Source organism: Helicobacter canis (assembly GCF_008693005.1).
Taxonomy (GTDB): domain Bacteria; phylum Campylobacterota; class Campylobacteria; order Campylobacterales; family Helicobacteraceae; genus Helicobacter_B; species Helicobacter_B canis.
On the sequence record NZ_VXKE01000021.1, the window covers coordinates 288,358 to 330,659 of the forward strand.

At 44.0% G+C, this 42,302-nt stretch carries 37 protein-coding genes, 1 tRNA gene and 1 pseudogene (1 of these 39 running past the window's edge); 30 read left to right on the forward strand and 9 right to left on the reverse strand.

Going from position 1 to position 42,302, the window contains the following annotated elements; all coding sequences use genetic code 11:
• The 29 genes and pseudogenes from F4V45_RS08410 to F4V45_RS08550 form a co-directional block, all read left to right on the forward strand.
• A protein-coding gene (locus tag F4V45_RS08410; protein WP_150337872.1) for a 30S ribosomal protein S1 crosses the window boundary here: on the forward strand, positions 1-778 show its 3' end. The gene continues 878 nt to the left of window position 1, outside the view; 778 of the gene's 1,656 nt are visible here — the last part of the coding sequence; its start codon lies beyond the left edge, outside the window; the stop codon is at positions 776-778.
• A 10-nt stretch (positions 779-788) separates the two neighbouring features.
• Complete coding sequence (locus tag F4V45_RS08415) at positions 789-1,256, forward strand: hypothetical protein (protein WP_023930724.1); 468 nt, start codon at positions 789-791, stop codon at positions 1,254-1,256.
• Positions 1,257-1,267: 11 nt separating this feature from the next.
• Positions 1,268-2,848 carry a phosphoglycerate dehydrogenase gene (gene serA / locus F4V45_RS08420; RefSeq protein ID WP_150337873.1) on the forward strand — a complete coding sequence of 527 codons (1,581 nt, stop codon included), beginning with the start codon at positions 1,268-1,270 and terminating at the stop codon, positions 2,846-2,848.
• Positions 2,849-2,943: 95 nt separating this feature from the next.
• Entirely contained in the window at positions 2,944-3,645 is a 702-nt protein-coding gene (locus F4V45_RS08425) for a chemotaxis protein (protein ID WP_150337874.1), read from the forward strand.
• Positions 3,646-3,672: 27 nt separating this feature from the next.
• The gene (locus tag F4V45_RS08430) at positions 3,673-5,049 is read left to right on the forward strand and encodes a peptidase U32 family protein (RefSeq protein ID WP_150337917.1); all 1,377 of its coding nucleotides are present in this window, start codon (positions 3,673-3,675) and stop codon (positions 5,047-5,049) included.
• Positions 5,050-5,216: 167 nt separating this feature from the next.
• Positions 5,217-5,888: a thiamine phosphate synthase gene (locus tag F4V45_RS08435; protein ID WP_150337875.1), complete on the forward strand. Its 672-nt coding sequence runs from the start codon at positions 5,217-5,219 to the stop codon at positions 5,886-5,888.
• Positions 5,889-5,893: 5 nt separating this feature from the next.
• Positions 5,894-6,913, forward strand: a complete 1,020-nt coding sequence (locus tag F4V45_RS08440) for a ferritin-like domain-containing protein (protein WP_150337876.1) — start codon at positions 5,894-5,896, stop codon at positions 6,911-6,913.
• A 320-nt stretch (positions 6,914-7,233) separates the two neighbouring features.
• A complete protein-coding gene (locus tag F4V45_RS08445; RefSeq protein WP_246145311.1) occupies positions 7,234-7,632 on the forward strand; it encodes an NAD(P)H-quinone oxidoreductase subunit 3 in 399 nt (132 codons plus the stop codon).
• Entirely contained in the window at positions 7,614-8,120 is a 507-nt protein-coding gene (locus tag F4V45_RS08450) for a NuoB/complex I 20 kDa subunit family protein (protein ID WP_023930734.1), read from the forward strand. The genes F4V45_RS08445 and F4V45_RS08450 overlap by 19 nt, the downstream gene beginning before the upstream one ends.
• Positions 8,121-8,149: 29 nt before the next feature.
• On the forward strand, positions 8,150-8,995 hold the full coding sequence (locus F4V45_RS08455; RefSeq protein WP_150337878.1) for an NADH-quinone oxidoreductase subunit C: 846 nt from the start codon (positions 8,150-8,152) through the stop codon (positions 8,993-8,995).
• Positions 8,995-10,239, forward strand: a complete 1,245-nt coding sequence (gene nuoD / locus F4V45_RS08460) for an NADH dehydrogenase (quinone) subunit D (RefSeq protein WP_150337879.1) — start codon at positions 8,995-8,997, stop codon at positions 10,237-10,239. Before F4V45_RS08455 ends, nuoD begins: the two co-directional genes overlap by 1 nt.
• Before the next feature lie 46 nt (positions 10,240-10,285).
• Complete coding sequence (locus F4V45_RS08465; RefSeq protein ID WP_150337880.1) at positions 10,286-10,588, forward strand: NADH-ubiquinone oxidoreductase subunit E family protein; 303 nt, start codon at positions 10,286-10,288, stop codon at positions 10,586-10,588.
• Positions 10,581-11,420 carry a hypothetical protein gene (locus F4V45_RS08470; protein WP_150337881.1) on the forward strand — a complete coding sequence of 280 codons (840 nt, stop codon included), beginning with the start codon at positions 10,581-10,583 and terminating at the stop codon, positions 11,418-11,420. The genes F4V45_RS08465 and F4V45_RS08470 overlap by 8 nt, the downstream gene beginning before the upstream one ends.
• A complete protein-coding gene (locus F4V45_RS08475) occupies positions 11,413-14,007 on the forward strand; it encodes an NADH-quinone oxidoreductase subunit G (protein ID WP_170235218.1) in 2,595 nt (864 codons plus the stop codon). The genes F4V45_RS08470 and F4V45_RS08475 overlap by 8 nt, the downstream gene beginning before the upstream one ends.
• A 3-nt stretch (positions 14,008-14,010) precedes the next feature.
• The gene (nuoH, locus tag F4V45_RS08480; protein WP_023930740.1) at positions 14,011-15,000 is read left to right on the forward strand and encodes an NADH-quinone oxidoreductase subunit NuoH; all 990 of its coding nucleotides are present in this window, start codon (positions 14,011-14,013) and stop codon (positions 14,998-15,000) included.
• 9 nt (positions 15,001-15,009) lie between these two features.
• The gene (gene nuoI, locus F4V45_RS08485) at positions 15,010-15,684 is read left to right on the forward strand and encodes an NADH-quinone oxidoreductase subunit NuoI (RefSeq protein ID WP_150337883.1); all 675 of its coding nucleotides are present in this window, start codon (positions 15,010-15,012) and stop codon (positions 15,682-15,684) included.
• On the forward strand, positions 15,684-16,253 hold the full coding sequence (locus F4V45_RS08490; protein ID WP_150337884.1) for an NADH-quinone oxidoreductase subunit J: 570 nt from the start codon (positions 15,684-15,686) through the stop codon (positions 16,251-16,253). The genes nuoI and F4V45_RS08490 overlap by 1 nt, the downstream gene beginning before the upstream one ends.
• A 5-nt stretch (positions 16,254-16,258) precedes the next feature.
• Complete coding sequence (gene nuoK / locus F4V45_RS08495) at positions 16,259-16,576, forward strand: NADH-quinone oxidoreductase subunit NuoK (protein ID WP_150337918.1); 318 nt, start codon at positions 16,259-16,261, stop codon at positions 16,574-16,576.
• A gap of 3 nt (positions 16,577-16,579) precedes the next feature.
• A complete protein-coding gene (nuoL, locus tag F4V45_RS08500) occupies positions 16,580-18,481 on the forward strand; it encodes an NADH-quinone oxidoreductase subunit L (RefSeq protein WP_150337885.1) in 1,902 nt (633 codons plus the stop codon).
• A gap of 3 nt (positions 18,482-18,484) precedes the next feature.
• A pseudogene (locus F4V45_RS08505) lies at positions 18,485-19,954 on the forward strand (NADH-quinone oxidoreductase subunit M); the annotation flags it as partial.
• A 194-nt stretch (positions 19,955-20,148) separates the two neighbouring features.
• Positions 20,149-21,642: an NADH-quinone oxidoreductase subunit N gene (locus F4V45_RS08510; RefSeq protein WP_150337887.1), complete on the forward strand. Its 1,494-nt coding sequence runs from the start codon at positions 20,149-20,151 to the stop codon at positions 21,640-21,642.
• Positions 21,643-24,069 carry a DUF7494 domain-containing protein gene (locus tag F4V45_RS08515; protein WP_150337888.1) on the forward strand — a complete coding sequence of 809 codons (2,427 nt, stop codon included), beginning with the start codon at positions 21,643-21,645 and terminating at the stop codon, positions 24,067-24,069.
• An 84-nt stretch (positions 24,070-24,153) separates the two neighbouring features.
• The gene (locus tag F4V45_RS08520) at positions 24,154-25,524 is read left to right on the forward strand and encodes a phosphomannomutase/phosphoglucomutase (RefSeq protein WP_150337919.1); all 1,371 of its coding nucleotides are present in this window, start codon (positions 24,154-24,156) and stop codon (positions 25,522-25,524) included.
• A gap of 133 nt (positions 25,525-25,657) precedes the next feature.
• Entirely contained in the window at positions 25,658-25,939 is a 282-nt protein-coding gene (locus F4V45_RS08525; RefSeq protein ID WP_023930753.1) for an HU family DNA-binding protein, read from the forward strand.
• A 30-nt stretch (positions 25,940-25,969) separates the two neighbouring features.
• Positions 25,970-26,046, forward strand: a tRNA-Arg gene (locus tag F4V45_RS08530).
• A 115-nt stretch (positions 26,047-26,161) separates the two neighbouring features.
• Entirely contained in the window at positions 26,162-27,388 is a 1,227-nt protein-coding gene (locus tag F4V45_RS09985) for a tetratricopeptide repeat protein (protein WP_281292485.1), read from the forward strand.
• A gap of 23 nt (positions 27,389-27,411) precedes the next feature.
• Positions 27,412-28,206, forward strand: a complete 795-nt coding sequence (locus F4V45_RS08540) for a phosphatidylserine decarboxylase (RefSeq protein WP_150337889.1) — start codon at positions 27,412-27,414, stop codon at positions 28,204-28,206.
• The gene (locus F4V45_RS08545) at positions 28,203-29,135 is read left to right on the forward strand and encodes a thiamine-phosphate kinase (RefSeq protein ID WP_150337890.1); all 933 of its coding nucleotides are present in this window, start codon (positions 28,203-28,205) and stop codon (positions 29,133-29,135) included. Before F4V45_RS08540 ends, F4V45_RS08545 begins: the two co-directional genes overlap by 4 nt.
• A 41-nt stretch (positions 29,136-29,176) precedes the next feature.
• Positions 29,177-29,713 (forward strand): hypothetical protein, encoded by a 537-nt coding sequence (locus F4V45_RS08550; RefSeq protein WP_150337891.1) that lies wholly within the window; start codon positions 29,177-29,179, stop codon positions 29,711-29,713.
• Here the strand turns inward: F4V45_RS08550 and F4V45_RS08555 are convergent, their stop codons facing one another.
• From F4V45_RS08555 to flhA, 6 genes are all read right to left on the reverse strand, one after another.
• Entirely contained in the window at positions 29,714-31,216 is a 1,503-nt protein-coding gene (locus F4V45_RS08555; RefSeq protein ID WP_150337892.1) for a hypothetical protein, read from the reverse strand.
• 192 nt (positions 31,217-31,408) lie between these two features.
• Complete coding sequence (locus F4V45_RS08560) at positions 31,409-33,766, reverse strand: TonB-dependent receptor domain-containing protein (RefSeq protein WP_150337893.1); 2,358 nt, start codon at positions 33,764-33,766, stop codon at positions 31,409-31,411.
• 200 nt (positions 33,767-33,966) lie between these two features.
• Positions 33,967-34,686, reverse strand: a complete 720-nt coding sequence (locus tag F4V45_RS08565) for an NYN domain-containing protein (RefSeq protein WP_023930761.1) — start codon at positions 34,684-34,686, stop codon at positions 33,967-33,969.
• Entirely contained in the window at positions 34,670-34,957 is a 288-nt protein-coding gene (locus F4V45_RS08570; protein WP_023930762.1) for a hypothetical protein, read from the reverse strand. The genes F4V45_RS08565 and F4V45_RS08570 overlap by 17 nt, the downstream gene beginning before the upstream one ends.
• A gap of 10 nt (positions 34,958-34,967) precedes the next feature.
• Entirely contained in the window at positions 34,968-36,113 is a 1,146-nt protein-coding gene (locus tag F4V45_RS08575; RefSeq protein WP_150337894.1) for a DHH family phosphoesterase, read from the reverse strand.
• Between the two features lie 26 nt (positions 36,114-36,139).
• On the reverse strand, positions 36,140-38,344 hold the full coding sequence (gene flhA, locus F4V45_RS08580) for a flagellar biosynthesis protein FlhA (protein ID WP_150337895.1): 2,205 nt from the start codon (positions 38,342-38,344) through the stop codon (positions 36,140-36,142).
• A 194-nt stretch (positions 38,345-38,538) separates the two neighbouring features.
• Between flhA and rpsO the strand changes: the two genes are divergently transcribed.
• Positions 38,539-38,814, forward strand: a complete 276-nt coding sequence (gene rpsO, locus F4V45_RS08585) for a 30S ribosomal protein S15 (RefSeq protein WP_150337896.1) — start codon at positions 38,539-38,541, stop codon at positions 38,812-38,814.
• A gap of 154 nt (positions 38,815-38,968) precedes the next feature.
• On the opposite strand, the gene F4V45_RS08590 is transcribed toward rpsO, so the two are convergent.
• From F4V45_RS08590 to F4V45_RS08600, 3 genes are read right to left on the reverse strand one after another with little or no spacing between them, the layout of a single operon-like run.
• Entirely contained in the window at positions 38,969-39,289 is a 321-nt protein-coding gene (locus F4V45_RS08590; protein WP_150337897.1) for a hypothetical protein, read from the reverse strand.
• 47 nt (positions 39,290-39,336) lie between these two features.
• Positions 39,337-40,011: a glycosyltransferase family 10 domain-containing protein gene (locus F4V45_RS08595; protein ID WP_150337898.1), complete on the reverse strand. Its 675-nt coding sequence runs from the start codon at positions 40,009-40,011 to the stop codon at positions 39,337-39,339.
• Between the two features lie 10 nt (positions 40,012-40,021).
• Positions 40,022-41,548, reverse strand: a complete 1,527-nt coding sequence (locus tag F4V45_RS08600) for a Na+/H+ antiporter NhaC family protein (protein ID WP_150337899.1) — start codon at positions 41,546-41,548, stop codon at positions 40,022-40,024.
• Between the last annotated feature and the right edge of the window lie 754 nt (positions 41,549-42,302).

A 42,302-nucleotide genomic window follows, 5' to 3' on the forward strand; every position in this document is an offset into this window, starting at 1 on the left:
TGAAGCGTATGGTGCGTTTGTAGATATTGGCAATGATGTGGAGGGCTTCTTGCATATTTCTGAGCTTTCTTGGGATAAGGATATTAAACACCCAAGCGATATTTTGAAAGTTGGCGATGAGATTGATGTTGAAGTGATTGAGATTGACCCTGCTAATCGCAGGCTGCGTGTTTCCTTAAAGAATCTTTTAGAAAAGCCTTTTGATAACTTTATGAAGACATATAAGCTTAATGATGTAGTAAAGGGCAAGGTCGCCACCTTGACAGATTTTGGCGCATTTATTAGCCTAGGGCAAGTTGATGGACTATTGCATAATGAAGATGCCTTTTGGGAGAAGAATAAGTGTAAAGATGCTTTCAAAGTTGGGCAGGAGCTTGAAGTAAGAATTGTTAAAATCGATAGCGCAAATCAAAGAATCTCCCTTAGCAGGCGCGCTCTTGAGGAGTCTCCAGCCGAAGTATTTAGCAAGACGCATAAAGTCGATGATATTGTTAAAGGCAGGGTGATAGATAGTAAAGATTTTGGCGTGTTTATTGAAATTGATGGTATGGATGCGCTTATTCGCAATGAAGATTTGTATCCACTAAAAAAGGAAGAGATAGAAGTTGGCAGTGAGATTGAGGGCGTGATTGTTGCTATTGATAAACAAAATAACCGCGTGCGTGTGTCTGTGAAGCGACTAGAGCGACAAAAGCAAAAAGAAGAAATCCGCGCAATCAATAGTGCTGATAAAATGACACTTGGAGATAAACTGAAAGACAAAATCCAACGCTCATAATTGAGGCTGTATGAAAACAAAGACTATTGTGATTGTCTTGCTTGTGAGCGTGTTTGTAGGGGGTAGCATTGGCTGGCTATTCTACTATAAGACACAAGTTGGGGCGAGGCAAGTTGGGGTTGAGTATGCTACGGAAGCTCCAGTTGCAGCAGCGCCAAATCTCACAAAAGACAATTGGCTTGATAATCTTAAAAATTTTAACAAAGCCTATTCTTATCCAGCGCAGGAGTTTGAGATTTTTGTAGATTTTGTTGATCCAGATATTAAGGCTATCCCGCAAAAGATTTTTATCGCAGCGGTAGATCAGTATTTGTTTTTCTGTTTAAATGAGCTATTTAAGCAGAAAAACATTGAGTTTGCTTATAGTAAAAATAGCAATTCCATTGATTTGGTTGTTTATATCCCTAAAGAATATCTAAAGGCGCAGCAGCTTATAAAGGAGCTACAATACTATGAGGTGCCATACACTTATCAATAAGGAGAAGCCTAATGTATAAAATAGCCGTGTGTGATCATATACATCAAAAAGGTTTGGATATGCTCGCGTCCCAAAGCGACATAGTTTTGCTAAATTTAGCAGATTTGCCTAAAGATAAGTTGCTGCAATCACTGCAAGAAGTTGATGTCGCCATTACTCGCAGCTCTACGCCGGTTAAGGAAGAGTTTTTATCAAATGTGCCGAGTCTCAAGGCAGTGGTGCGCGCTGGCGTGGGTGTGGATAATGTAGATATAGATGGCTGCTCAAAGCAAGGGATTGTTGTGATGAATGTCCCAACGGCTAACACCATTGCTGCTGTGGAGCTTACGATGACACACATACTAAGTGCGATACGAAACTTACCCGGCGCAAATGCCCAGCTTAAAGATGAGCGAAAGTGGAAAAGAGAGGATTGGTATGGCACAGAGCTTAAGGGCAAAAAGGTAGGGGTGATTGGCTTTGGCAATATCGGCTCTAGGGTTGGGATCCGCTGCAAGGCTTTTGAAGCAGAAGTTGTGACATACGACCCATATATCTTGCCATCTAAGGCGATTAACGCTGGAGTATCGTATGTGAAAGATTTTGATGAAATTTTGTCGTGCGATATTATCACAATCCACACACCCAAAAACACAGAAACCACAAATATGATCACTGCCAAAGAGCTAGCAAAGATGAAAGATGGGGTGATTTTGATCAATTGTGCGCGGGGTGGGCTATACAATGAGGAGGATTTGTATCAAAGCTTGCAGAGCGGTAAGGTGCGCTGGGCTGGGATTGATGTGTTTGACAAAGAGCCGGGAACTAGCTGCAAGCTTTTGGATTTGCCAAATGTCTATGTTACCCCACATATTGGTGCAAATACACTAGAATCACAAGAAGAGATCGCCAAGCAAGCTGCGCAAGCTGCTATGGAAGCAGCGCGTGGTATCGCCTACCCCAATGCGCTCAATCTCCCAACAAGCACCACCCAGCTCCCTGACTTTGCTAGTCATTATATGGAGCTTACGCAAAAGCTAGGCTTCCTTTGCTCGCAGCTGGATAAGAGCGTGCTTACTTCCATTAAAATCACCGCGCAAGGTGAAATTAGCAACTATATAGATTCCCTTGAGACTTATGCGATTGTTGGCGTTTTAAAGCCATCTCTTGGCGATAAAATCAACTATGTAAATGCACCTTTTCTTGCCAAGGAGAGAGGGATAGAAGTTGTTAAAGAGGCGAGTGAGAGCTCAAAGTCTTATAAGAATCTCATCACTCTTACCGCCTATACGAATAACGGCAGCTTAAGTGTGTCTGGGACGGTTTTTGATGACAACATTATCCGTTTAAGTGCGATCAATGAATTTGAAGCATTGATTGAGCCAAAGGGGAGAATGCTGCTTTTCAAAAACACTGATGTGCCCGGTGTCATAGGGAATGTCGGGCAGATTCTAGGGAAGCATAAAATCAATATCGCAGATTTTAGACTTGCTCGCAATGCTAAAAATGAAGCACTTGCAGTGATTTTGGTGGATAATGCAGTTTCTAATGAAGTGCTACAAGAGCTTGCGCAAGTGGAAGCGTGTCTTTCCTTGCATATGGTAGTCATCTAAGTATGGTGGCAGTTTATGGCGCACTTAAGCTCATATAAAATTAAACTTCTATGGTGTATAATCACGCCATTTTTGAATCGGTGTAAGGATATGCGATGACGCAAGAAGAGCTAGATGCATTGATGAGCGAGGGGGATTCTGGCTTGCAGAGTATTGATACGCCAGAATCTAGCGAAGAGCCAGCGGAAATGGCTGATGATATTGCTGCTAAAGATGGGTTTGACCCTAGTAATTTCCGTGTCCAAGCCTCAAAGCACTGGCCCCCACCACCGCCAGATAAAGACCATAAAGTTGTCCATCAGCTTGATGATGTTACGCGCGATACAGAAGTAAAGGCTGGGGAGGTCTTTGACCAGCTTGATATTATTAGCTCAAATGCGGAAGAAATTATTAAATCTACAAAGAAGATCAAATCCTATCTCACATCGCAGGAAGCCTTGTTTGCCAAGCTTACGGAGCATTTCCCACATGTGGAGAGCTTTAAAGGCGCGCTAGAATCTACTAGAGCAATGCTTGAGGAGATTACTTTGGTAAGCGATGGAGCGAACAACTGCTCTGATGCTATTTTGCAAGCAATGGATATTATGCAGTTTCAAGATATTAACCGCCAGCGCATTGAGCGGGTGATCAATGTTATGCGTGCTTTAGCGCAGTATATGAACTCTCTTTTTGAGAGCAAGATTGATGACAACAAGCGAGTTGCATCGGCAGTATATATCGCAGGCGATGATAATCCAAATATCGCAGATGCAGAGGATATTGAGAATTTAATTGCTTCTTTTGGGCAAAAAAAGTAGTTTAAGCCTTTAGCGATGACTGACACAATGTATCCGCCAAGCCCATCAAATCACGCGCTAGATTCTAGCTTGCCACAGCCTGTAGAATCTAAAAAAGTTCAGCTACTCTCCCCTGCTGGGAATTTGCATAAGCTAAAAATCGCCCTTGCCTATGGAGCGGACGCGGTGTATGGTGGGGTGAGCCACTTTTCACTACGCACAAGAGCAGGAAAGGAATTTAGCTACGAAGACTTTGCCAAAGGTGTAGAATACGCCCATAAGCTAGGCAAAAAGGTGTTTGTTACTATCAATGGCTTTCCTTTTAACTCTCAACTTAAACTCCTAGAATCCCACATCGCTAAAATGGCTGATTTATCCCCTGATGCTTTCATTGTAGCAGCTCCGGGGGTGGTGAGATTAAGCAAGAAGATTGCCCCGCAAATCCCTATCCACCTATCCACTCAAGCCAATGTCCTAAATGTGCTTGATGCGGAAGTTTTCCATGAAATGGGAGTGAAGCGCATAGTTGCTGCACGCGAAATTAGCCTAAAAGACGCAATGGAGATTAAAAAGCATTTGCCGGATTTGGAGATTGAGATTTTTGTGCATGGCAGTATGTGCTTTGCCTTTTCAGGGCGGTGTCTTATCTCCGCGTTGCAAAGTGGGCGTGTGCCAAACCGCGGAAGCTGTGCGAATGACTGCCGATTTGATTATGAATATTTTGTGCGAAATGTGGAGAACGATGAGCTTGTCAAATTTGATGGCAAGGAATTTTATGTCAAAAATCCCGATAATGGCGTGATGATGAGACTAGAAGAGGAAGAGGGCTTGGGGACACATATCTTTAACTCTAAGGATTTAAATCTTAGCGGACATATTAAGGAGATTTTAGATTCTGGGGCGATTGATGCGCTAAAGATTGAAGGTAGGACAAAGTCAAATTATTACGCGGGGATTACCGCTAGGGCGTATCGTGCAGCCATTGATAGCTATTATAGTGGCAAGGGAGATTCTAGCTTTTATATCAATGAGCTACAAACGCTTAAAAATCGCGGCTTTACTGATGGCTACATTGTGCATCGCCCTTATGAAAAGCTCAACACTCAAAATCATCAAACTGCCATAAGTGAAGGGAGCTATCAAGTCAATGCCGAAATTGATGAAAGCGGGGAATGGGCGGTGTGTAAGCATACCATAAGAGTGGGGGAGGCAAAGGAGATTGTTATGCCTTTTGGCACGAGTGTGGCTTGTGGCAAAAGTGATTTGGGTGAGATTTTTATAGAAAATGGTATATGGTATATGCGTTTTACTAGAATCTGCCTAGCAGACAATAAAGAGCTAGATTCTATCCATAGTGGCAATGTAAATGCCTTTAAGCTTCCTTTACCCCTGCCACCTTTTAGCTTCTTGCGCGAGAGACTTTAGGGTAGGCTTTAGGCTATTGCGCGCTTTTAGCCTTATCTAACTCTAAGCCACTGCTTGTGGCTGTGATTTGCTAGCCACTAGATTCTAGCGCGTTAGAATCTAAAACCCAAAGACAGAATCTAGCCTTTGCTGCAAACAAAGCTTAAAGCCCACATACAAGGACATATATGGAATCTAGCTTGCAAGGTATTTATGCGATTTCTAATGAGCTAGCAACGCCTTATGAGATTCTGCCACTATGTGTGGAGTCCGCCCTTAGAGCAGGGGTGAAAATCTTCCAGCTGCGTGATAAAACTCATAGTGATGAGTGGCTCTACCCTTATGCCAAAAGGCTTTTAGAGCTATGCGAGCACTATGGTGCGCTCTTTGTGCTAAATGATAGGCTAGAGCTAGCACTAAAGCTTAATGCCAAGGCTTTACATATCGGCAAAGATGATGCTAGCTCCCCAAGCGCACTTGCTCGCATGCGTCAAAGATTTAGGGGGGTTTTGGGGGTCTCAAGCTATGGAGATTTGCAAAGAGCAAAATCCCTAGAATCTATGGGTGTGGATTATGTGGCATTTGGGGCATTTTTCCCCTCACCCACCAAGCCAAATGCATCGCGCGCACCACTAGAGATTCTAGCGCAAGCCAAAGTCGAGCTAAAACTTCCAATTTGCGCTATTGGTGGAATTAGCACTAATAATATCAATCTGCTAAAAATAGCTGATATGCACGCTGTGATAAGCTCTCTATGGGGTGGCGGTTTGCTAGATTCTAGCTCCAAAGGCTTGCAATCCTACCTAGAATCTATCGCGCATAATGTCAAGGCATTGCAAAACGCGCTAGGCTATCGCTAGCGATTATGGCTGAAGGATTGGGTGTGCAGGAGTTTTTCACTAGGCTAGGGCTGGTGCTAGCTACTAAAGATATGCGATCAAAGCATTTGCTGTTTTTGGATTTGTATGAAGACTTCTTATCTCATAGGCTGGCAATTGCACACGACTTGCCCTTAGAATCTATCGCACCCTATACACACGCTCCCATAAAGCCCGCACGCCACATTAAGCAAGGCAAGCTAGAATCTAGCAGCGGCTTTGCTAGGGCACTACACGCAATCACCCACATAGAATATAGCGCAGTAACGCTAGCCCTAGATTCTGCTTATAGGTTTCGTCATTTGCCTTATGAGTATTATGCAGATTGGCTAGAAGTGGCAGAAGAAGAGTTTAGGCACTTTTTTCTCCTAGATGGTTTGCTTGGAGAGCTTGGGGTGCAGTATGGGGACTTTGCTGTGCATAGTAATCTCTACACCGCAAGCCTTGAGACTAATGTAAGCTTGCTCTATCGTATGGGGGTGGTGCATAGGGGGCTTGAAGCGCGCGGGCTTGATGCCAACCCTTTTGTCTTGCGCAAGTTTGCTGCCTCTAAGCACCCAATGTTTGGTAAAATCGATGAAGTTTTGCAATGTATCTTGCGCGATGAAATAGGGCATGTAAGCAAGGGTGATCGCTGGTGGAAATTCGCGCTTTGTAGCTGTGGTGTTTCATCTCATCAAGCTATGCAATCTACTTTGCCAGTGCGTGTAGTAGAATCTATACAAGCTGATGTGCAAGCACTTTTGCGCTATGGGCAGCTAGATTCTAGGGTAAGCAAGCTATGGGAAGAGCTTGCACTCACACAAGAGCAAGAGGATAGGGAAGGGCGCACTCAAGTAGCTGGCGATATGGGTGAGCAAGTGTTTTTGGCATTGTGCGCAAAATTTGCAAGCTTTAATCTATGTGGCAAAATCCCCAACACCAAGGCGCGATTGCAGTGTGGCTTTAGTGAGCGTGAGATTAGGCAGCTGGAGAGATTCTATGCTTTGCAAAAAGCTAGAATCTAGCTTATATATAAAGGCTCTTTACCTGCTAGAATCTAGGGAGAAAAGCTCACAGCTAGGGCGTAGCGAGTGTTTGGAGCTAGGATTTTGCTTATCCCAAATACACAAAAGTTAAGATTCTATTAAACTTTTTCGGTTTAAAATCCTAGTTTCATTTAAGCCATAATAAATGCCCTGATGCATTACTCAACTATCTCGATATAAGGAGCAATATGCCTACCATAGATTCTGTAGATTCTTGGGCACTTGATGCTGCGCCGCCAGTGCAAGAGTATGCACCAGAGTTTGTGCGAGTGCAAGATCTTGCTAGCACACAAGCTTCATTGATATTTGCTGATCACGCGTATTTTGGGGTATTTGTTTTATTTATATTAAGCTTTGTTGCATTTAACTATACGCTTAAAATCCAGCGATTCATCTCGCGCAAACTCGCTAAAAGAAACAATGAAAAGCTCAAAATGGCACCTTATGAGTGCGGACCTGTGCCAATCAAGCAGCCAGCTAAGATTTCTCACCATTTTTTCATCATCGCACTCTTATTTGTGCTGTTTGATATTGAAGTGGTGTTTATGATCCCTTGGGCTGTGGTGTATAAGAGCTTTGTCGCAAGTAATATGGGGCTGTTTGTGCTTATTGAGATGGTAAGCTTTGTGCTGCTGCTTGTTGTGGGGCTGATTTATGCGTGGAAGAAGGGAGCGTTGCGATGGCAGAATATGGAGTAAAAGACTTGCAAGCTATGGGTGTGCCTGTCGCGCTTGGCACATTGGATAAGCTGCTAAATTGGGGGCGGAGCAACTCGCTTTGGCCTATGACTTATGGGCTGGCTTGCTGCGCGATAGAAATGATGGCAACAGGAGGAAGTCGCTTCGACTTTGACCGCTTTGGGACGATTTTCCGCGCCTCTCCTAGGCAGAGTGATGTGATGATTATCGCGGGCACTTTGACGAAAAAGCACGCAGAATTTACGCGTCGTTTGTATGATCAAATGCCAGAGCCAAAATGGGTGATTTCTATGGGGAGTTGCGCAAATACGGGGGGTATGTTTAATACCTACTCTACCGTGCAGGGGGTGGATAGGATTATCCCTGTGGATATTTATCTGCCCGGTTGCGCACCTCGCCCAGAGACTTTGCAATACGCGCTTTTAGTCTTGCAGCGTAAAATCCGCTCTAGCAAAGCACTGCCACCAAAGGCAAAGCGGATTATATAGGCTAGATTTTAGAGAATTAAGGAGAGAATATGTCTAGTGAAAACACCCAAAATGCCCAGCAGAATTATGACTATCTCCTACCATCTGCTACCCATTGCGCTGCGGGCTTTGCACACATTGATGTGCAAAGAAAAGCCACGCATACGCCTAGATTCTACCAGCCTATAGAGACGCTGAAGCTGCCTATACAGGGGAGCGCGTGGGAAGTGATTTATAATCATCTTGCTTATGGATTTGCTATTGATAGGGCATATATCGAGCTTGGGATAGCAGTGATCTGGGTGCGTAAAGATGATATTGTAGGGGTGCTAGCAAAGCTTAAAAGCTTAGGCTATGAAGTGCTTAGTGAAATGAGCGCGGTAGATATGCTAGCTAAAGACAATCGCTTTGAGATGTTCTACCAGCTGCATTCTGTGCAAGAGGGCTTTAGCGATAAGCGGCGCGTGCGCGTGAAGTGCTATCTTGGTGAAAATGAGCAAATAGACTCTGTTTCCTCGATTTTTTCGCTTGCTTTGTGGAGTGAGCGAGAGGCGTATGATATGCTTGGGATAAGGTTTGTCAATCACCCCAATCTTACTCGCCTGCTTATGCCAAAAGACTGGGTTGGACACCCTCTGCGCCGCTCTTATCCCTTACAAGGTGATGAATATGCCGCGTGGTATGAGATTGATAAAATCTTTGGTAAGGAGTATCGAGAAGTGGTGGGAGCAGAGCAGCGCGATAGTGCGCGCGTGGATCCTAATGATGGGCGCAGCTTCTCTAAGCTTGATGCAATTGGAGAGGAGGGCGATGGGCTATATATGGACGCTTCTAAAGCTCTTTTTGTCAAAGACATTGCTAGGGCGAAGAAAACTCGCCTTGAAAGAAGGAAATAATGGGACAAAACTACACGCGTTTAAAACCGCAGTTTGAAAACATACATTTTGAGCGCGATGACAATACAATGGTGCTAAACTTTGGACCGCAGCACCCATCAACGCACGGGCAGCTACGATTGGTGCTTGAGCTAGATGGCGAGAGGGTCAAAAGAGCTACTCCAGAGATTGGCTACTTGCATAGGGGTATAGAAAAGCTTGCAGAAAATATGATCTATAACGAGTTTATGCCTACAACTGATAGGCTTGATTATATTTCTGCCATTGGGAACAACTATGCTTTCGCGCTTGGTGTGGAGCGACTGCTTGGCATACAAGCCCCACGAAAAGCCCAAGTGATACGCACGACACTCTTAGAGCTTAATCGCATCATCTCTCATATCTTTTTCATCGCTGTGCATGCTATGGATGTAGGCGCATTGTCGATGTTTTTATACGCGTTTAAGACGCGTGAGTATGGACTAGATTTGATAGAGGATTATTGCGGGGCTAGGCTTACGCATAATGCCATTCGCATAGGCGGTGTCCCACTAGATTTTCCAAGTGGCTGGCTGGAGAGTTTGGAGCAATTTTTACAAGAAGCGAGCAAAAGTGTGGATTTGTTTGAGGGCTTGCTTGATGAAAATCGCATTTGGAGAATGCGCCTTGAAGGCGTTGGAGCGATCTCTCAAGAGATGGCGAAGTCGTGGGGGCTTAGCGGGATTATGCTGCGCGCCACAGGTATTGCCTATGATATTCGTAAAGAAGAGCCTTATGAGCTCTATAATGAGCTAGATTTCTCTGTGCCTATTGGGCATTATGGGGATAGTTATGACCGCTACAGGCTTTATATGCTTGAAATTAGAGAGTCCATTAAGCTACTGCGCCAGCTTATCGCACTCTATCCAAGCAGTAATACTACTAGCACAGGAGATGAGCTTATGGTGCGCGCGCCAGAGTATATCTCCGCACCAAAAGAAGAGATAATGACACAAAATTACTCGCTTATGCAGCATTTTGTGCTAGTTACTCAAGGTATGCGTCCGCCAAAGGGTGAAGTTTATACGCCTACAGAGTCCCCGCGTGGTGAGCTTGGGTTTTTTATCCACTCGCTTGGGGAGGCATACCCCCAGAGAATGAAAATCAAAACTCCAAGTTTTGCACATACAGCGATTTTGCAAGAAATGCTTACAGGTGCATATATCGCTGATATTGTTACGATTGTAGGCTCGTGCAATGCGATTTTTGGCGAGGTGGATCGATGAGCCTACAAATCTCTTGCACAAACACGAAGCAAAGGGGCGGTAGATTATGAAGCGATTTGACTTGCGGCATTTGCATAATGACTTTTATGCGCGTATGGGAGAGTTGATTAACACGGAGCTAGCGCAAGGTGAGGTGGGGATATTTCTCTTTGAGATTGATGATTTTTCTAATGTCGCCAAAAGTGCCGAGTTTGTCAGCTCTAAAGGCTATGAAGTGATGAATTCTGTGCGGTTTAATCATAGGGATTGGACACTTGTGGTGCGCAAGAGTCCGCCCAAACTAGAATCCACTTTGCAAAAAGAGTCGCAATCACCTACACAAGAGAGCGCAAAGGCAGGCGATGAATAATCTAGCAGCCAATCAAGCATTTTCTCAAAGTGATGCCATTTTAGTGCTGGGTGCTGGAGCGTTTGAGTTTAGGGCATTGATGGATAGTCTAGGCGACTTAGGTCAGCCTGTGCAGCAGTCTATTTTGTGTCTGCACCCCTTTGTGGATTCTCGTAGCACAGGCATAGAGCAATACCAGTATGAAGTAGGAGCAGAGCTAGGGGTCATCACGCTTTTACTTGCTGCCTTTGCTAGTGTAAATAGTCAGTTTCCTACCATAGTTATGGAGTTTGTCAAAGATTTAGATATTGGGCATATCGCTTCAGAATCTGCGCTTGCCGAAGAAGAGCTAGCAACCATAGCTCAAGCTTTGCAGCAGGCGCAATCGCCAGTGATTTTTATAGGGGAGAGCTTTTTGTGCCATAAGTATGCGCAGCTTATTTGTAAAATCATTGCAACTATTGAGATGTATTCCAAGGTAGTCTTTATCCCATCTCTAGCAAGCATTGCGCAGTATCAAAAGCTAGATTCTAGTGATGTAGTGCAAATACTTCAAGCCCTTAGCAATATCCCAGAATCTAATGGCGCATTTGTCTATCTTAGCCCATTTGATGAAGAAAATTTAGCAAGTCCGGTGCTCTATGCCACAAAGACATTTTTACGCCTATCGCATTTAGAGCAGAGCGCGCAAGCTAGGCTTATAGTGGATTGCGCTGAAGTGGATTGCGCGATTAGGCAGGTGGAGTATCTAAAAGGTGCTGCAGCTGTGCTTAAGGGCTGGCATACTCAAGGGGAGAGATTTTATCCTTTTATCACGGCGCAATTTGCACAAAATGGGGGCTATAATGGCTAAAGTTACAATCACGATCAACAACCGCACAATCACTTGCCAAGAGGGTGAAACAATTGTCGATGTCGCTAGGGAAAATGGCATTTTTATCCCTACGATTTGCTATCTAGGTGGCTGCTCACCAACTCTTGCTTGCAAAATGTGTATGGGAGAAAGTGGCGATGGCAAGAGAGTTTATACTTGTAACACAAAGGCGAAAGACGGCTTAGTGATCAACACAGAGACAGAGCAAATCCGCAAAGAGCGGCAGATGATTATGCAAACTTATGATGTCAATCACCCGCTAGAGTGTGGAGTCTGTGATAAAAGTGGTGAATGTGAGCTGCAAAATCTAACACTCTACACCAAAGTAGCCCACCAAGATTATGCTTTGGCTGATGATGAGAAGCACGAAAAATCGTGGGCGCAAGCACTCTATGACCCTAATCTTTGCATTGTGTGCGAGCGATGTGTAACAACCTGTAAGGATAATATCGGTGAAGCCAAGCTTAAAGCTGGCAAGGCGGATTTGCACTCTCCAGATAGCTATAAAGATTCTATGCTAAAAGATCCCTATAGCGTATGGAGCAAGAAGCAAAAGTCCTTGATAGAGTTTGTAAGCGATACGCCTTGTGTAGATTGCGGGGAGTGTATTTCTGTATGTCCTGTGGGTGCGCTTACTTATAAGGACTTTAGCTACACTGCTAATGCGTGGGAGCTAAGGAAGACAAATAGCACCTGCCACTATTGCTCTATGGGCTGCCATATCACTTATGAGACAAGACATCACAATACTTTAGGAGAGAAGAAGACTTATCGCGTGAGCAATGACTTCCACTTCGCTCCGATCTGCGGGGCAGGGCGGTTTGGATTCTCTGTTCTTTCTGCTGGGGTAGAATCTAATGTGGCGAAGCTAGATTCTAGTGAGACAAGCCCCTACTTCAAGCACCTTGGAAAAGCTACTGCTATGCGGCTTGGTAGCTCTATCACTAATGAAGAAGCGATGATTGTAAGCATTTTTAGCGCGCATTTTGGCATAAAGCTTTATAATGAAAGTGCGCGTGCGTATCAAAAGTTCCTGCCATATCTGCGGCTAAATAACACCCTGCAAGATCTCAAAGACTCTAGCACTATTATCGCACTAGGTGCGCCTGTGCGCCTGCAAGCACCACTTTTACAATATGCTATAAACAACACAATCCGCACAAAAAAAGGCATTAAGTTCTACTATCTCCACCCAATCGCTGACACATTGCTTGCATCTTTTTCACGCTCAGTAACGCATATCTCCTATAAGCCCAAAGCCGATGAGCTGGCACTTGGCGCATTGCTTATAAGTATGCAAAGTAAGCTTGAAGAAGCCATAGCCCAAAGCCCGCAGGCTAAAGAGCTAGGGGCAATGCTCTCTACTTTGCTTAGTGGGATTCTAGCTAGTGAGCAAACCCCAGCCAAGCTAGAATCTAGCGCGGATTTGGACTCTAGTGTAGATTCTAGCCCTGCGCAATCTGCAATGCCAACTTACTTAGCATTGCAAGAAGCGGGGATAGAGCTTAGTGCATTGAGCGAGCTAGCTGGCGTGGATTTGTCGCAGATGAGCGTGATTGTCGGCGAAGAAGCAATGCTTTGCGCATTGCAAGAAAATAGCGCGATGGTCGCTGGGCTACAGATTTTAGAAAAATGTGGAGCTAGGGTCTATGTAATCCCAGCTGGTAGCAATACTGCTGGGATTGCTAGAATCTGCGGAGAGCTTTTGGAGCTGGATTCTAGCTCACTAGATTCTAGCTTAGAGTCTCAATCGCGCGATGAGTTTGTCATCGGGGTGCGTGCGCAAGGCGATGTGCTGTGGGATTGTGCGTGGAGCGATGGTGCTAGAATGCTTACTAGAGAGCCTGAAGTAGTGCTGCCAAGCCATCAGCAAATGCTAGGGAGTATGACAAATTTTGAAAATCGCCTGCTGCCATTTGCGAAGGTGCAAGCATATCAAGGCGATGACTTGGCGAGCATTTTGTATGCCTACAACAAAGCTAGGCTAGAAGTGGTTCATTATGAAAAAGAGCTAGAGAGATTCACACCAAGCACACAAGATAATACAAGCGCGCTTCTTGATTATTTTTCAACCTACACAACATTAAGCGACTATACCAAGGCACTGCCACAAAGCAAGGGCTATGCGCCCAAAGAGCTTGCTAGCCTAGCAAACCACTATACACAAGGTGGAGATGATAAAAGAGGCTATATGCTTACGCCACTACTAAGCGGTGCTCTTGCTCCAGCACACACAATAGCGCAGGCTAAGCCTATAAGCTTTAACGCCTTTATCTCCTATCCGCAAAATCTCTTTAGTATCCAAAATGTGCTAGATTCTAATATGCAGCAAAGAGATGGATTCTACACTTCTAAGGCACATTTGGAAAAACTAGGGCTTACAGAAGGGGAGTATATCACGCTCCATAGACCAAGTGCGCAAGGCAGTATCACAGGCGCGGTGTATATTGATTATGCGATGAGTGAGGATATGTGGCTCATTAGCCCGCATATTGCTAGAGAGTGGGGTGAAAATATCGCAAGCTCTTATACTTATGTAGAAAGTGCTAAGGCTACAAAGGAGTAAGGTATGGGTGAATTTGTCATCGAAACTTGTATAAAGATTTTGGTTGTCGTGCTTGTATTTTCATTTTTAGGGGGGTTTGGGACATATATTGAGCGCAAAGTTTTGGGCTATTTCCAGCGCAGACTTGGTCCTTGCTATGTAGGACCATTTGGGTTGTTGCAGTTTCTAGCCGATGCGATTAAGCTCTTTACTAAAGAAGATGTCTGCCCACAAAATGCCAATAAAGCTATCTTTATGCTAGCACCTGTGATTGCGATGATGAGCGCATTTGTCGCGATGGCGCCGATACCATTTTTTGGCGAGTTTGAGATATTTGGTAGAACCATACAGCCTATAATTTCTGACATCAATGTAGGGCTACTCTTTTTCCTAGCGGTTGGGGCAGTGGGGATTTACGCTCCTTTGCTCGCTGGGCTTTCATCAAACTCGAAATTTTCTTTACTTGGGGCAGTGCGCGCGTGTATCCAGCTCCTTAGTTTTGAAGTGGTCTCTACGCTTAGCATTTTGCCCCCACTTATGCTTGTGGGCTCACTTTCACTTGTAGCTATGAACGATTATCAAGCAGGCGGGGTGTTTGACTGGCTCTTGTTTAAACAGCCTTTAGCATTTGTCCTTTTCCTTGTAGCTAGCTATGCAGAGCTAAATCGCACGCCTTTTGACTTGCTTGAGCACGAAGCTGAGATTGTAGCGGGTTTTTGCACGGAGTATAGCGGCTTAAAATGGGGGATGTTTTTCCTAGCAGAATATGCTCATCTCTTTGCCTTTGGCTTTGTGATCGCGCTTATCTTTTGTGGTGGGTATCAGCCTCTATGGTTTATCCCCGGTGGGATTGCCATTATTCTAAAGGTGTGCTTTTTTGTTTTCTTAGCGATGTGGGTGCGCGCGACTTTCCCCCATATACGCCCAGATCAGCTTATGGGAATGTGCTGGAGAGTGCTTATGCCTTTAGCTATTGTGAATTTACTTATCACAAGTGTTGTGATTTTGCTCTAGGAGAATGCAATGAAAAACTATATCCCTATCCCTAAGCGCAAAGAGCCAAAGACTACTTATGAGCACTTTTGCAAAAGTGTGAAGATGACTTGTGGGCTGGATTTGTTCAAGGGGCTAGCTTTAACTTTGAAAGAATTTTTTTCTAAAAAAGTTACGATACATTACCCTAAAGAATATATCCCACTCTCTCCGCGATACCGCGCCGTGCATAGCTTGCAAAGGCTATTAGAGTCTGGCAATGAACGCTGCATAGGCTGTGGGCTTTGCGAAAAAATCTGCACGAGTAATTGCATACGCATAATCACACATAAAGGTGATGATAAGCGCAAGAAGATCGACTCCTATACTATCAATCTTGGGCGATGTATTTACTGCGGACTTTGTGCAGAAGTGTGCCCAGAGTTAGCCATTGTTATGGGAGATCGCTTTGAGAATGCAAGCTTAGCGCGCGCGCAATATGCTGGGAAGCCCGAACTCCTACGCCCTATCGATGAAGCTAAAACTTGCACGCAGCTGGAGTTTGCTGGCTTTGGTAGCGTAAGTGCGCAAGCTGATAGAGCCCTACGCCCCACGCCTATTGTGTGGGATAAGCCCTGTGAGGCTACGCTAGATTCTAGTGCGGCAAAGTTAGATTCTACCGCGCAGCCCTTAGAGAGATCGCAAAATGCACAAGGAGAGGCGTAATGTTTGAAGCGATTGCATTTTATTTTTTTATGGTGTTGAGTATTGTGGCTTTTCTTGTGGTAGTTAGCACAAGCAATATTCTCTATGCCCTAACTGCTCTTGCAAGCGGAATGATCTTTATCTCAAGCTTCTTTTTTCTCTTGGAGGCGGAGTTTTTAGGCGTGGTGCAAATTGCTGTTTATACAGGCGCGGTGGTTGTGATGTATGCATTTGGGCTAATGTTTGTAGATACGATGAGTGAGATTAAAGAGCGGCATCAAGGTGGCATACGCTTAAGTATTATGATTGTGTGTATCGCGCTGCTTTTGGTTGTGCTCTTTAGCGTGCCAATCTATGAATATCGTCAAGTTGTCGTAGAAAGAGATATGCAAATCATCGTAGGCGAGCCTAATACTTTTGCAGTTGGGAAGGCATTGTTTGGGCACTATCTCATTGCATTTGAGATAGCTGGAGTGCTGCTTTTGGTGGCACTTATCGCTGGAGTTGCGCTTGGTATTAAGGGGAGAGATGAAGTGCAAGATACTAAGTCAGCAGCTACTCCATCTCTTAAGCAAGGAGATTGTCTATGATTACTATGCAATTAAGCCCATATGTGAGTATATACGACTTTTTATTGCTGTCCATCGTGCTTTTTGCTATTGGATTGTTTGGAATGCTGCGTAGGAAAAATATTTTAATGCTATTTCTTTCAAGTGAAATTATGCTAAATGCCTTAAATATCGCATTAGTATCAGTTGGAGTAATGTTTAATGATATGGGCGGACAGATGTTCGCGCTTTTTGTCATCGCGCTTGCTGCAAGTGAAGTGGCAGTTGGGCTAGGACTTGTGCTGCTGTGGTATCGCAAGCATAAGAGCCTTGATATTGATACGCTTTGCACAATGAAAGGATAGAAAATGGGCTGGATAGATTCTATAGATATTGGCACATTTGCTACATTACTACTAGTGGCACTCTTTGCCCCACTAGTTGGCACTATCGTTGCTGGAGTGCTAAGCACGCGACAAAAGATTATAGCACTTGGCTGGTTTAATAGCTTTTGTATTTTTATTGCTTTTCTTGCGAGTGTAGTTCTTGGCTTTAGTGCATTGCAAGGGGTTAGCTTTTCTATCTCGCTTTTTGATTGGATAGTGAGCGGGAGCTTTAGGGTTGATTTTGGGTTTAGTTTAGATATGGTTAGTGCTGTGATGATTGTTGTTATCACGCTTGTGTCGCTACTGGTGCATATTTATTCTATTGGCTATATGGAGAATGATGTAGGATTCAATCGCTATTTTAGCTTTCTTAGTGGATTTGTGTTCTCTATGATGTTTTTGGTGCTAAGTGATAACTTCTTAGGGCTGTTTGTTGGCTGGGAGGGAGTGGGGGTTTGCTCTTATTTGCTCATTGGATTCTGGTATCGCAAGCATAGTGCAAATTTTGCCGCTATGGAGGCGTTTATTAGTAATCGTATCGCGGATTTAGGTATGCTTCTTGGGATTTTTCTACTTTTTTGGACATTTGGGACATTAAATTTTCAAGAGATTTTTCACGCCATTGCTAGTGGGGCAAAGACTTCTTCTATTATCCTTAGCTGTATTGGGATTTTGCTTTTCATCGGTGCTATGGGGAAATCTGCGCAGTTCCCGCTCCATACTTGGCTGGCAAATGCAATGGAAGGACCAACCCCTGTATCAGCTCTTATCCACGCTGCTACGATGGTAACAGCCGGGGTTTATCTCGTTGTGCGCGCCCACCCTATTTATATGGAGATCCCACATATTGGTGAGGCGATCGCTTATCTTGGGGCATTTGTCGCGCTATTTGCTGCTTCTATGGCACTTGTCAATAGAGACTTAAAGCGTATTATCGCCTACTCCACACTCTCTCAACTAGGATATATGTTTGTAGCAGCTGGACTTGGGGCATATTGGATAGCACTTTTTCATCTATTTACCCACGCGTTTTTTAAGTCTCTACTCTTCCTTGGCGCAGGTAATGTAATGCACGCTATGCACGATGGGCTTGATGTTATGCGTATGGGGAGACTTGCGCGCCCATTGAAATACACGATGATCTTTATGCTAATTGGTAATCTTGCGCTATGTGGCATACCACCATTTGCGGGGTATTTTTCTAAAGACTTGATTCTAGAGTTTAGCTTTAATGCGGAGTATAAGATCCTTTGGGGTGCGCTTGTCTTTGGCGCGTTTTTAACGGCATTTTATAGCTTCCGTTTATTTATGTTGGTCTTTTTCTCGCCAAAATCTAAAGAGGCTTATGATGTGAGTCATCCCCACGAGGCAAAGCCATTTATGCTTTATGCAATGACGCCTTTAGCCTTGCTTGCTATCATTTCTGGTATGCTTTATGATCCTGTGCTATCAGCTTTGCAGTATGTCTTAGCATTTGAGATGCCACATGGTCATTTAAGCGCAGAATCCCTAGCTGGGATAGCACTTGGGGCTTCTTGCTTTGGGATTATTGTGGCGTTTTTCAAATATAGGCGTTTTACCTATACTCCAAGTCGAAATATTTTCTACACGCTTTTGTTGCAGCAATACTACATACCAAAGCTTTATGAGCTAGTGTTTGTCAAAGGATTTGGCGCGCTATGCCGTATGCTTTGGCTAAAGGTTGAGATTCTTGTATTTGATAAAAGTATGCAAGCAGTAGGAAAGCTAGTAATGTGGCTCTCTGCACTCTGCACATTTTTACAAAATGGTAGCCTTAGCAGTGCGCTACGATTGATGGTTTTTGGGATTTTGCTGCTGCTAATTAGCTTGACAATCAGCTTATTTATGTTGTTTTGGAGGTAGTGTATGGAGTATTTGCTAAGTATTATCATATTCTTCCCATTGCTTGCTGGACTGGCTGTGTTTGCCCTAGAAGATAGGGTGGCGAAATTTTTTGGTGTGAGTTGCGCGACCATTGAGCTTGTCCTTGTGCTTGCCCTATGGGTTGGGTTTGATAGCAGTGGCTCTAGTGTGCAGTTTGAAAATTTGCTTATGCTAATCCCTGCTTTTGGCATTAGCTATCACATTGGAGTTGATGGGATCTCTTTGGCATTGATTTTGCTTAATGCCATTGTTATTTTACTGAGTGTGTTGTTTTTACACGGCAAATCTCCTGCCAGCCATTTTGTCGCTTGTCTATTGCTCCTAGAATCTATTCTTATGGGTGTATTTAGTGCGCAAAATGTCGTGCTGTTTTATGTATTTTGGGAGCTATCTTTACTGCCGATTCTCTATATGATTGGCGTGTGGGGTAGTGGCGAGAAGCTTAGGGCCGCGCTGCAGTTTTTTCTTTATACATTTTTTGCTTCGCTAATTATGCTGCTTGGGATTTTGTATTATGGATTTTTATTTTTCTTGCATTCTAAACAATTTAGCTTTGAGCTAGCAGATTGGCTAGCTATGCCGCTGCCTGCTAGCTACCAGCTATGGTTATTTTTGGCATTTTTTATTGCCATTGCGGTAAAGATCCCCATTATCCCCTTTCACGCGTGGCTGCCCCACGCTTATGGGAATGCTCCTACACTAGGATCTGTGGTGTTGTCCGCACTTTTGCTCAAAATGGGGACTTATGCCCTTGTGCGTTTTTGTCTCCCACTTTTCCCAGATGCAAGCATTGAGCTTAGTCTGTGGATTTTGGTGCTTGGGCTTGTTATGATTATCTATGGTGCGATGGTAGCCTATGCGCAAACAGATATGAAGCAAGTGGTTGCTTATAGCTCAATTTCTCATATGGGCGTTGTGGTGCTTGGGATTTTTTCTTTCACGCTTATTGGTATTTCTGGTGCGGTGTTTATGATGTTTGCTCACGGAATTGTGGGAGCTGCACTCTTTATGTTAGTTGGCATATTTGCCGCACGCACAGGATCTAGAGAGATAGGCTCTATACAGGGTGTGGCTAGGGCTGCGCCAGTGTTTTGCGCGATATTTGGAGTTGTAGTGATGGCAAATGTTGGACTCCCTTTGACGATAGGGTTTGTAGGGGAGTTTTTAAGCTTGCTTGGTATATTTGCTACTTACCCACTCATTGCGCTTCTTGGTGGGCTTACTATCATCTTATCAGCCGCGTATATGCTTAGTTTATATAAGCGATTGTTTTTTGGCAAGGAGGCAGATGAGCAGAAGCTAGCAAAATTCACCGATGTTAATAGGCGAGAAAAGCTTGTTTTGGGGATATTTTCTGCTTGTATCATCGCGCTTGGAATCTACCCCAAACCACTATTGACACTTATAGATTCTGGGGTAAAACCTGTGCTAGAGACTATGGCAGCGCGTGCGCAAGTAAGCTCATCAAAAATCCTGCTCACTACACTTGCCAGCAAGCAGGATCGTGCGCTTGATCAAATCAAGTCGTTTGATTTGATGGGTGAATATAGCGCGGAGATGTTGGATTCTACTCAAGCGATAGAGTCAAGTCAGCTGGAATCTAGCCCCGCTCAACAATCCACCCCACTTCTTCTTGGAGAATAGTAATGGATCTTTTACCTCCTTTGGATTTTGCTGAATTGTCATTAAGTGCCATATCACCGAGCCTTGTGCTTATTGCAGGGGCTTTGCTACTGCTACTTGCCAATGTATTTGTGCGGAGTTTTGATGTGGCATTTCGTGGAGTAAATGTCGCGCTATGTGCTGTGTTTTTGGGATTTAGCATAGTTTGCAGCTTGCATCTTGTTTTGGGCACTACATTTTTTTCGCTTATTCACATTAGTGGCATAACAATTCTGTCTCAAGTAACTATGGAGTTTGTCGCACTCGCATTTATTTTACTCTTTTTTACAACGCAGGATAAATGCGAGTATTCTGTTAGGGTGGGGGAGTTTTATCCCTTATACTTGCTAATGATTGCCGGGTTTGACATTATGGTGTCAAGCCAGCATTTGCTTGTGATTTTGCTAGGGCTTGAGATTGGGTCATTGTCGCTGGTCGCGCTGATTGCCTTAAGTGGCAAACCTAGGGCAATAGAAGCTGGTGTGAAGTATTTTGTTTTAGGCGTTCTTGCTAGTGTGTTCTTCATTGTTGGGGTGCTGTGCTGGTATTTTGCTAGTGCGACATTTGATCTCAATGCCCTACAAAATGCGCTTTTTGCTGGGGAGTATATTTCTTTAGCTGCGATTATGATGGGGCTTGTGTTTATGATAGGGGCGATTGGATTTAAAATCTCTGCCGTGCCATTCCACTCGTGGATGCCCGATGTTTATCAAGGATCAAATGCCATTGTCGCTGGGGTTGTGTCCATTATCCCAAAAATCGCCGCCTTTGCTGTGGCTATTAGCGTCTTTAGCGTGTTTATCCGCATTAGTGCTGATTTTGTCTGGGTGCATAATGTGCTTTATGTGCTTGTCGTGCTCTCAATTACACTGCCAAATATCGCTGCTTTGGTGCAAAAAGACATTAAAAGAATGCTTGCTTTTAGTTCTATCGCGCATTCTGGGTTTGTGCTCGCTTGTATTCTTATCAACACGCAAATGAGCCTTAGCGCGCTGTATTTGTATTGGTTTTTGTTTGTGTTTAGTAATGTTGGAGCATTTGGGCTCTTGTGGTTTGTGCGCAACACATCAAATGATACTTATGAGTGCCACCATTTTAGCGGTCTTGTGCGTGCATTGCCCTCTTATGCTCTGCTTGCTGGGGTATTTTTCATCTCGCTTGCTGGGATTCCGCCTTTTGGGCTATTCTTTGGCAAAGTCGCTGTAGTAATGAGCGCATTTAGCGCGGATTATTTATATCTTGGGATCATAATGATGCTTAATAGTGCTATCGCGGTATTCTATTATCTGCGCCCTGTTGTTACGATGTTTTTACTCCCCCCATCACAAAGCACCCTATCTACTGCAGATTTTACTTATAATGCCAATCCTTTGTCTAAAACAATCATTTGGATAATGGGCATTATGTGCTGTATTAGCATTTTTGTAGTGCAGTTTTTGCTTGATTTTATAGAAAAATATGTAATTGGGGCTTACTAATTGGCGAAGCTACTTTTCTCTTGCTGGTTACTAGCGTGTATTGGTGTAAGTGCGTTAGAGATTTCTACGACTTTTGGCAAAGAGGCAGGGGAGGACTTCTCTGTATTGACCTTGCGAAATGACTCTGCCTTTACTTGCAGTGAAGTGCTTGATGCTTATGGCAAAGCACTCTCGATTGAGTGTAAAATCGCGCGCATACCTGATCGAGGCTTCCCGGGGCTAGAGAGCAGCTTTTTCCGTGTTACTTACAAAATGATCGATGGGGATTTTTGGCTCTATGTTTATCCTAAGTATCATCAAAAGCTTTTTGCTATCCCCAAAAACCCTAAAGGGGATTTTAGTATCGATAAATATCCGCATAATGTCTCGCATCTATGGCAGATTGTGGGGTATAAAAAGACTATTCCTTTTCTCTCTCAAGAGAGCTTTAAGCAGGGCTTGCACTTTCCGGTCAAAATCCTTGGGGAGCAAACTCCAACAATCCCTGAGCTAAACACAGACAACAAGCCACTTAAAGCTACGAAAAATAGGGACTTTGAGATTTACTCTCTTGTCAAAAGTGCTATGGCGCGCAAGGACTATATCACTGCTATTACTGACATCAACGAAGCCTTACAGCAGAATCCAAACTCTGTCTTTCGGCGTGATCTTACTTATGATAGGATTATTGCAAGCTCAAAGCTTGATCTTGAAGAGCAAGATGCTTTGATAGAATCAGCCCTAGAGTGGGTGCGCACTTTTGCATCTGATCCCGATGTGCCCGAGATTTTATATATCCTCGCGCAAGCCTACATTAAAGACAATATTCCAAGTGAAGCTGAGTATTATTACAAGCGTATCAATAGCGAGTATCCAGAATCTAAATTTACTCCATTGGCGCAAATGCAGCTTGCCAACCTTGCTAGAACTTATGCCCCCACACAAGCTAGAATCTACTTCCAGCGAGCATTTATCGATGCGAAGGATATTCCAAGTGCGAGTGAGATTGCAATAGAGTGGGCAATTTTTGAGCTCGAGCAGCAAAACACTCCAAATGCCACAGAGCTAATCACAAAAGTGCTCAACAATTACCCCAAGTTTTTCCTTGAAGCAGGAGAGATCACAAAAGAGCTCACCACGGCTCTGCTTGAAGCTGGTGATTATGCTATGGTCGCTACTATTACCCAATATTTAGCCGATAATACACAAGACCTACGCTTCAAAGAGGACAAAATGTTTGCGCTTGGAGATTATTATCAACAGGCAAAAGACTTTGATAAAGCCCACCAAGCAAACCAGCAATATCTCCAAGTATTTGGTGAGGATTATCCAGAGCGTGCCAAAGTCGTGCAAGACAGAGATGATGCGATTTTGTTTGCTGTGCAAGGTGGAGATGAGGAAAAGCTCAAGCACTATATTTATCTCATTGATAAGTATCCTAACACACAAGAAGCTACAAAGGCTAAAGAGCTCACAGCCCAAATACTGCTACAAAAGCATAAATACCAAGAAGTCTTCGCTCTTTATAAAGACGATACATCTAGCCCTTATCGCCAGCAAGCTTTAGACTCTTTGCTAAAGCAAGCTATCGCGCAAAAAGATTGCACTCAAACGACTAGCTACATTATCCAAACTTCTGTGTATAACTTAGATTCTAGTGAAAAGCTCTTCGCCTTTGATTGTGCAGATGCGGCGGGGCTCAACACGGCTGCCAAGCAGATCGCTAGCAATATGGTAGAATCTAGCAAGACACAGGCTGAGCGTTTAGAGTGGCTCTATCGAGTGGCAAACAATCTCTATAAACTTGGGGAATACAAAAACGGCTCACTTGCCGCACGCGATGCATTTAATCTAGCCACTATTCAAAAAAGTCATTATGATATTGTCTTTACACTTTTTGCTATTTTGCAAGCCCTAGAATCTAAAAGTGAAGCTAAGAAGCTTCTGCCGTTTTTGCAGGAGCACTTTGCTAAAGATGAGCGCATACTCCCTGTGTATGCTACGCTTTTAGGCTATGCTATTGATGAAAAAGACACGACAAGCATAGAAGTTTATGCAAGCAAGATTCTAGAGCTACAAAAGGCATTAAAAAGTGATGAATTTACACCTTATGCAGAGTTTGCGCTCGCTGGTGTTTTGCGTGAAATGAAGCACTATGATAGGGCTTTAGCGATTTTGCTGCCACTAGAGTCTGCCACCACGCTTACTAGAGAGGATTCTACACAGCTTCTCTATCACATCGCCAGCTTGTATAATATGCAAAACTCCCCACAAACTGCACTAAAGTATTTTGACAAATGTGCTAAAAGCGAGGGGCAAAATGAGTGGAAGACGCTCTGTGAGCAAGCAAGGGGGCTGCTCCAAGAGCGTGTGCAAGGATCAACTACCAAGGATTCTACACCACAAGAGAGTGAGAGAGAAAAGATAGATTCTAGCCCGGATAGTTAGGTAAAGGGGCGGGGTTGGCAAGTTGGTTTGCTACTTGCGTTTATAATAAACATTTGATTTGTAACTTAAGGAGTTGGTATGGATATGAGCATATTTCGAGAGTATGACATACGCGGGATTTATGAAGAGAATCTAACAAAAGAGAGCGTGTTTGCCATTGGCTTTGGGCTTGGGAGAAGGGTGCTAGAAGCAGGGGAGGGGAGCATCGCCATAGGCTATGATGCACGCACACATTCTCCTATTTTGTATGAGTGGCTAAAAGATGGGTTTTTAGCAAGTGGGGTTGAAGTGTTTTTTATGGGTATGATTCCTACTCCTGTGGCGTATTTTGCAACTTTTCAAACCCAGAATCTAAAAAGCTCTGTGATGATTACAGGTAGCCATAATCCACCGCAATACAATGGCTTCAAAATCACCATCTCGCAAAAGCCTTTCTATGGCGAGCAAATCCAGCACTTAGGCAGAGAAATTGCTAGCAGTAATGTTGTCTATCAATCATCTAGCAAAGCAGCCATAGAGCTTCCTGCATTACAGCAGTATCAAGATTTTTTCATCAAGCATTTTAGCAAGCTTAAAGATTTTCCCTATGAAGTGGTGTTTGATTATGGCAATGGTGTGGGCGCAATTGGCTTAGAGCCGGTGCTAAAAGCTCTAAATATCAAGCATATTAGTCTATTTGAAACCCCTGATGGCACATTCCCCAATCATCACCCAGACCCAAGTGAAGAAAAAAATCTCCTTGATGTAAAAGCTGCGATGAAATCACACCAAATCCCCATAGGCATAGCCTTTGATGGTGATGCTGATAGGGTAGCTTTGATGAGTGAGAATCATCACTATAAAGGCGATGAGATGGCTATTTTGTTTGCTAAAGATATGGCAAAGCATATTGCTAGTCCGGTAGTCATAGGCGAAGTAAAATGCTCGCAAGTGATGTATGATGAGATCAATCGCATTGGTCAAGCTGTGATGTATAAAACTGGGCATAGCAATCTAAAAACAAAGCTCAAAGAGCTCAATGCCCATCTAGCTGCTGAAATGAGCGGGCATTTATTTTTCAATGATAGATATTTCGGCTATGATGATGCGCTCTATGCAGCCCTTAGGGCTTTAGAGCTGTTTATTGAGACAAGTCCTAGTCAAATGGAGTCAATGATCAATGCCCTACCCAAGCTATACTCCACTGATGAAGAAAAGATTCACACAACGGAAGAGAAAAAATTCACACAAATTGCTGCATTACATCAGGCACTACTAAATCCACCTGCAGGCTTCCCGCACATACAAGAGATTATCACCATAGATGGCGTTCGTGTGATATTTGACAATGGTTGGGCTCTTGTGCGTGCGAGTAATACTACGCCCGTGCTTGTAACGCGCTTTGAAGCGACCTCGCAAAAAGATTTAGAGACCTATAAGCAGCAAATGCTTCAGCTTTTAGAAGATCTAGCTTAGTCCTTTATTTGCGCAAGCTTTATTGGCGTTGGTTTGGCAAGGTAAATGATGAAAATGGCGTAAATACTTGATTTTAAGGCACAAAGTAGCTACAATAAGCGCGCTTTAAATTTCATATCTTAAGGAGACACACATGAATAAAGCAGAATTTGTCGATCTTGTAAAAGATGCAGGAAAACTTCCAAGCAAAAAAGATGCAGAAATCGCTGTAAATGCGTTTATCGCGGCAGTAGAAAAAGCACTAAGCAAGAAAAAAAGCGTTGAGCTTGTTGGTTTTGGTAAATTTGAAGCTGTTATGCAAAAGGGTAAATCTGGCAAAGTTCCCGGAAGCAACAAGACATACAAGACAGCTGACAAATATGTGCCAAAATTCAAACCGGGCAAAAGCCTAAAAGATCTCGTAGCGAAAAAATAGTTTTCGCTATCCCCATATTCTATGGGGTTTGTCCCCGTAGCTCAGCAGGATAGAGCGTACGATTCCTAATCGTAAGGTCGTGGGTTCGAATCCCGCCGAGGACACCACCTGCTTTTACTATCTCTTTAAATATTCTTAGTTATTCTCTGTCTTTGTAGTGATATTTTAGGAATGCATTTTGCTTATTTGTTTTGGTAAATAGGACTTTATGGAGTGTTTAGTATGAAAAGGATTGTGGAGAAAAAATGGAGTTTCAATAATCCAGCTTGCCAAACAAAGATCTTTGCTTTTATATTGTTTTGCTGTATGGCTTCTTTATCGCCTGTATTGGCAACAGATGGAGAAGGGCGATTTACTTATGGTCTTGATAGAGATGCCCTAGCACAAAGTGGCGCGCAATACAATGACAACAATCTCCCGCCACCTTCGCAGAATCCAAATCTTGCCAGCAATGCAATCACAAGTGATAATGCGCCGCTAGACCCAAATGACCCTAGTTTTAATACTTCTATCCCGCAAGATTCTGATCTGCTGCCACATCAATACCCGCTAAGCGATAGGCTTACATCGCCAGATATTCCAACCGCTCAATTAAAAGCCGCCATAGATGCGATGAAAAAAAACGATGTAGCGACAGCCTTTGGACTATTTAAAAAGTCCTGTGAGGGTGGGAATCCTTCGGGCTGTTTTGGGCTTGGGACAATGTATGTTACGGGTAAAGGTGTAGATGTCAATCTTCAAAAAGCACAACGATACTATGAGATGGGCTGCTCTGCTGGGGATCCAACTTCTTGCACAAATCTTGCTATGCTCTACAATGAAAAAACCAACGCAAGCAAAGATGATAAAGAGCTAGCCGTGCAGTTTTATATGACTGCTTGCCAAGGCGGCGATGCAATCGCTTGCAATAATCTGGGCTTTATGTATGCCAATGGCGATGGTGTGGGCAAGGATTTTTTCAAGGCTATTCGCTACTATAAGCTTGCCTGCAATGGCGGGAGCAATCTTGGCTGCTATAACCTAGGGCTTATGAGTAATACTAAGAACATTTATGGGAAAAATAAAAGCTCCTTGTCAAAGGGAGATTTGAACTATGTCGCCTGTAATGCCGGAGATATTAAGGGCTGTGCAAATCTGGGGTATATGTATGCTAATGGACTTGAGGGCGTGCCACTAAGCTATGCCTATGCGGCAAAATACTTCAAAATGGCGTGTGATTCTGCTGATGTGAAGAGTTGTAATAATTTAGGAGTGCTTTATCAAAAGGGACTAGGTGTTACGCAAAATACAAGCTATGCCCTTGATCTCTACGCTTATACTTGTAATGCGGGCTTGCAGCAAGGCTGCGATAATTATCGTATCTTAAAGCAAGATTTACAGATCAATCCAAATCCTGTCTATACAACCAAGCCCAAGCCATCAAAGCCAGCACCCTTTTATAAGCGATAGCTAGAATCTAGTAAAGGAGAAATATGAATACAAATGCCATTTCAAGGCTTTTTGGCAAGTTTGCTTCTCATTCGTTCCCGCGGTGGTTTCAGCGCATTATCAATCGTGTGTATGTGCGGATATTTGCCATTGATCTAAGCGACTTTGCACCAGCTGAGTCTTATCCTACACTTAATGCACTTTTTACAAGAAAGCTAGCACATCAAAGAAAAGTAGATTCTAGCAAGGACTCTCTCATCTCTCCAAGTGATAGTCTAATCACAGAGCAAGGCATAGTTGCTAGCAATCTTGCTTTACAAATTAAGGGAATGTCCTATCCTATTGATGAGTTTCTTGGCATACAAGCGGGGGAGGCTGATGGGTTTTCTTATATCAATCTCTATCTCTCCCCTAGTGATTATCACCGCTACCACGCGCCTTGTGATATGGAGATTATAGAGGCTCGGTATTTTGGCGGGGAGCTTTTGCCTGTGAATTTCCCATCATTGCGTAAAAATAGCAATTTGTTTGTCCGCAATGAGCGAGTAGTGCTTGTGGCAAATACCCCACACAACACCAGAATCTACTTTGTAGCAGTAGGTGCGCTTAATGTAGGGAAGATGATATTCCACTTTGACTCTAGGATCAACACCAATGCCACGCCAAATGCGCGAGATATTTACACTTATAATACGCCTATATGTGTGAAAAAGGGCGATGAGCTTGGGCATTTTCAAATGGGCTCTACAATTGTGCTAGTTATGCAAGATAGTAGCCTTGAGTCATCAGTAGATCAAAAGGTGCGCTTTGGAGAGCGGATCGCACACTTTGGCGTATGAATTATGAAGCACTTTTTATAGAAGCACTGCGTAAATCCGGTGTCCTGCTTGGTGTGGGAGATGACGCGGTGCTTTTGCAAGATAGCTCACATCTTCCTAGAATCCAAAGCCCTAAATATAAGCATTTACAAGGATTTTCTAGCAAAGAGTTTGCTAGAGTGCTAGATAGGCATAGAGAGCTTCTTATCGCCACAGATGGATTTTGCGAGCATATACATTTTAAGCGAGAGTGGCTAAGACTTGATGAAATTGCCCATAAGGCTATGCTTGTAAATCTCTCTGATATACTTGCTATGAATGCCACGCCAAAATATGCTCTATTGTCCATCACACTCCCTGCGCTGCACCCCAAAGAAATCACCCAAATCGCTCTAGCTCTAGCAAAAGTCGCTAAGAAGTATGGCATTAAACTTATCGGTGGCGATACGATGAAGGGGCAGAATCTAGCCTTCCATATCACAATGCTTGGAGTGCCAAATGGCAGGATTTTAAAACGCAAGGGGCTAAGGGCGGGGGATTTGGTGTATTGCACAGGGAGGGTTGGGCAGAGTCTCTATGCGCTATCGTGCCTTCTTAAAGGTGGGGAAATAGCGCGATCTAAGCGGTTTGCACGCTTTATATCACCCTGCTTGCGTGGCGAGTTTATCCGCCATATCGCATCTTTTGCTAGGGTAGGGCTTGATGTATCTGATGGAGTCTTGGCAGAGCTACATACACTTAGCGCGCTTAATCATCTGCGCTTTAGCCATATCGCAAAATCTCGCATACCCGCATATAGAAGCGGAGAGGAGTATGAACTGCTCTTTGCCATTGCTGCGCGCGATAAGCACAGGCTTTTGCGCTTAGCCAAAAAGACTAGAACACCACTGGAGTTTGTAGCCAAGGCTTCGCGCACGGGCAAGCTTCCTAGAGCTAGAATCTGGCATTGATATAGGCTATAATGTAGCTAGATTCTAGGCTAAGGGGGCTTATGATGAAAACCAAGATAGTGTGTGTGCTGCTATTGTGTAAGAGTCTCTGCGCACTAGATTTAGAGAGCCAAGCGCGCAATAATTACTTTGGCAATTGGTGGCAGCTTGCGAGTTTTCACATAGGCTCAAGCATTGAGCTAAACACTCCAAGCGGCGGTGCTATGGGGCTAAATATCGGTGCAAGCACAGGGTGGAACTACCTTTTTCATAATGATATAGACATAGGACTTAGGGCAAAATATCTTTATGCTAATACCTCTATCTCCACGCACTCTTTTGGAGCTATGCTCTATGTGCATTCTTGGAAGCAGCCTAATGCTGGGCTTTTTTCTTTCGCGCTAGGTGGTGGTATGATTAGTGCTAATCGTGCTGGGCATAGCGCGCTTGGTGGGTATGTGGAAGTGGGGGTTGCTTTGTTTAAATTCTTCCCCATCAATGGGGACTTACTCTATCGGGCTAGCTTCTATCCCGCGGGCAATGCCCTAGCTATGGCTGAAATGGTGCATGGGATTCAAATTGTGTTTGGGTTTTTATAGCTAGCGCACGCGGTAGATATAGACCCCAAGCGGTGCGTTAAAAATATTGCTACTAGATAGGCTCTTAGCGTATTTTGGCGCATAGTGTAGTAAAAGATACTTTGCAAGACTCTTTAGCCCAACATCATAGAATCCCACATAGCTAGAAGAAAATATCACTTCATAATCCGCACTAAGCCTAGCTAGAATCTGTGGCGTGATGTAGGCTTGTGTATAAGAATCTAGGTATAAGAGATCGCCACTTTTTAGTGAGTCTATAGGAGCAGGATCGGGGCTTGCAAGTGTGAAGTCCTTGCCGTCAAAATAGCGCACAAACCACTCCAAATATCCATAAAACACCCTACCAAGCGGATCGCTCCTCTGTCCTAGCATAACAATATTCGTGCCAGCATTTGCGCGCGTGTAGTCTGCTAGAAATTGTGTAGCTTGTAAGTAGTGTGGTGGCAGAAGTTTAATGCTTGTATAGCGCGAGAGCGCGCTTGGGACATTGACCAAAATATGTGCTAGCACAACGACAATAAGTAGCTTGCGCAAATGGGCGTAATACATCTTTGTATAAAACGCCACAGGCAAAAGTGCCATAACATAGCAAGGGAAAAAGTAATATGGTGTGAAAATCATCAGCACAAAAAAGCTAGCCCCATAGGCTAGGGCAGCTATAAGCAAGGCGTCATAAAAGGCATAGCTTGTGTGTAGGGCTTTTGTGTCATTAGTCTTTAATGCTTGTAGCACTTTTTGCACACGCACCGCTAGGACTGCTGGAGCAAAGAGAAACAAAAATGGGTGATACATTATGGCATTTATCATATCCTTTGCTACTTGCAAGTTTTTTAGCCCAAAGTTGGCATAGGATTTTTGGATATTTGGCACAACAAGCCATAGATACAAGCCCATAAACACACAGGCTATAAGCCCCAAAGCAAGCCCCACAATGACAATAGGTATAGTAGCGTGCTTATTGTGTGCGCCACTCTTATATCCATAGTAGAATCTAAGCCCGATAAATACCGCCAAACTCCCACAGATAAAGATACAATCTGGCTCTTTGTAGAACATACTAGCCCCACCACACACGATACATACTAATGCCCACAGCCCCGCTCGCTTCTGCTTGTGAGCTAGAAAAAATAGCCCCAAAATATACCCACTAAGCCACACTACCTGCACTCTCTCAGGGAAGCAAACCCCCATAAACACAATCACAAAGCCAAGATTGACAAAGCATATAAGCAGAGCCAGCACGCTATAAGAGAGAGGCACAATCTGCATAAGCAGATACAATAGCACGCAAGTAAGCAGAGCAAAAGCCACCACATTTGCAAAAAAGTAGATTCTAGGAGCAGTGAGAATATCGCTTGTGGGGAAAAGGCGCATAAGGAGATTGAGATCCATAAAGGCTAGGGGGTAGAATCTACCTTTGTCAAAGTGATCAATCCCCCAATAAATAGGCTTAGACTCTATGATGTTGAAAAAAATCAGCGCATCATCAAGATTGAAAGACACGCTTGGGTGATAATATATAAGCCCCCCCCCCTATAAGAATTATCACCAGCGCACTAATAGCTGCGAGTGGTTTGGATTGTGTGGCTTTCATAATAGCTACCTTTACTTACAATTATAAAAGGCGCAATGATACCACACCCAACAATCCTCCACAAAGCAAGCTAGGTTCTAGGTAAGAGTGGATAGCTTTTACTAGAAGTCCATTTGCACAGAGATATAATATCTTCTCCCCTCTCGTATATAGTTGTAAGCATTAGCATAGTTGTAGTTTGGCGCGCTAGTAGTGGCATAGCGTTGATAATCCACAAAATCCACATTAAAGAGATTATACACTGCAGCATTGATACGCACATATTTGCTAGGCTTATAGTAGCCACCTAAATGCGTGAGAGTGATTGGCTTATAGTATTCTCCAAGTGTTGCCGCTGCACTCCCTGCAATGCTTGGATTACCGCGATAGATTCCAGCCTTATACTCTTGGCGGATATATGCGCCAAAATACTTACTATCATAGTTGATAGAGGCGTTTAGATTGTGCAATGGGATATTTTGTAGCCTTGTGCCAATGTCGCTAGCATTTTGGGCTTTGGTGATCTCTGTAAGCGTGAAAGTGTAGGCGGCATTTAGTCCTATTGTGCCATAGCCCACACTAATTGGCTTAATAGCAAGCGAAGTCTCCGCGCCATAGCTTATGGCTTCATCGACATTGATATAGCTTGAGCAGGTGTTAGCCCCGCAGGTAAAGCCGTTAATTTGCGTGCCTTGAGCTACGCTTGGGGTAGTAGAGATCCTATCAGTAAAGTTGGTATAAAATCCCGTAATAGAAGCGGAGAAGTAGGGATTATCGCTTAGGGCGGATAATTCATAGTTGATACTGGATTCTGGTTTTAAGTTTGGGTTGCCATAGGTGTGGGTTGATCCTTGTCCGCTTAGATTAGCTACGCCATTGATGAGATTGGGCAGGGCAGGGGTCTTGTAGCCTGTGGATATACCGCCTTTGAAAGCTAGCCAGCCGCGCTTTATGGCATTATAAGAGAGATAGATTCTAGGGCTTGCATTTGCTCCAAAGATGGAGTTGAAGTTCCCCCGTATCCCAGCTGTCAAAAACACTCGATCATACACGCCAAGCTCACCTTCGCCAAATATCGCGCCAATATGCTGGGCTTGTGTCGCGCTTTTGCCCCCTACTTGGAAGATTTTGTCCCTAAAGGTGTTATACCAATACCGCCCGCCAATGCTCGCATTTAGCCCCACAGAATCCCCAAATGCAAAAAATGCATTACTTCTGTGGTCGATTATCACATCTTGACTCTCTAGCTCTCTGCTATCGCCAGCATTAACGCCATTAGCACCATTTGGCGCGGCGGCTTTTGGCACATAGCGGTTAGGATTAGCGGTGAAGTTATACTGCATACTAGAATCTGTGCTAAAGCTCTGGAAGGTAGATTCTAGGCTATCGCGGTAATGCCCCTTATGTGCGGCAACCACATTAAGCCGATAGAAGTCCATCTCACTACCATAGCCATTTGCTGCGCGCTTTTCTTGCTCGCTGCCTTTATCATCGGCTTTGTAAGTGCCTAGGAGTCCTTGAGAGTTGTCATAATTTTGCTGTGAGTAATCAATATCGAGATATGCGGTATTTCTAGCCCTATGTCCTACTGCTACAAGCTCACTCCAGCTAAGCCTACCGCCTAAATTGTAGCTATCAAAGGGGGCTAGTCCTACGATAGTGTTACGCCCTGCGGTAGTTTGGGACTCCTGCCCATTAGTTACAGAAGGATATTTGGCAAGATTTGTGCTAGGGACAAATGCCCTGCTATATTGCCTACCCCTAAGAGATAGCCCCCAATTTTTCGCCTTGCTAATGGGACCTGCTGTGTAGAAGTTGAAGCCTTGCGTATTGCCAAAGGATTTATTCTCTTGGAAAGTATAGTCATAGCCAAAGCTAGCTCCCCATTTATCATACTTCTGCTTGGTGATGATATTGACCACCCCGCCAATGGCATCACTCCCATAGAGCGTAGAGGCAGGACCGCGCACCACTTCTATCCGCTCTATCATAGAAAGCGGGGGCATAAAGCTTGTGGTGGAGTCGCCAAAGCCATTGGGGAAAAGGCTAGAATCTGCATTTACGCGCTTGCCATCAATTAGGATTAGCGTATAGGAGCTTGGCATACCACGGATAGAGATACCATAGCCCCCTGTTTTACTCACGCTAGAATCTATACTAATTCCGGGCACATTAGACAAAGCTTCCGCTAGGTCGCGCACCGGGCGAGAGGCGATGTCTTGGGGCGTTACCACAGAAATCGAAGCTGGGGCTAGCAAATGACTTTGACTAAAAGGAGAAGCGGTAACAACCTGCTCATCTAAAAGCTTTACTTGCGAAGGCTGCTCCTTGCTCTGGTGCGATAGATTCTGCTCGAGAGAGTGGGGCTGGGCTTGTGGCTCTGGCTGAGCTAGAAGCAGCAGCGGGAGAGCTAGGGGAATGCCTAGAATCTTTGCTTTATAGCCAAAGTTGTTTGCTTGGTGATAAGAGAGATGTTTCATTGTGTGCTCCTTGGGTTATCTTGCCATTTACAATATTGCAAATGATTATTAAAAACTCTCGCATAATAGTGAAGCGAAACTAAAATCTACATAAAAAATGAAAATTTTTCTTATTATTAGATTCTAATAGATCTGGTGGGGATTTGATGCTATGTGATAGGTGGAAGTGGGGTAGGGTGGTGCGTGCTAGGGAGCTTAGGCTATTGTCTTTTGATGCGCACTTTCATAATATTCTTACGCTCGCCATCATAGTGTATCTCAAATACGCCATCTTTGCTTTCTTGGCAGATTTGCTTAAAGACATCGCCCCAGCTTTCTTTATTATACGATGAGGCACTTTTGTAGTAGTTTTGCTTTATCCAATTACCAATGGTGGAGACAAGGGCAAATGATTGGGAGTCTTGCGTATTGTCAATAGCTCTGCATAGGAGCTTGATTAGAGCCTTGTTGTTTGCAAGGGTGATGGGCGTATCTAGCTCATCATAGCTATTAAACGCCTGCTTTAGCTCTTCTCGTGCCTTATGACTTCCAAAGCCAATGGCAGGAATCGCCCATCTGCGTATTTCTTGTGCTAAAGAAGCAAAGTCGCTATCACTTGTAGCAAGCGCGAAGCAGTCCATCGTCTGCTGGTAGAGTATGTGCATCACATCAATGGTGAGTCGTATGTCGCTAGCGTTTTTTGCCTTGTGAGTGGAGTCCTTTGCGCTAGATAGAATCTGTATAGGCTCGATAGAGTATTGCAGCAGCACTTCTGCCCAAGGTCCTAGCATTTCCTTGCGCCAGTCTCCATACGCCTTTTTAATGCACACTTCCCCAATCTCATCAAGCCTCTTCATAATCTCGTGGCATAACTTATAGCTAATGTTTTCGCAGTCAATAAAAAGTGCGATTTTCTTCGCTCCGCTAGATTCTATCATCATCTATTCCCTCGCTTGAGCTGGTGTGGAAAGCTTCTGGGTATTTTGCTTGCAGTGTGTGGATAATGGCAATGATCTCTTCTTGCCCATAGGGAGCTTCATCATCAAAATTATCAAGCTCATCGCTATATGCTTGGAGAATCTGCTTAAGCGCAGAGCGTTTAAGCCCAGCAAAATGCAGGGCGACACACAGCATATCAAAAAGCTCTAAGTCATTTTCATTTGCAGAATCCACTTTTGCACTCTTGCTAGATTCTCTATAATGTTTGCTCATTGCAGTCTCCTTAAGTTGTTTTATTGGCAATAAGGCTTTGCACTTGGGCTTTTATCTCATCATAGAAAAAGCTCTCTCTAAAGCCTTCCATTTTACCACCAGCGGCGTTCTTATGCCCCCCACCATTGAAAAGCTCCTTACTCAGCGCGCAGACATCACAGCCCCCATTGGCACGCAGTGAGACATTGCCCCTAGCGTTGATGTCCATATAAAAGTCATATTCTGGATTCTGGCGTAAGAAAAGATTGGCAAGCACGCTAATCCCGCCCATAGAGTAGCTCAAAAACCCCACTTTATCGCGGTAGTGTATGGTGCATTGCTCTTTGAGTGTGCCAAGTAGTGCGGCTTGCTTTGTGCTTGTGATGTGATCCATTGTTTCATTATCTGGGTCGCCTTCAAGTGCACATTTTTTAAGCACAAATATCGCATTATCAAACTCCACTGCGCCTTTTTCTCTCCCTAGATACGACCTAGCAGCTTCAAGCAAGTTAAACTTATACGCTCTATGGGGCTTGTCAAACATAAAGCGATTGAGCTCATTACTCCCAGCAATGAGCCCTAAAGCCACCTTGCCAAACTCAAACCCATAGCCATCTTCGCGCCAAATATCCACAGAGTTTATCATCTCCACCATATCAGCTAGTGGGGCGATGTGCGTGGGTGAGTGGATAGCTTTTAGCATTGTAGATTCTGCTATATCTTCAAATCGCTTGGCTTGAGTGGATTCTAGGGCTTTGGGGTAGAGATCTTGCAGGGTTTCAAAGGTGATTTTTGTCGCGCATTTACTAGAATCTAAATGATACCAATCAAACATTTTCGCGCACTCTTCCCCGCTAATGTGGTGATCAAGCAAGAGCAAGGATACATCTTTTTGCTGGAGTTTGTAGGCATTGACTCGCTCATAGACATATTTTGCTTCACTAGGGGTTAGATTAAGATCGGTAATAAGGATCAAAAAGCTTTGGTGTGTTTTGGTGCGAAATCTCTCTTCAAAGGCAAAATGTGTATCAAGGCGCGTGAAAATACTCTGCAAGCGCACCATAACCTCTCTGCCATAATTGGCATTATAAAACTCTATATCATCAAAAAAGTAGCGCGAGATAAACTGCGCCCCATAGCCATCAAGATCAATATGCGAGAGATGGAAAACTTTCATAATCTATATCCTTATGCTTTACTCTATCAAAAGTTTGGCGAGATTAAGCCTACTTGCTCAAATTTTGCATTTGGGTCAATTTCTGCATAGCTTATAACTGGAATCCTTGCCTTAATATCACGCACTTCTTTCACCATAACGCGCCGTAGCTTGACATCAGTGGCGATGACACCATAGATATTTTTCTCTTTCATCGCTTCTATGGCGTTTTTAAGCCCTAGGGTAAATTGCTCAGACTCTACGGCAGTGAGTGCTAGCACTTGTCCATAGTCTGGGTCATTTTTAATGCGTGCTTTAAGATACTCTTCATCAAGTGGTGAGAATCCTATAATTTTCAGCACACCATCAGAATCTGCAAAAGTCTGTGTGATAACTCTAGCAAGCCTAGCGCGCACCCCTTCAATGATCACATCAAGATCCAAGCCTAGCGCGTGTTTATCGATAGTTGTCTCAAGGATTGTGAGCATATCTCGTATAGGCACTCGCTCTGCAAGTAAGGCTTGTAGCACCATACGGATAATAGATGAGATTTTGCGCGCTTCTTCGATTAGGGCAGGGTAGTCATCGCTCATACGATTTAGTATGCCATTGACTTCATCGCGTGTGATAAACTCCTGTGCGTTGCGCGTTACAAGCTCGCTAATATGCGTAGAAATCACAGAAGATGGGTCAAACACCGTATATCCTGCGATAATGGCATCTTCTTTATCTTTAGCATCAATCCACACTGCATTCATACCAAATGCCGGCTCTTGCACTTCCACACCCTCAATTTTCTTGCCCACAACGCCTGTGTCAAGGGCTAGAAACTTAGTAGGCATAACCATTCCCTCACCGATGACCACGCCCTTTAGCTTGACTTCATAGTTTGGCGATGGGAGCATAAGATTATCGCGGATTCTAATTTGTGGCATTAGGAATCCATAATCATGCGCGATTTTCTTACGCATCGATCGCACGCGCTCAATCAGCAAGCCACCTTGCTTTTGATCCGCTAGCCCAATAAGCTCAAACCCAAGCTCAAGCTCTAAGAAATCAACCTTTAGCGCGTCTTTTAGATTCTGCTCTTCTTCTTTGCGGATCTCTTCTTGCGTTTTTTCTGGCTTGGGGGCAGGGGAGAGATCGGGCTCTGCTTGTGGCTCTTCCAAGCTTGCGGTGAAGTTTGTGTTAAATTTCTTATTTACCCAATCAAGCAAGATAGAAAGCAAGCTTTTTTTATCTTCCCTAGAGAGTAGCCACGCGATAAAGAGCAAGACCGCCCCCACAAATAGCAGCGAGAGAGTAGGAAGCCCGGGGATTGAAGCAAAAAGCAGCAAGATCATACCCACAATGACCAGAGTTTTAGACTGAGAGGTAAGCTGTGAGACGAGATTTTGCGCGAAGCTTTCTTTGGCATTCTCTTGCGCAGCGGTGCGAGTGGCGACAATACCAGTAGCCGTAGCGATGATAAGAGCTGGGATCTGCCCGACAAGCCCATCACCAATGGTAAGGATCGTAAAGGTCTGTGCTGCTTGCGCGAAGCCCATATCATATTGGGTCATACCGATCAAAAATCCGCCAACAATATTGATGATAGTGATGATGATAGAAGCGATCGCATCGCCTTTGACAAACTTGCTCGCCCCATCCATTGAGCCATAAAAATCCGCTTCTTGTGATAATGCGGCTCGGCGAAGCTTGGCTTCTTTCTCATCGATTAGCCCACTATTAAAATCTGCATCAATTGCCATCTGCTTGCCCGGCATCGCATCAAGCGCGAAGCGCGCACGCACTTCTGTAACGCGCGTAGAGCCGTTGGTAACGACAAGCAGATTTACAAGCACCAAAATACTAAAGATAATCACCCCTATGACATAGTTTCCGCTAATGGTAAATTCACCAAATGCAGTGATAATATCGCTCACAGCACTAGGTCCGCGGTAGCCTTCAGTTAGAATCATACGCGTAGTAGCGACATTGAGTGCTAGGCGAAATAGCGTAACAATGAGCAGCAGGGTAGGGAAAGCGGAGAAGTCTGTAGGCTTAGTGATATAAAGCGCGATGAAAATGATTAGGATTGAGAGCATAATGGAAATAGTTAGCAAAAAGTCCAAAACCATCGGCGGTAAAGGGACTATGATAATCACAAGAATACAAAGCAAAAACGCCACAACGGTCAAGTCTTTACTACGCAGCATCGCCTGCACAAATGCGACAAGCTTTTGCAGTGCTGTTTGCCCCTTAGACGCCATATAATGCCTTGTATGTGATGTGTTGTAGGCGCGGATTCTAGCGAGTTTTTTGTAAAAAATAGCTTTGACTTTGGGGACATTGAGTCAAACTTAGCTCGTGTGTAGCTACCATAAATACAGAGATTTAACCTTACTTTTAGATTCTCTTTTATACAATCGCGGCTTTATTTTAACTACCAATCAGGAGGTCATTTATGGCTTTAGATACGGCGAAAAAGCAGCAAATCATCACAGATTTTGCCAGAGATGCAAAGGACACGGGCTCTTCAGAAGTGCAAATCGCGCTCCTTAGCGAGAGAATCTCCACCCTTACAGCACACCTAAAAGCAAACCCTAAGGACCACTCCAGCCGACTAGGGCTACTAAAACTCGTAGGGCGCAGAAAACACCTGCTTAAATACCTAAAGCGCACCAAATACGAGTCCTACACAAAACTCATCGCCACGCTTAATATCAAAGACCGCTCATAAGATATTAGCGATCCTTGCTTCAAGCTCTAGCTCTAAGCTAGAGCATACTCTTTTTGTATGTAACTCTTGCTTATTACCTAATTTGCCTTAGGAACACCCAATGTATATTTTAATTTAGTTATGAAAACTATAATTTTCAAATTTTTATTTCTCTTTATGTATGGCTGCGCTTTTCTTTAAGGCTATCCCAAAATGCGCGTAAAAATTGGCGAAGTTTGCGATATGGAGCTTTTATGCGATCTTCAAGTGCTAGCAAATACATTGCGCGTTTATATCGCTGCTCAACAAAGGACTGCCACATCACTCTCCCCCTCCTAAAGCTTCTCTCATAAGGCTGGCTAAAAATAGCTAGCAAAAATTGCTCAAGCTGCTTTTCAAAAAGCTCAATATGATTAGAATCTAAAAACAAAGGCTCTCGCAGTATTGCAAGCTGCTTTGTCTTATCTGCTTCTATCTCCGCAATATGCTCGATCAAGGATTCTAGGCTAGAGAAGCTATGGGCATTGATAAACGCCTTTGCATTTATGCCCCCCCCCCATCAAATAATGGCTTAGTAGCCAAAGTATCACCCCAATAAATGGGGATAGTTTGCGCTGCTGCTGCTTGGATCAGCTTTTCTGTCAAATAGCCCGGAGTAGAAGAATTCTCAAAGCAGAGAGAGAATCTACACTCGCTTTGGAAGGCAAATTTATCTGCAACACTTCCGCCAATGTTGTTGAGATACCTCCCACCAGAATCCACTCTTTTATACGCATTAAGCGCGTAGAAGACTTGCTCTCTATAAGGATCAGCATTGCCATTGCTTACTACAAAGTTGCAAAAGCGACTTTTACTTGCTAAAAGCTTTTCATCAATATCTTTATGTTTTTGGCTAGCTCTTTTTACATCTTGCTCATAGAAGAGATAAAGCGGATAGCGCAAATAGCGATCTAAGAAGTGCAAATGATCAAAGCCTATGGCATAGTCGCAGATGGTGAAATTAGGCGCGATGTTTTCGCCGGTGATAAAGATCCTTATACAATCATAAGCCAAATGCTCTTCTCCATAGGCAGAGTAAAAGACATATTCTGGATTGACACTATCAAAAATAAGCGTGAAATGCTGCTCCAAAATAGGGCAGACTTTATCTCTTATCCCATCATCACAGCAATCGACAAAATGCACGCGCTTTTCTTGCTTCCACTTTTCCTTACTCATAGCTACTCCCCTAGCTTTGTCTTATTGGCTGCTCTAAAGCATAGCGAGCCTTACACATATATAGCACACCTACAGCCCCGCACACCCCACAAGCCCAGCCAAGCACCACAAGCCCTGTGGCACTAGCGACCCCAAAGCCCACCAACGCCCATAGCGCAGCAAAGCTCACATAAGGAAGCTGCGTTACAAAGTGGCTTTGCGCATTGCACCCTGCCCCAGTGGCTGATAGGATTGTCGTATCAGAAATAGGCGAAGCGTGATCGCCATAGACCGCACCAGCTAGCACGGCTGATAGGCTTAGCAAGTAATCTGCTCCACAAAGCTGCGCCATAGTCGCAGCAATGGGCAGCATAATGGCAAATGTCCCCCAGCTAGTCCCCGTAGCAAAGGCAATGAAGCCAGAAATCACAAAAACCAGCACCGGCAAAATCGCGCCTGCATATTGCGCTAGATTCTCCTGCGCTAGATTTGCTAGATACTGCCCTGTTTGCATATCTTCATTGATAATGGGTCCAATCGCCCACGCACAAATCAAAATCAAAATAGCAGGCATCATCGAGCCAATACCATAGCGAATAATGGGCACGATAGAATCTGTCTCCAAATGCCTTATACACAGAGCCACGCTCACACACAGCGCAAAAAGCCCACCCCAGAAAAGCGCGAAGCCTGTCTGGGTGTTTTGTAGCATTACGATAGGGCTCAAGCTCCCACTTTGTGCATAGCCACTATAAAAAAGCATTGCAGCCACACTACAAATAAGCAAGAAAATAGGTGTAATGAGTAGCCAAATGCTTGAGATAGAGTGCTTATGCCCTGCTTCTGCTAGCTTTACACCGACATTTACGCGTGTGCGCATAGCTGGAAAATAGAGCTGCCAATAAATGCTTAAAAACACCACCAATAACGCCAGCCACGCGTAGTAGTTATGCCAAATGCTTGTAAGTAGTGTCAAAAACGCCCCAGATTCTAGGGCTAAATGCTTAGAATCCAAAATCCCTATGATATACGCACCCCAGCTTGAGATTGGCATGAGAATACAAATAGGCGCAGAGGTGGAGTCGATGATATAGGCTAGTCGCTCGCGTGTAGAGCCATTTGCGTCATTAAGCGACTTGGACATTTGCCCCACACTTAGGGCATTAAAATAATCATCGATAAATATCACAATCCCAGCAATAAATGCGACAAACTCCGAGCCCCTAGGGCTTGTAACTCTCCCTCTAGCCCAAGCGACAAATGCCCCTACCCCACCAGAATATGAGATAAGCTGGCTCAAAATCCCAAGGATAAGGAGAAACCCAAACACATATAGCCCATTAGAAGCTAGCTCTATCTTGCCTCTTTCATCAATGCTATAAAACACCCCAGAAATATGCCCCCACACATAGCTCAAGCTAGCACTAACGCTATCGCTCATCATCACAGCAGCGATCACTATCCCACAAAACAAGCTCAAAGTAACACGCCTTGTGATAAACACAAGCGCGATGACCGATAAAGGCACAACAAGACTAAGCGCAGAATCCGCATACATAAATAATCCTTACAAATAAGCCAAGAAGTCAAAGCCGCAATCCTAGCATAATCAACTTTAAGCCCCCCCTGCCCTACCCTTCAATTCTTCACTCTCCCCCCCTGTCATCGCGAGCCACTTTATCCGCGTGGCAAAGCAAGGCGCAGCCGCAGCTTCTTTAGTAATCCACAAAGCACAACAAGCACAACAAGCACAAGAAACGCAATCTACACAAAGACAAGATAAAACACAAGAATCAAGCAGATTGTAGTAGAGTTTGAGAGAGAGTGTTATAATTACGATGCCCCCAATCGCAAGAAAAGGGGCTATCTCACCAAAAAAGGCTCTGCTATGAAAAACCATAACAGACACCTTAGATTTGCATTGTATCTAAATTTTAAGCTCTTTGGACTTAGATTTAGAATTGATGTCAAACGCTAAGGCGTGGGGGCTATGCCCCCTGCCTTTTGAGTGAGATCACTCTCCCCTAGAATCCACTTTTTGAAAAACGCTTTTTCTTGTCATATTGAGCCTAAGCAAAGTGCAGGCGAAATATCTCTTGTTATTTTTACGATACATTTACAAGCACTACATATTTTTTACACACCCTTTACAAACTTTCGCAAACAATGTGTAAATATTTAGTCCAATTATAAAAAGCCGTTTTTTTTTTTTTTGATTTTGGCTACAATGTGGCTCTCATATTTTGACTATTTTTATCCAAGGAGATACTATGCAAACAGCTTCTAACGCTCATAATACCCATATAATCGGG

What these genes read in the sequence shown, in the direction of transcription:
- F4V45_RS08415 (WP_023930724.1), top strand. Translation starts at nt 789, where the DNA reads ATGAAAACAAAGACTATTGTGATTGTCTTGCTTGTGAGCGTGTTTGTA.
- serA (WP_150337873.1), top strand. Translation starts at nt 1,268, where the DNA reads ATGTATAAAATAGCCGTGTGTGATCATATACATCAAAAAGGTTTGGAT.
- F4V45_RS08425 (WP_150337874.1), top strand. Translation starts at nt 2,944, where the DNA reads ATGACGCAAGAAGAGCTAGATGCATTGATGAGCGAGGGGGATTCTGGC.
- F4V45_RS08430 (WP_150337917.1), top strand. Translation starts at nt 3,673, where the DNA reads ATGTATCCGCCAAGCCCATCAAATCACGCGCTAGATTCTAGCTTGCCA.
- F4V45_RS08435 (WP_150337875.1), top strand. Translation starts at nt 5,217, where the DNA reads ATGGAATCTAGCTTGCAAGGTATTTATGCGATTTCTAATGAGCTAGCA.
- F4V45_RS08440 (WP_150337876.1), top strand. Translation starts at nt 5,894, where the DNA reads ATGGCTGAAGGATTGGGTGTGCAGGAGTTTTTCACTAGGCTAGGGCTG.
- F4V45_RS08450 (WP_023930734.1), top strand. Translation starts at nt 7,614, where the DNA reads ATGGCAGAATATGGAGTAAAAGACTTGCAAGCTATGGGTGTGCCTGTC.
- F4V45_RS08455 (WP_150337878.1), top strand. Translation starts at nt 8,150, where the DNA reads ATGTCTAGTGAAAACACCCAAAATGCCCAGCAGAATTATGACTATCTC.
- nuoD (WP_150337879.1), top strand. Translation starts at nt 8,995, where the DNA reads ATGGGACAAAACTACACGCGTTTAAAACCGCAGTTTGAAAACATACAT.
- F4V45_RS08465 (WP_150337880.1), top strand. Translation starts at nt 10,286, where the DNA reads ATGAAGCGATTTGACTTGCGGCATTTGCATAATGACTTTTATGCGCGT.
- F4V45_RS08470 (WP_150337881.1), top strand. Translation starts at nt 10,581, where the DNA reads ATGAATAATCTAGCAGCCAATCAAGCATTTTCTCAAAGTGATGCCATT.
- F4V45_RS08475 (WP_170235218.1), top strand. Translation starts at nt 11,413, where the DNA reads ATGGCTAAAGTTACAATCACGATCAACAACCGCACAATCACTTGCCAA.
- nuoH (WP_023930740.1), top strand. Translation starts at nt 14,011, where the DNA reads ATGGGTGAATTTGTCATCGAAACTTGTATAAAGATTTTGGTTGTCGTG.
- nuoI (WP_150337883.1), top strand. Translation starts at nt 15,010, where the DNA reads ATGAAAAACTATATCCCTATCCCTAAGCGCAAAGAGCCAAAGACTACT.
- F4V45_RS08490 (WP_150337884.1), top strand. Translation starts at nt 15,684, where the DNA reads ATGTTTGAAGCGATTGCATTTTATTTTTTTATGGTGTTGAGTATTGTG.
- nuoK (WP_150337918.1), top strand. Translation starts at nt 16,259, where the DNA reads ATGCAATTAAGCCCATATGTGAGTATATACGACTTTTTATTGCTGTCC.
- nuoL (WP_150337885.1), top strand. Translation starts at nt 16,580, where the DNA reads ATGGGCTGGATAGATTCTATAGATATTGGCACATTTGCTACATTACTA.
- F4V45_RS08510 (WP_150337887.1), top strand. Translation starts at nt 20,149, where the DNA reads ATGGATCTTTTACCTCCTTTGGATTTTGCTGAATTGTCATTAAGTGCC.
- F4V45_RS08520 (WP_150337919.1), top strand. Translation starts at nt 24,154, where the DNA reads ATGAGCATATTTCGAGAGTATGACATACGCGGGATTTATGAAGAGAAT.
- F4V45_RS08525 (WP_023930753.1), top strand. Translation starts at nt 25,658, where the DNA reads ATGAATAAAGCAGAATTTGTCGATCTTGTAAAAGATGCAGGAAAACTT.
- F4V45_RS09985 (WP_281292485.1), top strand. Translation starts at nt 26,162, where the DNA reads ATGAAAAGGATTGTGGAGAAAAAATGGAGTTTCAATAATCCAGCTTGC.
- F4V45_RS08540 (WP_150337889.1), top strand. Translation starts at nt 27,412, where the DNA reads ATGAATACAAATGCCATTTCAAGGCTTTTTGGCAAGTTTGCTTCTCAT.
- F4V45_RS08545 (WP_150337890.1), top strand. Translation starts at nt 28,203, where the DNA reads ATGAATTATGAAGCACTTTTTATAGAAGCACTGCGTAAATCCGGTGTC.
- F4V45_RS08550 (WP_150337891.1), top strand. Translation starts at nt 29,177, where the DNA reads ATGATGAAAACCAAGATAGTGTGTGTGCTGCTATTGTGTAAGAGTCTC.
- F4V45_RS08560 (WP_150337893.1), bottom strand. Translation starts at nt 33,766, where the DNA reads ATGAAACATCTCTCTTATCACCAAGCAAACAACTTTGGCTATAAAGCA.
- F4V45_RS08565 (WP_023930761.1), bottom strand. Translation starts at nt 34,686, where the DNA reads ATGATGATAGAATCTAGCGGAGCGAAGAAAATCGCACTTTTTATTGAC.
- F4V45_RS08570 (WP_023930762.1), bottom strand. Translation starts at nt 34,957, where the DNA reads ATGAGCAAACATTATAGAGAATCTAGCAAGAGTGCAAAAGTGGATTCT.
- F4V45_RS08575 (WP_150337894.1), bottom strand. Translation starts at nt 36,113, where the DNA reads ATGAAAGTTTTCCATCTCTCGCATATTGATCTTGATGGCTATGGGGCG.
- flhA (WP_150337895.1), bottom strand. Translation starts at nt 38,344, where the DNA reads ATGGCGTCTAAGGGGCAAACAGCACTGCAAAAGCTTGTCGCATTTGTG.
- rpsO (WP_150337896.1), top strand. Translation starts at nt 38,539, where the DNA reads ATGGCTTTAGATACGGCGAAAAAGCAGCAAATCATCACAGATTTTGCC.
- F4V45_RS08595 (WP_150337898.1), bottom strand. Translation starts at nt 40,011, where the DNA reads ATGAGTAAGGAAAAGTGGAAGCAAGAAAAGCGCGTGCATTTTGTCGAT.
- F4V45_RS08600 (WP_150337899.1), bottom strand. Translation starts at nt 41,548, where the DNA reads ATGTATGCGGATTCTGCGCTTAGTCTTGTTGTGCCTTTATCGGTCATC.